Source organism: Serpens gallinarum (assembly GCF_014836765.1).
GTDB lineage: Bacteria > Pseudomonadota > Gammaproteobacteria > Pseudomonadales > Pseudomonadaceae > Serpens > Serpens gallinarum.
In genome coordinates this window covers 57,259-114,929 of sequence record NZ_JACSQG010000008.1, presented here as the reverse complement: position 1 = coordinate 114,929, position 57,671 = coordinate 57,259, and the positions used below count along the sequence as shown (strand labels likewise).

General features: G+C 59.3%; 52 protein-coding genes, 1 tRNA gene and 1 pseudogene (2 of these 54 only partly in view). 30 read left to right on the top strand and 24 right to left on the bottom strand.

Translation table 11 applies throughout. The features are described from left to right. From H9642_RS14355 to H9642_RS14225, 27 genes and pseudogenes are all read left to right on the top strand, one after another. Nucleotides 1-875: the 3' portion of a flagellar basal body P-ring protein FlgI gene (locus tag H9642_RS14355; protein ID WP_251837140.1), read on the top strand. It extends 226 nt beyond the left edge of the window; the window shows 875 of its 1,101 coding nt (coding positions 227-1,101); its start codon lies beyond the left edge, outside the window; the stop codon is at nt 873-875. Between the two features lie 3 nt (nt 876-878). Continuing rightward, nucleotides 879-2,036: a flagellar assembly peptidoglycan hydrolase FlgJ gene (gene flgJ, locus H9642_RS14350; protein WP_433962708.1), complete on the top strand. Its 1,158-nt coding sequence runs from the start codon at nt 879-881 to the stop codon at nt 2,034-2,036. Nucleotides 2,037-2,047: 11 nt separating this feature from the next. Continuing rightward, the gene (gene flgK, locus H9642_RS14345; RefSeq protein WP_251837138.1) at nt 2,048-4,075 is read left to right on the top strand and encodes a flagellar hook-associated protein FlgK; all 2,028 of its coding nucleotides are present in this window, start codon (nt 2,048-2,050) and stop codon (nt 4,073-4,075) included. A gap of 16 nt (nt 4,076-4,091) precedes the next feature. Further along, the gene (locus H9642_RS14340) at nt 4,092-5,630 is read left to right on the top strand and encodes a flagellar hook-associated protein 3 (RefSeq protein ID WP_251837137.1); all 1,539 of its coding nucleotides are present in this window, start codon (nt 4,092-4,094) and stop codon (nt 5,628-5,630) included. 129 nt (nt 5,631-5,759) lie between these two features. Further along, complete coding sequence (locus H9642_RS14335) at nt 5,760-6,779, top strand: class I SAM-dependent methyltransferase (protein WP_251837136.1); 1,020 nt, start codon at nt 5,760-5,762, stop codon at nt 6,777-6,779. Between the two features lie 166 nt (nt 6,780-6,945). Beyond that, complete coding sequence (locus tag H9642_RS14330; protein ID WP_251837135.1) at nt 6,946-7,632, top strand: class I SAM-dependent methyltransferase; 687 nt, start codon at nt 6,946-6,948, stop codon at nt 7,630-7,632. Nucleotides 7,633-7,640: 8 nt separating this feature from the next. Next, a complete protein-coding gene (locus tag H9642_RS14325; protein ID WP_251837134.1) occupies nt 7,641-8,840 on the top strand; it encodes an aminotransferase class I/II-fold pyridoxal phosphate-dependent enzyme in 1,200 nt (399 codons plus the stop codon). Beyond that, nucleotides 8,833-10,038 carry a DegT/DnrJ/EryC1/StrS family aminotransferase gene (locus tag H9642_RS14320; protein WP_251837133.1) on the top strand — a complete coding sequence of 402 codons (1,206 nt, stop codon included), beginning with the start codon at nt 8,833-8,835 and terminating at the stop codon, nt 10,036-10,038. Before H9642_RS14325 ends, H9642_RS14320 begins: the two co-directional genes overlap by 8 nt. Continuing rightward, entirely contained in the window at nt 10,035-10,754 is a 720-nt protein-coding gene (locus tag H9642_RS14315) for a WbqC family protein (protein WP_251837132.1), read from the top strand. Before H9642_RS14320 ends, H9642_RS14315 begins: the two co-directional genes overlap by 4 nt. A gap of 29 nt (nt 10,755-10,783) precedes the next feature. After that, complete coding sequence (locus H9642_RS14310) at nt 10,784-14,332, top strand: glycosyltransferase (protein ID WP_251837131.1); 3,549 nt, start codon at nt 10,784-10,786, stop codon at nt 14,330-14,332. 397 nt (nt 14,333-14,729) lie between these two features. Continuing rightward, a complete protein-coding gene (locus H9642_RS14305) occupies nt 14,730-16,157 on the top strand; it encodes a flagellin N-terminal helical domain-containing protein (protein ID WP_251837130.1) in 1,428 nt (475 codons plus the stop codon). Nucleotides 16,158-16,221: 64 nt separating this feature from the next. Then, on the top strand, nt 16,222-16,566 hold the full coding sequence (locus tag H9642_RS14300; RefSeq protein WP_251837129.1) for a flagellar protein FlaG: 345 nt from the start codon (nt 16,222-16,224) through the stop codon (nt 16,564-16,566). A 108-nt stretch (nt 16,567-16,674) separates the two neighbouring features. After that, entirely contained in the window at nt 16,675-18,072 is a 1,398-nt protein-coding gene (gene fliD / locus H9642_RS14295) for a flagellar filament capping protein FliD (RefSeq protein WP_251837128.1), read from the top strand. Nucleotides 18,073-18,243: 171 nt separating this feature from the next. After that, complete coding sequence (locus tag H9642_RS14290; RefSeq protein ID WP_251837127.1) at nt 18,244-18,540, top strand: flagellar protein FliT; 297 nt, start codon at nt 18,244-18,246, stop codon at nt 18,538-18,540. A 258-nt stretch (nt 18,541-18,798) separates the two neighbouring features. Beyond that, nucleotides 18,799-19,176 carry a flagellar export chaperone FliS gene (gene fliS, locus H9642_RS14285; protein ID WP_251837126.1) on the top strand — a complete coding sequence of 126 codons (378 nt, stop codon included), beginning with the start codon at nt 18,799-18,801 and terminating at the stop codon, nt 19,174-19,176. A 309-nt stretch (nt 19,177-19,485) separates the two neighbouring features. Beyond that, on the top strand, nt 19,486-20,958 hold the full coding sequence (locus H9642_RS14280) for a sigma-54 dependent transcriptional regulator (RefSeq protein ID WP_251837125.1): 1,473 nt from the start codon (nt 19,486-19,488) through the stop codon (nt 20,956-20,958). 366 nt (nt 20,959-21,324) lie between these two features. Next, nucleotides 21,325-22,398, top strand: a pseudogene (locus H9642_RS14275) (sensor histidine kinase); the annotation flags it as partial. A 4-nt stretch (nt 22,399-22,402) separates the two neighbouring features. Then, nucleotides 22,403-23,797 (top strand): sigma-54-dependent response regulator transcription factor FleR, encoded by a 1,395-nt coding sequence (gene fleR, locus H9642_RS14270; protein WP_251837123.1) that lies wholly within the window; start codon nt 22,403-22,405, stop codon nt 23,795-23,797. Nucleotides 23,798-24,081: 284 nt separating this feature from the next. After that, nucleotides 24,082-24,414 (top strand): flagellar hook-basal body complex protein FliE, encoded by a 333-nt coding sequence (gene fliE, locus H9642_RS14265; protein ID WP_251837122.1) that lies wholly within the window; start codon nt 24,082-24,084, stop codon nt 24,412-24,414. Between the two features lie 14 nt (nt 24,415-24,428). Further along, entirely contained in the window at nt 24,429-26,198 is a 1,770-nt protein-coding gene (gene fliF / locus H9642_RS14260; RefSeq protein ID WP_251837121.1) for a flagellar basal-body MS-ring/collar protein FliF, read from the top strand. Nucleotides 26,199-26,201: 3 nt separating this feature from the next. After that, nucleotides 26,202-27,200, top strand: a complete 999-nt coding sequence (gene fliG / locus H9642_RS14255) for a flagellar motor switch protein FliG (protein ID WP_251837120.1) — start codon at nt 26,202-26,204, stop codon at nt 27,198-27,200. A 170-nt stretch (nt 27,201-27,370) separates the two neighbouring features. After that, nucleotides 27,371-28,171: a flagellar assembly protein FliH gene (gene fliH, locus H9642_RS14250; RefSeq protein WP_251837119.1), complete on the top strand. Its 801-nt coding sequence runs from the start codon at nt 27,371-27,373 to the stop codon at nt 28,169-28,171. Beyond that, entirely contained in the window at nt 28,161-29,507 is a 1,347-nt protein-coding gene (gene fliI / locus H9642_RS14245) for a flagellar protein export ATPase FliI (RefSeq protein ID WP_251837118.1), read from the top strand. The genes fliH and fliI overlap by 11 nt, the downstream gene beginning before the upstream one ends. Before the next feature lie 66 nt (nt 29,508-29,573). Further along, nucleotides 29,574-30,020 (top strand): flagellar export protein FliJ, encoded by a 447-nt coding sequence (gene fliJ, locus H9642_RS14240; RefSeq protein WP_251837117.1) that lies wholly within the window; start codon nt 29,574-29,576, stop codon nt 30,018-30,020. A gap of 65 nt (nt 30,021-30,085) precedes the next feature. After that, nucleotides 30,086-30,436 (top strand): Hpt domain-containing protein, encoded by a 351-nt coding sequence (locus H9642_RS14235; RefSeq protein WP_251837116.1) that lies wholly within the window; start codon nt 30,086-30,088, stop codon nt 30,434-30,436. A 277-nt stretch (nt 30,437-30,713) separates the two neighbouring features. Further along, on the top strand, nt 30,714-31,568 hold the full coding sequence (locus tag H9642_RS14230; protein WP_251837115.1) for a sialate O-acetylesterase: 855 nt from the start codon (nt 30,714-30,716) through the stop codon (nt 31,566-31,568). 73 nt (nt 31,569-31,641) lie between these two features. Beyond that, nucleotides 31,642-33,552 carry an acyltransferase family protein gene (locus H9642_RS14225; RefSeq protein WP_251837114.1) on the top strand — a complete coding sequence of 637 codons (1,911 nt, stop codon included), beginning with the start codon at nt 31,642-31,644 and terminating at the stop codon, nt 33,550-33,552. Between the two features lie 138 nt (nt 33,553-33,690). Here the strand turns inward: H9642_RS14225 and H9642_RS14220 are convergent, their stop codons facing one another. The 6 genes from H9642_RS14220 to H9642_RS14195 form a co-directional block, all read right to left on the bottom strand. Beyond that, nucleotides 33,691-34,122 carry a barstar family protein gene (locus H9642_RS14220; protein ID WP_251837113.1) on the bottom strand — a complete coding sequence of 144 codons (432 nt, stop codon included), beginning with the start codon at nt 34,120-34,122 and terminating at the stop codon, nt 33,691-33,693. Then, nucleotides 34,122-34,529, bottom strand: a complete 408-nt coding sequence (locus tag H9642_RS14215) for a guanyl-specific ribonuclease (RefSeq protein WP_251837112.1) — start codon at nt 34,527-34,529, stop codon at nt 34,122-34,124. Before H9642_RS14215 ends, H9642_RS14220 begins: the two co-directional genes overlap by 1 nt. An 11-nt stretch (nt 34,530-34,540) precedes the next feature. Next, nucleotides 34,541-34,912, bottom strand: a complete 372-nt coding sequence (locus tag H9642_RS14210; protein WP_251837111.1) for a hypothetical protein — start codon at nt 34,910-34,912, stop codon at nt 34,541-34,543. Nucleotides 34,913-34,931: 19 nt separating this feature from the next. After that, nucleotides 34,932-35,735 carry a putative RNA methyltransferase gene (locus H9642_RS14205; protein WP_251837110.1) on the bottom strand — a complete coding sequence of 268 codons (804 nt, stop codon included), beginning with the start codon at nt 35,733-35,735 and terminating at the stop codon, nt 34,932-34,934. Between the two features lie 2 nt (nt 35,736-35,737). Next, entirely contained in the window at nt 35,738-36,892 is a 1,155-nt protein-coding gene (dapE, locus tag H9642_RS14200) for a succinyl-diaminopimelate desuccinylase (RefSeq protein ID WP_251837109.1), read from the bottom strand. A gap of 246 nt (nt 36,893-37,138) precedes the next feature. Then, nucleotides 37,139-39,730, bottom strand: a complete 2,592-nt coding sequence (locus H9642_RS14195; RefSeq protein ID WP_251837108.1) for a glycosyltransferase — start codon at nt 39,728-39,730, stop codon at nt 37,139-37,141. Nucleotides 39,731-40,072: 342 nt separating this feature from the next. Here H9642_RS14195 and tcdA point away from each other — a divergent pair, with 342 nt between their 5' ends. Continuing rightward, nucleotides 40,073-40,891: a tRNA cyclic N6-threonylcarbamoyladenosine(37) synthase TcdA gene (gene tcdA / locus H9642_RS14190; RefSeq protein ID WP_251837107.1), complete on the top strand. Its 819-nt coding sequence runs from the start codon at nt 40,073-40,075 to the stop codon at nt 40,889-40,891. A 174-nt stretch (nt 40,892-41,065) separates the two neighbouring features. Here tcdA and H9642_RS14185 read toward each other — a convergent pair whose 3' ends face one another. From H9642_RS14185 to H9642_RS14120, 14 genes are all read right to left on the bottom strand, one after another. After that, nucleotides 41,066-41,476: a SufE family protein gene (locus tag H9642_RS14185; RefSeq protein WP_251837106.1), complete on the bottom strand. Its 411-nt coding sequence runs from the start codon at nt 41,474-41,476 to the stop codon at nt 41,066-41,068. Further along, nucleotides 41,473-42,678, bottom strand: a complete 1,206-nt coding sequence (locus tag H9642_RS14180; protein WP_251837187.1) for an aminotransferase class V-fold PLP-dependent enzyme — start codon at nt 42,676-42,678, stop codon at nt 41,473-41,475. Before H9642_RS14180 ends, H9642_RS14185 begins: the two co-directional genes overlap by 4 nt. Beyond that, complete coding sequence (gltS, locus tag H9642_RS14175) at nt 42,678-43,919, bottom strand: sodium/glutamate symporter (protein ID WP_251837105.1); 1,242 nt, start codon at nt 43,917-43,919, stop codon at nt 42,678-42,680. The genes H9642_RS14180 and gltS overlap by 1 nt, the downstream gene beginning before the upstream one ends. 59 nt (nt 43,920-43,978) lie before the next feature. Next, complete coding sequence (dapD, locus tag H9642_RS14170; protein ID WP_251837104.1) at nt 43,979-45,013, bottom strand: 2,3,4,5-tetrahydropyridine-2,6-dicarboxylate N-succinyltransferase; 1,035 nt, start codon at nt 45,011-45,013, stop codon at nt 43,979-43,981. A 31-nt stretch (nt 45,014-45,044) separates the two neighbouring features. Next, nucleotides 45,045-45,404: an ArsC family reductase gene (locus tag H9642_RS14165; RefSeq protein ID WP_251837103.1), complete on the bottom strand. Its 360-nt coding sequence runs from the start codon at nt 45,402-45,404 to the stop codon at nt 45,045-45,047. Nucleotides 45,405-45,515: 111 nt separating this feature from the next. Continuing rightward, nucleotides 45,516-46,652: a flagellar biosynthesis protein FlhB gene (gene flhB / locus H9642_RS14160; protein ID WP_251837102.1), complete on the bottom strand. Its 1,137-nt coding sequence runs from the start codon at nt 46,650-46,652 to the stop codon at nt 45,516-45,518. Nucleotides 46,653-46,655: 3 nt separating this feature from the next. Beyond that, nucleotides 46,656-47,432, bottom strand: a complete 777-nt coding sequence (gene fliR, locus H9642_RS14155; protein WP_251837101.1) for a flagellar biosynthetic protein FliR — start codon at nt 47,430-47,432, stop codon at nt 46,656-46,658. 6 nt (nt 47,433-47,438) lie between these two features. Further along, entirely contained in the window at nt 47,439-47,708 is a 270-nt protein-coding gene (gene fliQ / locus H9642_RS14150) for a flagellar biosynthesis protein FliQ (protein ID WP_251837100.1), read from the bottom strand. 10 nt (nt 47,709-47,718) lie between these two features. After that, nucleotides 47,719-48,516 carry a flagellar type III secretion system pore protein FliP gene (gene fliP / locus H9642_RS14145; RefSeq protein WP_251837099.1) on the bottom strand — a complete coding sequence of 266 codons (798 nt, stop codon included), beginning with the start codon at nt 48,514-48,516 and terminating at the stop codon, nt 47,719-47,721. Nucleotides 48,517-48,608: 92 nt separating this feature from the next. After that, a complete protein-coding gene (gene fliO / locus H9642_RS14140; RefSeq protein ID WP_251837098.1) occupies nt 48,609-49,058 on the bottom strand; it encodes a flagellar biosynthetic protein FliO in 450 nt (149 codons plus the stop codon). Nucleotide 49,059: 1 nt separating this feature from the next. Further along, nucleotides 49,060-49,512, bottom strand: a complete 453-nt coding sequence (gene fliN / locus H9642_RS14135) for a flagellar motor switch protein FliN (protein ID WP_251837097.1) — start codon at nt 49,510-49,512, stop codon at nt 49,060-49,062. Nucleotides 49,513-49,611: 99 nt separating this feature from the next. Beyond that, on the bottom strand, nt 49,612-50,580 hold the full coding sequence (gene fliM, locus H9642_RS14130) for a flagellar motor switch protein FliM (RefSeq protein WP_251837096.1): 969 nt from the start codon (nt 50,578-50,580) through the stop codon (nt 49,612-49,614). 9 nt (nt 50,581-50,589) lie between these two features. Continuing rightward, entirely contained in the window at nt 50,590-51,078 is a 489-nt protein-coding gene (locus H9642_RS14125; protein WP_251837095.1) for a flagellar basal body-associated FliL family protein, read from the bottom strand. A gap of 287 nt (nt 51,079-51,365) precedes the next feature. Continuing rightward, on the bottom strand, nt 51,366-52,616 hold the full coding sequence (locus H9642_RS14120; RefSeq protein WP_251837094.1) for a flagellar hook-length control protein FliK: 1,251 nt from the start codon (nt 52,614-52,616) through the stop codon (nt 51,366-51,368). Nucleotides 52,617-52,817: 201 nt separating this feature from the next. On the opposite strand from H9642_RS14120, the gene H9642_RS14115 reads away from it, so the two are divergent. Beyond that, a tRNA-Arg gene (locus tag H9642_RS14115) sits at nt 52,818-52,892 on the top strand. 210 nt (nt 52,893-53,102) lie between these two features. Here the strand turns inward: H9642_RS14115 and H9642_RS14110 are convergent. Genes H9642_RS14110 through H9642_RS14095 form a run of 4 tightly spaced genes read right to left on the bottom strand, consistent with a single transcriptional unit; the run spans nt 53,103 to nt 57,041 of the window. Further along, nucleotides 53,103-53,846, bottom strand: a complete 744-nt coding sequence (locus H9642_RS14110) for a sulfite exporter TauE/SafE family protein (RefSeq protein WP_251837093.1) — start codon at nt 53,844-53,846, stop codon at nt 53,103-53,105. Beyond that, entirely contained in the window at nt 53,843-54,775 is a 933-nt protein-coding gene (locus H9642_RS14105) for an SDR family oxidoreductase (protein ID WP_251837092.1), read from the bottom strand. The genes H9642_RS14110 and H9642_RS14105 overlap by 4 nt, the downstream gene beginning before the upstream one ends. Beyond that, nucleotides 54,772-55,713, bottom strand: a complete 942-nt coding sequence (locus H9642_RS14100; protein ID WP_251837091.1) for a bile acid:sodium symporter family protein — start codon at nt 55,711-55,713, stop codon at nt 54,772-54,774. Before H9642_RS14100 ends, H9642_RS14105 begins: the two co-directional genes overlap by 4 nt. Then, nucleotides 55,710-57,041 carry a flavin-containing monooxygenase gene (locus H9642_RS14095; RefSeq protein WP_251837090.1) on the bottom strand — a complete coding sequence of 444 codons (1,332 nt, stop codon included), beginning with the start codon at nt 57,039-57,041 and terminating at the stop codon, nt 55,710-55,712. Before H9642_RS14095 ends, H9642_RS14100 begins: the two co-directional genes overlap by 4 nt. A gap of 100 nt (nt 57,042-57,141) precedes the next feature. On the opposite strand from H9642_RS14095, the gene H9642_RS14090 reads away from it, so the two are divergent. Then, nucleotides 57,142-57,671, top strand: the 5' portion of a protein-coding gene (locus H9642_RS14090) for an AraC family transcriptional regulator (protein ID WP_251837089.1). Its footprint extends 466 nt past the window's final position; the window shows 530 of its 996 coding nt (coding positions 1-530); it begins with the start codon at nt 57,142-57,144; its stop codon lies beyond the right edge, outside the window.

Sequence of the window (57,671 nt, the reverse complement as noted above, 5' to 3'; positions counted from 1 at the left end):
GTGTGGGCAGCGTGCAGCTGAAAAACGTCGCGGCGGTGTCGATCCACGCCGACCTGCCGCCTTTTGCCAAGCCGGGGCAGACCATCGACATCACCGTGTCGTCGATCGGTAACTCGAAAAGCCTGCGCGGTGGCAGCCTGTTGATGGCGCCGCTCAAGGGCATCGACGGCAACATTTACGCGATTGCCCAGGGCAACCTTGTCGTAGGCGGCTTCGATGCCGGCGGCGCGGACGGTTCGCGTATCACCGTCAACGTGCCCTCAGCGGGCCGCATTCCTGGGGGCGCTACCGTCGAGCGCGCGGTGCCGAGCGGTTTCGACCAAGGCACCAGCCTGACCCTCAACCTCAATCGCCCGGACTTCACCACGGCGAAGAACATCGTCGACCGCATTAACGAATTGCTGGGCCCGAATGTCGCCCAGGCGATTGACGGTGGCTCGGTGCGGGTCAGTGCGCCGCTGAACCCCAATCAGCGTGTCGATTACCTGTCGATTCTGGAAAACCTGGAAATCGATCTCGGCCAGGCAGCTGCCAAAGTCGTCATCAATTCGCGCACCGGTACCATCGTCATCGGTCAGAACGTGCGCGTAGCGCCGGCCGCGGTCACCCACGGCAGTCTCACCGTGAGCATCACCGAAGACCCCATCGTCAGTCAGCCAGCACCGTTCTCCGATGGCGAAACCGTGGTGGTGCCACGTTCGAAGGTCAATGCCCAGCAAGAAGTGAAACCGATGTTCAAATTCGCGCCGGGCACCACCCTGGACGAAATCGTCCGTGCGGTGAACCAGGTGGGCGCAGCGCCCAGCGACCTGATGGCCATTCTTGAAGCCCTGAAACAGGCCGGCGCACTGCAAGCCGACCTGATTGTGATCTAAGGGATGAGCATGAAATTTAGCGCTCCCAGTGTGGGCGACAGTGGCGCCTACACCGACCTCAATCGCCTAAATCAGTTGAAGGTCGGCAAGGATCGCGACAGCGAGGAAAACACCCGCAAGGTCGCTCAGGAGTTTGAGTCGCTGTTCCTCAGCCAAATGTTCAAGGCCATGCGTCAGGCCAACGACGTGCTGGCCGACGACAATTTCATGAACAGCGAGACCAGCAAGCATTACCGCGACATGCACGATCAGCAGATGGCCGTGACGCTGCCCAAGCAGGGCGCCGGCATCGGCCTGGCCGATGTCCTGGTGCGACAGCTGAGCAAGGACCGTCAAGCCAGCGTGCGTGAGAATCCGTTTCGCAGTGCCGACGCGCCGGCGTTGGCCGGCGCGGCAGTCGAGCGGCCGACATTGGCCGGCGGCAGCGACGGTGAGCTGCGCGACGACCGACAATTGCTCAAGGCGCGGCGCTTGAGTCTGCCGAGCTATCGCAGTGGCGGTGCTACCCAGGCAGCGCCCGAAACCGCCGCGCTGGCGACTGCCCAGCCGGGCCAGCCGCTGGTGGACCTGGATTGGAAACCCGCGCAAGCCTACGCGGCTCCCGAGCGTGGCGGGCTGCTGGTCAATGGCCGGCCGGTAAGCGATTCGGCGCCGATGCCCACCCGTTTTAATTCGCCGGAAGAGTTTGTCGCCGCCATGCTGCCCATGGCCGAAGGCGCTGCTCGACGCCTGGGTGTCGATGCCCGCCACCTGGTGGCCCAGGCCGCGCTGGAAACCGGGTGGGGCCGCTCGATCATTCGCCAGGACGACGGCAGCAGCAGCCACAACCTGTTCGGCATCAAGGCCCATGGCTGGGGGGGGGATTCCGCCAGCACCACCACCACCGAGTTCTACAACGGCCAGGCGGTGAAGGAGCAGGCCGAGTTCCGCAGCTACGCCTCTTACGCGCAAAGCTTCGACGACTACGCGACCTTCCTGCAAAGCAACGGCCGCTATCAAGAAGCGCTGCAAACCGCCGATAACCCGGACAAGTTCATGCGTGAACTGCAGCAGGCTGGCTACGCCACCGATCCGCAGTACGCGCGCAAGGTCAACCAGATCGCCAAGCAGTTGCAGACCTACCAGATGGTCGCCGCCGCCGGCACGACGAAGAACATTTAGGAAGCTGAAACATGGCAGGTTTGCTCTCCATCGGCATTTCCGGGCTCGCGGCCAGCCAGGCCCACCTGAGCACCGTCGGTCACAACATCACCAACGCAGACACGCCCGGCTTTTCGCGCCAGCAGGTGACACAGCAGTCGTCTGGCGGTCAATACATCGGCCCGGCCGGTTTTATCGGCAGCGGCACCACGCTGAACGATGTGCGCCGTATGTACAGCGGCTTCATCGACACGCAGCTGCAGAGCGCCACCGCCTTGAATGGCGATACCAAGTCGTACCTGGACAGCATCAGCCAGATCAACTCCCTGCTGGCTGATAGCGGCACCGGTGTGAACGTGGTGCTCAAGGGTTTTTTTGATTCCGTGCAGAACGTGGTCAGCAAACCCACTGACCTTGCCTCGCGCCAGTTGTTGATGACCTCCGCTGAATCGTTGAGCAATCGTTTCGGCTCGGTGCAGACGCAAATGGAGGACCAGGGGGCCTACGTCAACAGCCAGCTGAAGACCATGACGGACACGGTCAATGGCTTGGCAGACAAGGTGGCGAAGCTCAACGTCGCGATCAAGACGGCATCCCTCAACGGTATCAAGCCGAACGATCTGATGGATTCGCGAGACCAGGCCGTGCGCGAGCTGTCTGGGCTGGTAGGCGTCAAGGTGGTGGATCAGGACGGCCAGTTCGCCCTGTTCCTCGGCAGCGGTCAGCCGCTGGTGATCGGCAATCAGGCCAATACCCTGACGGCAGAGCCGAGCAAAGACGATCCTTCCCGTCTGGCGATGATCTTCACCACGCCGACCACGCGTATTGATATCACTAATGTAGTGACGGGCGGCACTGTGGGTGGCCTGCTGCGTTACCGCAGCGAAGTGCTCGATCCGGCCATGAATGAACTGGGCCGTTTGTCCTTGGTCATCGCGGATCAGGTCAATCAGCAATTGGGCCAGGGTCTCGATCTGAATGGCGAGTTTGGCGCCACCCTGTTTGGTGATATCAACGCCGCGAATGTGGTGAATCAGCGCAGCATTGCCCAAGGGGGCAACAGCGCCGGCTCAGGCAATTTCGACGTGCGGATCACCGATACCAGCCAGCTCAGCAAGTATGACTATGAAGTAGAGTTCACCAGTGCCACCGAGTTTACGGTGCGTCGATCCGACGGCACGGATATGGGCGCTTTCGATCTGGCGATCGATCCGGAGCCGGAGCTTGCTGATGGCTTTAGTCTGAGTTTTGCGGGCGGCGCTCCGGCAGCGGGCGATACCTTCACGCTGATTCCCACCCGTCATGCCGCGGGCGATATTTCGGTGGCGCTTACCGAGCCCAAACGCCTTGGTTTGGCTGCGCCGCTGAGTGCGACCACCGGCAGTGGCAACTACGGCACGGGCAGTATCAGCCAGCCGGAGCTGAAGACGCATCTGGACATCTACGCGCCGGCTGCTGATCAGCAAGCTCAGCAAGATGCGATCAAAGCTGCAATGCCCGTCCGAGTGGTGTTTGGCGAGGTAGATGCGGCAACCGGCATGCAGGACTACACGCTTTACGATGTGAATGGCGCCGAAATTACGGCTGCGGCGGGCACTTACATTCCGGGCCAATCCAAAGAGCTGCCTCTGGCGGTGACCGTTGCGGGTATTACGGTTGAATTCAGTGCGACTGTCAGTGGTTCTCCAGCCAACAACGACAGCTTCACTATTTCCTTCAACCGAGATGGGCAGTCGGACAACCGCAACGCGCTCAAACTGCAGGATTTGCAGAGCAAGGCGACGGTCGACGTCGATGCTGCCGGCAAGGGCTCCAGTTTCACCACCGCGTATGGTTCGCTGATCAGCGAGGTTGGCGCGAAGACCGCCCAGGCGCAGGCGGACAACGGCGCCACCGAGGCGATTCTTACTCAGGCCACCGCGACCCGCGAGTCGCTGTCGGGTGTCAACCTCGACGAAGAGGCTACCAACCTGATCAAGTTCCAGCAGTACTACACCGCCTCGTCGCAGATCATCAAGGCTGCCCAGGAAACCTTCAACACGCTGCTCAGCGCTCTCTAAGGTCAGGTGACGAACCATGCGTCTTTCGACTAATCAAATGTTCAACGCCAACGTGAATGGTTACCAAAAGGGTTACTCGGCGCTGGTCAAGACCCAAGAGCAGATCACGTCGGGCAACCGTATTCAGACGCCGGCGGATGACCCCATCGGGTCGGCCCGTCTGCTGCAGTTGGAACAGCAATCCGCGCTGTTGAGCCAATACAAAAGCAATCTGACCGATGCCACCAACTCGCTGACCCAGGAAGAGAGCATTCTGTCGTCCATGATCAACATCTCGCAGCGTGCACGCGAGTTGGCTGGGCATGCGGGTAACGGTGCCTATAACGACCAGAACCGTTCGGCCATCGCGGCTGAGCTGAAGCAGATCGAAGCAGAGCTGTTCGGTCTGATGAACAGCAAGAACGCCAGCGGCGAATACTGGTTCAGTGGTAGTCAGAGTGGTATCCAGCCTTATGTGCTGAACAGTGACGGCACTTACAGCTATCAGGGTGATCAGGGACAGCAGAACCTTCAAGTTGCCACTGGATTGCAGATCAGCATTAACGACAGCGGTTATAGCGCTTTCGAAACTGCGCGCAATGTCAGCCGCACAGCGTCGAGTCTCGACACTGTAGGCGCGAGTGGGCAGCGGATGTACCTGTCCCAGGGTACGGTTTCCAATCAGCGGGATTTCGACAGCACCTTCCGAGCGGATGCGCCCTACAAGTTGGAAATCAGCGCCAACACAGACGGCAGCATCGGCTACACCGTGACGGCTGCGGGTGTTGCCGTGGACTCCGGGTCTTATGACCCTAACCAGGAAAATCCGAAAATCACCTTCCGGGGTGTCGAGTTCAACCTTGACACCATGCTGAAGACGGGTGAGTCGGACTTCGCAGCGCTGCTAGATGGCCACAGTTTCGACCTGGGGATGGCCCCCGAAAAGTTTGCTGTTAGCAGTAATTCCGCCGCACAAATTAGCGCCTCAACCGTGGTGGATGTGGATGCTTACACGACAGGCTTCCCAGATGGTGGCGTGACGCTGAAGTTTGACGGTACTGGTTATCAGGCCTTTGCTCAGCCAAGCAATGTATTGATCCCCAGCGCTTTCGATGGCGCGACCAATACGTTGACGGTAGCTGGCGTCGAATTCAGCTTCAGCGGAACGCCGGCAGCGGATGATCTGTTCAAGGTCACGGCCGATTCCCAGGAAAACCAGAATCTCCTCAATACCATTGCCAATCTGCGTGCAGCGCTTGAGCAGCCCGCTGATGGCATTGAAGGGGGTGGCCTGCGTATCCGGGAAGCCATTGCAGTGGCCCTGGGCAATATCGATAGCGGCATGATTCAGATCGAAAGCACCCAAGCTCACATTGGCGCACGTCTGAACAGCATCGACACGCTGCTCGTCGAAAATGAAAGCCTGAGCATTATGAATGACTCGACCCAATCGGCCATTCGCGACACCGACCAGTTCGAGGCTGCCTCACGCCTGATGTTGCAACAAACCAAGCTTGAGGCTGCTCAAGCTGCGTTTGTCCGGGTGAGTCAGCTGAGTTTGTTTGATCGGTTGTAAGCAGCATCGATTGTGTAGCGGCGCGACTTCACACGAAGTTCGCGCCGTTTTTTTTGAAAAAACGGATTTGAAGCGGTAAGAACAAGTGAATCTTTATACGAATAGTCCGGTTATTTTTTAGGGTAAAACATGGAAACTATTTCGCAAGCGCGGCAAACAGCAGAGCTTTTATTTTCGCGGGGGGAGTATGCGAATGCATTGGCCTTGCTGGAGAAAATTGAAAGTGTTGTAGGGGCTCACTCTGAGTTGGCTAATGACATTGCGATTGTTCATTATCGCTTGGGTAATATCCCGAAATCGATGCATTATTTTAGAAATGCGTTGACTCATCAGGGTGAAAAAGAGCACCGCGTGGCAAATAATCTCCTGGCAATTATTGAGGAGATAACCCTCAAAGGGGCAGCGCCGAGCTCTATGCTGTCTTCGGATGTTGTCTGTCCTGTCTGTAATACAGAGGCAATTCGCTTCAACCCCATCCCAGAAGCGTATCGGCAGATTGCTAAAAAGCATGGTTTTGAACACTTCGGCAAAGGGGAAATGACAGCGCATGACACTTACAGCTGTAGTGCATGCGGCGCCTCGGATCGGGAGCGAATCTATGCACTTTGGATTGAGCAAGAGATACAGCGAGGCGGATTGCGCCAAGGCGACAAAGTCATTCACTTTGCCCCTGAGGCGGGTCTGAGCCGTGTTCTACGTAAGAAAGGCTTCCAATATGCAACTGCCGACTTAGGTATGGCAGGGGTTGATTACAAGGTCGATTTGCAAAATCTGCCATTTGAAAACGAGTCGTTCGACTTTTTCATTTGTAGTCATGTCTTGGAACATGTTGCAAGCGATGATGCCGCTATCCAAGAACTCCTTAGAATTACTCGAAAAGGAGGATTCGGAATTCTAATGGCACCCATTATTGTAGGTCTTGAAAAGACGTTGGAAGATCCTGGCGTTACTGATCCGGCTGAACGTTGGAGGTTGTACGGTCAAGATGACCATGTGCGCCTCTATGCTCATGAAGATTACGTGAGCAAAATTGAAAAGCATGGTTTTCAACTTGACCAGTTGGGAATGGATTACTTCGGCAAAGAGCTTTTCGAGAAATTGGGTTTGAAAGAAACGACCGTGCTTTATATTGCAAGGAAATTGGATTGACTTTTTAGATGCAGGTAGATCCGTTGTTTCGGGAGCTGGCAAGATATTTGCAGCAGCACCTTAAGTGTTTGAAATGACGGACGATTGGCGGTTCGACGGATTTTTGATCTGTGTCAGCTTGCCGTAAATCGTCTGACTTCCTGATTAGATAGTTTGAAGGTAATTCATGGAATCTGATTTTAAAGAGCATCCCAAAAAAGTTGCTGATAATGATTTTTGGGGGCAGGTCAAGCGCACGGTGCATGGTCAACCCGTTTCGCAAGAACAAATCGATATGATAGTGGGGAGCGTAAGATCAAGCCTTACGCTGCGTCCGGATGATGTGTTGTTGGATCTTGCCTGTGGTAATGGGGCGCTGTCCCAATACTTTTACGGTGAATGCAGCGAGTTTCACGGTGTGGACTTCTCTGAAGTGCTGATTGCGCGGGCCAAACAGTATTTTGAAGAAAGGCCGCGACGCTCGTTCGAGCTGTCAGATGTCGGCAGTTACATCGTTTCGGAGTCGAATCCTGAGCGCTTCACCAAGGCTCTGTGCTACGGAAGTTTCTCTTACTTCCCTGAAGAAGTCGCTCGCTTGGTTCTAACCAATCTGAGCTGTAAGTTCAAGCGGATTGAACGGGTCTTTATCGGTAATCTTCCAGACTTGGATAGGCAGGCATTTTTCTATACCGATGGGCTTGATCATACGCAAGAGCTTAAAGAGTTCAACTCCAAAATCGGTATATGGCGAAGTGAAGCGGAGTTCCGACTGCTTGCTCAAGATTGCGGCTGGGAGGCGGAGTTCAAAAGAATGCCGAAGGAGTATTATGCGGCACATTACCGTTACGACGTTATTTTGACTCGCAAGGCATAGGTGAGCAAATGCTTGGCAAGTTAAGCTGTGCTGATTTAGCGGTTTGGGGTGGTAAGCCTTTGTTTGAAAGAGCTCGGTCTACATCAAGCTTGTATACCCCCGACATCAATAAGTTTCTGGAGTACTCAAAAGTATTCTATGAGGCTCGCCAGTTTACTAATCGCGGTCCACTGGTGCAGGAGTTAGAGAGCCGTTTGGCGCGTTTTCACGGAGTAAGCCACTGTATATCTTTTTGCAGCGGATTCTGGGCGCTGGTATTGACAATAAGATGCACTGCATTGTCTGGACGAAATGAGATAATCATGCCGTCTTTGACCTATAGGCGTATGGCTGACGTGGCTGCCTGGGCCGGCTACACGCCTCGATTTTGTGATGTTGATGCGGTAAGCATGGCAATGAGTCCTGATACGGTGCGGCCATTGTTGAATGAAAATACAGCCCTGATCATGGCTGTTCACCCTATTGTCAATTGTTGCGATGCGGCTGGGCTGGAAAGACTCTCAGCAGAAACAGGCATTCCTGTAATGTTTGATGCCGTAGAATCGGTTTACGAGGTGCTAGATAGCCGAAAAGTTGGAAGCTTTGGTTCAGCAGAGTGTTTCTCGATGCATGCCAGCAAGTTGCTGAATGGATTTGAGGGTGGTTATGTGACCACAAACGATCCTGCTCTGGCAAAGAAGCTGACGATTATGCGTGGCTTCGGTTTTAGTGGGCAAGATAATGTCGAAGATCTTGGCTTGAATGCGAAATTGAATGAAATCCATGCGGCTATGGCACTTGCGGCTTTAGATGATCTAGATACGCTGGTGCAGGAAAACCTTGTTCGATATAGGCATTACCAGAAAACTTTGGAATATATACCGGGGATTCGTCTGGTTGCCTTCAATGAGGCGGAGCAGACTGGTTTTAAGAACATTTTGATAGAATTGCAGGATGATTGGCCCTTAACGCGTGAGGAAACACTGAGGCTACTAAACTCTGAAAATATTCTGGCCCGAGCTTATTACTCGCCACCGCTGCATCTGAAAAAAACCAGATATAAAACAGTTTCTGGCCCCCTTCCTATAACCGAAACCCTCGCCGAGCGGTTCATGCTGATGCCCTGCGGTCATAGAGTTTCAGAAGACGATATAAGTAAAATTTCAATGTTCCTGCTGTTTATGCAAGAACATGCTGCGGATCTGCGTGCGAGGTTAAACCGTGAGTAGCCGTGAGCTTGCCGTGTTGGGCGGAAAATCCCTCTTTGATCAGCCAGTACCCGTAGGGCAGCTTTACTTTCCTGAATGGGAGAAATATGAAACTGCTATGCGAGGAATATTTGATCGGCAGTACTACACTAATCAGGGTCCTTTGGTATGCCAGTTAGAGACCAGGCTGCAAGAATTTTTAAATGTTCGACACGCTATTTGTGTCACGAATGCAACTATTGGGTTAATGATGGCGGCCGATGCACTTGGCTTGCACGATAAAGTTATAACCCCAGCATACACGTTTATCGCAACCGCTCAGTCGCTTAGTTGGGCGGGGGTAGAGCCTCTTTTTTGTGATGTGGATCCACTGACCCACCAGATAGAGCCAGAGTCGGTAGAGACTTTGCTGAAACAATATGCAGGTGAGGTCAGTGGGATTCTGGCCGTCAATTTGTGGGGTGATGCGTGCCAGCAGGTCAAGCTTGAATACTTGGCAAAGAAGTATGGAGTAAAGCTGTATTTTGACTCTGCACATAGCTTTGGCTGTGAGATTGATGAAAATCCAGTTGGCGCTGCGGGCGATCTTGAGGTTTTCTCTTTCCATGCCACAAAAGTACTGAGTGCGGCTGAAGGTGGTTGCATCTGTACTAATGATGATGAGCTCGCTGCGCACTTGCGGAATATCCGCAGTAGCTACGGCGCCGGGTCTTTTCGTGCTGTGCTGCGTACTTCAAATGGCCGTATGTCAGAGGCGCAGGCTGCAGTAGCCTTGCTCAGTCTGGATGCATTCCAGGATATAGTGGCTCGCAACGAGAGGATTTTTAATTCTTATCGAGAGGGGTTAGAAGGTATTCCGGGTTTACGTTTGATTACCCCAGGCGCTGTAAGTAAAACCAATTATCAATATGTTGTTTGCGATGTGGATGAGACCGAGTTTGGGTTGACTCGCGATGAACTTCAGCACGTTCTCTCTGCCGAAAATGTGTTGGCGCGTCGTTACTTCTATCCAGGCCTCCATCGCTGCGTTCCCTATGCAAGCCAATTCCCCGATGCATCCGATCGACTGCCTGTCACCGAACGTTTGTGTGGAAGAGTTCTACAGCTACCTATCGGTCAGGTGATTGACGAGAGTGACTCGAGAGAAATTGCGATGATCGTGCGCGCAGCATTTGATAATGCTGAAAAAATTCGCCAAAAGCTGAGGGTTAGCGTGTGAAATTAGGGATTATGCAGCCCTATTTTTTTCCGTTCCTGGGTCATTTTGCATTAATAGCCCATACGGACAAGTGGGTGGTTTTTGATGTGACCCAGTACACGCCCAAGTCATGGATGGCACGTAATAGGGTTTTACATCCCAATGAGGGGTGGGCCTATATAAATGCTCCTCTTTCTAACTCATCCATATCAATAAAAACTTTTCAGGCCCGAGTTCTAGATATTGCAGTTACTAAAAAATCGCTACTGGGAAAGCTGTCTCACTACCGTCGGGAAGCGCCTTTCTATACTTCTGTAGTTGCTCTTGTGGAGAGGGTTTTTTCTGGCCTGAACAGTGACTCCTTGGTTGATCTTAATGTCCGTGGTCTCCAGGAGGTTTGTAATTATTTGGGTATCCCATTCAATTTCTCAATCTGCTCTCAGATGGATCTGGATTTCACTGGCGTTGAAGAGGCGGGTGACTGGGCTCCTGCTATAAGTCGGCAGTTGGAGGCAGATATTTATTTGAATCCTATCGGGGGGCGGGATCTTTTCGATCCGCTCAAGTTCAGGGCTGCCAATACCGATTTGGTTTTTTTAGAGTTTGATCCGTTTTTTTATGAGACGGGCACGTATACGCCGGAATCGAGTCTATCCATTCTGGATGTGCTGATGTGGAACTCCCCGGCAGAGGTTGTTCGGGCAATAGATAATTGTTCTCACATGGTTTGTGTTTGATATTTATTTTTTTGGATTATGGGTTTTAAATGGAAATCAAGAGTCCTTTAGTTAGTATTGTTGTTCCCACCTATAAGCCAAGATTTTTCGAGGCTGCTCTACAAAGTGCCTTGCTGCAGACGTACGGCAATATAGAAATTCTGATTAGTGATGATTGTCCAGGTTTGGATGTCCAGGATATCCTGAGTCGCTATCTTGTGCATGCCTCCAAGCCTATAAGAATTATCCGTAACGAGCCGGGTCTTGGTGGTTTGTTAAATTATACTCAGTGCGTGACTGAGGCGAGAGGGCAGTTCGTTAAGTTTCTTAACGATGACGATATACTGCTGCCGACCTGTATTGAGCGTATGGTTGAAGTCTTCAATGGTGATTCTTCCATAAGTCTGGTTACATCCCGAAGACTGCTGATCGATGGTTTGGGTAGAACTCTCCCTGAGATTCAAGCGACCAAATGCCCATTTCTCAAGGATACACGTATCAACGGGCGTGACCTGATAAGTTATCTGGCCGACTATCCGATGAATTTTATCGGTGAGCCCAGTACTGTTATGTTTCGTCGGGAACATCTCGTTAACGTCACGCCTAATGTATGCTGTCTGCAGGGTGAGACGATTCGAGCTATCAACGATCTGGCCATGTATGTAAATATCCTGACGCATGGCGATCTTGCGTACCTTGTAGAACCGTTATCATGCTTTCGTCAGCATGAGGAGCAGCGACAGCAGCAATCCGATATTCTGGAATTATGGAAGAAAGCGGTCGTGCTTTTTCCCCGGCAAATAAAGTCCATGGGCCTTTATCGCAGTCAGGGAAACAGCCGCGTGCGGATTTCGTCACTTGAGTCGGATCAGTGGGAGGAATTTGATCTACAAAAAGTCCTGTCCGTTGTTCCCATCGTTGCTGAACAGGGAGCCGCTACCGCGTTTTCACTCCAAACCTGGGCTAAAGAAAGAGTCATTCAGCCGCATCAGCAGGCTCTAATCGACGAACGGCTTTCTGCCACGCCTGTCGTACGAGTGGGTGTTTACATCCTCGGTGGGGAGCAGGATGCACAAGCGCTGCGGAGGACGTTGGACAGTTTGGCTTCTGCGCCCCGGAATCTGCAGTTGGAGGTCGCGGTACTTGGACAAGTGCCCCATGCGGTGGATTTTCCTGCCAATGTTCGGCAGGTTTCACAGGGCCCCAGCCTTGCCGATACGCTGAATGAATGCATTGAAGCCGAAGCCCAGGATTGGGTGGTGTTGCTAGGCAATGGCGTGGAGTTCACCCGTGGTGGTCTGCATATGCTGTCGGTGGAGCTTTCCGCAGGACTGCCTTGCGATGCCGTTTACGCCGATGAACTGGTGCTAAGCGAGACGGGGGTGGGTGCTTTATTCCGCCCTGATTTCAATCTTGATCTACTCCTTAGTTTGCCAAGTGCCACGGCGCGTCGCTGGTTGTTTCGGGGGGATGCGCTGAAAGAATTGGGTGGCTTCGATGCTCGCTACCCAGCAGCCTTGGAATTCGACCTGATTACGCGTTTGATTGAGCAAAAAGGCATTTCTGCCATTGGTCACCTAGACGAGCCCTTGCTAATTGCCGACTCCATCAGCCTGCTCAATATCACGGATGAAGTCAGTATTCTGGAGCGTCACCTTCAGCGTCGCGGCTATCCCAATGGCAAAGTAGTCACTGACCTGCCTGGTCGCTATCGTTTGGTCTACAACCATGAAGACAAACCGCTTGTTTCCATCATCGTGCCGACCAAGGATCAGCTACCCATGCTGCTCCGCTGCATTACGAGCCTGCTTGAGAAAACCCGCTACCCCAACTTCGAAGTGCTGATTGTCGATAACAATAGCGAGACGGCGGAGGCGCGTGATTGGCTGAATGGCGTAGAAAAAATGGGGGCCGACAAGGTGCGCGTACTGCGCTACCCGCATCCGTTCAATTATTCAGCAATCAACAATATGGCGGCCCGTGAGGCCCGCGGTGAATACCTCGTATTGCTCAACAACGATACCGCGATCTTGCGTGAAGACTGGTTGGAAGCATTGATGAACCACGGGCAGCGTCCCGAGGTTGGCATCGTGGGTGCCAAGTTGCTGTATCCGACCGGTCAAATCCAGCATGCCGGGGTAATCCTTGGTCTGCGGGGCCCTGCGGACCATCCCTTCATTGGTGCGGAGCAAACCGATTCTGGCTACATGCAACGGATGCAGGTTGATCAGAATCTGACGGCTGTGACAGCGGCCTGTTTGCTGATTCGCAAGAGCCTTTACGAGGATGTGGGTGGCTTGGATGAAGGGGCCTTCAAGGTTTCCTATAACGATGTTGACCTGTGCCTAAAAGTGCGTGAAGCGGGCTATCTGACCGTATGGACGCCGCACTCGGTCGTCATGCATGTGGGCAACGTCAGTCAAAATAACGTTGATCCTGGGAAGGCCGAGGCCAAGCGCAAGCGCTTTATCGCTGAGCAGGATGCGATGTATGAAAAATGGCTGCCCCTTATTGCACGAGATCCGGCGTACAACGCCAATTTATCGTTGAATGGCAAGGGCTTCGAAATTGAGGTGGATGCCAATCTCACCTGGCGTCCTTTGAGCTGGCGGCCGCTGCCGGTGGTCTTGGCCCATATGGCAGACAAGACGGGTTGCGGTCAGTATCGGGTCATCCAGCCGTTCAATGCGGCGAAGGAGGCCGGGCTTATCGATGGTACGTTGTCAGGCCGGTTGCTTAGCATTCCTGAGCTGGAGCGTTATAACCCCGACTCCATTGTGTTGCAGCGGCAGGTAACGGATGCCCAGCTGGAAATATTGAGTCGGATGAATAAATTCTCAAAGGCCTTCAAGGTCTTCGAGTTGGATGATTACCTCCCCAATTTACCGATCAAGAGTGTTCATCGAGGTCACATACCTAAGGATATTCTGAAGTCCATACGACGTGGCCTGGGCTACGTGGATCGCTTTGTGGTGTCTACCGAGCCGTTAGCCGAAGCCTTTGCCGGCATGCATGCGGATATTCAGGTTGTCAAGAATCGTCTGGATCCGCGTTGGTGGACTGGCCTGGGCAGCGAACGGCGCGTGTCTGATAAGCCGCGAGTGGGTTGGGCGGGGGGTTCCAGTCATACCGGTGATCTGGAAATGATCGCTGATGTGGTTAAGGAATTGGCTAACGAAGTGGAGTGGGTCTTCTTCGGCATGTGCCCGGACAAACTGCGGCCTTATGTGCACGAGTTTCACCCCGGAATCGATATCGAGAAGTATCCGGCTGCGCTGGCGGGCTTGAATCTGGACCTAGCGTTGGCACCGGTTGAGCCGAACCTGTTCAATGAGTGCAAGAGCAACTTGCGCTTGTTGGAATACGGCGCTTGCGGCTTCCCGGTGGTGTGCACCGATCTGGTTTGTTACCAGGGCGATCTGCCGGTGACACGGGTGAAGAACCGCTTCAAGGATTGGGTGGATGCGATTCGCATGCACCTGTCCGACCTGGACGCGACGGCGAAAACGGGTGATGAACTGCGTGCCGCCGTGCACAAAGACTGGATGCTTGAAGGCGAAAACCTGGAGCTATGGCGCAAGGCCTGGTTGCCAGGTTAATCGCTAAGCAAAGCCCGCAAAGTTGCGGGCTTTTGCGTTTTAGTTGCGTTGTTCGGGTGTATGGGGTTGCTGGGCGGCGCAGCGTTTACGACGTGCTGGTAACGGATATCGACGCGAAACATACCAGTGTGACGGCCAGTCTAGGCTCCGATTCTTCTCGCTCAACTCGTTCCTGCGGCCCCGCCGAAGGGGCGACGAAATCATGCGGATCACCTCGCGCGACGTGGTTGCGAATGTGCGCTAAGACACGTAATGGCGTGGTAGTGGCGAAAAAAGACGCAGGTACCCCTAAAGCATCCGCGGGAGCCGACGATAACCCTTATGACAGTTCTCCAGGCCACATCAGGCGCAAGCCGAGGGCGTGGGAACCTTAAGCCAACCCATGAGGATTCCATAGATGGCTCTCTCCGTTAATACCAACATTGCTTCCCTGACTACTCAGAAGAACCTGAACCGTGCTTCGGACAGCCTGTCCACCAGCATGCAGCGTCTGTCCAGCGGCCTGCGTATCAACAGCGCCAAGGACGATGCCGCCGGCCTGCAGATTTCCAACCGTCTGACCAGCCAGATCAACGGCCTGAACGTTGCCACCAAAAACGCCAACGACGGTATCTCCATCGCACAAACCGCCGAAGCGGCCATGGGCGAATCCACCTCCATCCTGCAACGTATGCGCGAACTGGCCCTGCAGTCGGCCAACGGTTCCTACGGTGACGAAGACCGCGCCTCCATGCAGGCCGAGTACAGCGCGCTGACCGCTGAACTGACCCGTATCGCTGAAACCACCACCTTCGGTAGCCGCAACCTGCTGGACGGTTCCTTCGGTACCACCGCCTTCCAGGTGGGTGCGAACTCCTACGAAACCATCAACATCAGCATGGACAGCGTTGCCGCCAACAAGATTGGCTCCAACCAAATCGGTTCGGTCAGCAGCGGCGCCATCGGTACTACTGCTATGGCTTCCGGTAGCGCAACCGTAGTCGGCGGTGGCCAGGCTGTTACCGTTGAGTACGCTGCCAGCGGTTCGGCCAAGTCTGTTGCCGACGCACTGGACGGCGCCATCGGTGGTCTGTCTGCTACTGCTCGTACCGTTGTCACCTTCGACGGCTCTGCTCTGACTTCCGGCGCTGCCGGTACCTTCAAGCTGACCGTGGGCGAAGAAAGCGTCGATATTCTGGGCGCTACCAACGAGCAGCAATTGTTTGAGCAGCTGCGCGACAACGCCAGCAAGCTGAACATCACTGTCAGCTACAACGACGGCAAGCTGCAGGCCATCAACGAGTCGGGTGAGAACTTCTCCTTCGGCTTCGCTGACGGCGAAACCGCCATCGGTGGTACGACCAACGTGTCGGTTAAGGCCGGTGATGACACAGAGGCAACTGCCGCCGCAGTTGCTGACGGCACCATCGTTCGTGGGGAAGTAAACCTGGACTCTTCCAAGGCCTTCTCCATCAGCGGTGATGGTTCGGCAGCTACCCTGTTCGGCTCTACTCCGGTTGCATCGACCCTGTCCAACGTCAAGGATTCCAGCATCCTTTCCGCTGCTGATGCCCAAGAATCCCTGTTCATTCTGGACAAGGCCATTGCTCGCATCGACTCCCAGCGCGCTGACCTGGGTGCCGTACAGAACCGTCTGGACAGCACCATCAACAACCTGACCGCGATCATGGAAAACTCCACTGCTTCCCGTGGCCGCATCCAGGACGTTGACTTCGCCTCCGAAACGGCCGAGCTGACCAAGCAGCAGACCCTGCAACAGGCATCCACCGCGATCCTGGCTCAGGCTAACCAGCTGCCGTCCGCTGTACTGAAACTGCTGGGCTAATCACCCATGCGGTAACAAGAGAGGGCGCCTGGTGCGCCCTCTCTTTTAGCCGAGGAAATGTCAGATGGACGTCAGTCTCTCTCTCAATGCGCTGTATACGACGCAGAAGCCTTTGACAGTCGAGGCCGAGCAGGCCAGGCAGGTCAAAGCGCAGGAAAGTAAACCGCAATCCCAGGTCGAACCCGAACGCGAGCGCGTGGTGGAAGCGATCAAGAACATTCAGGAGTTCGTCGATGAGGCGCAGCGTGGCCTGCAGTTTTCCATCGACGAAGACTCAGGGCGTATCGTCGTCAAGGTGATAGCTCGGCAAACCGGCGAAGTGCTTCGCCAGTTGCCATCCGAGGAAGCGCTCGAGCTGGCCAGGCGTCTGCAGGATGCCGGCAGTTTGTTGTTTACCGGGCAGGTATAGCTACCCCGACGGTAAGAGGTTTTGTAGAGCGGACGGACCATGTCGCCTGGCTATGGTTCGAATCTTGCTCCATCAAGGTAAGCGTCAGTAAATCAATTGGAGTTCAACATGGCGATCACCACCATTACTGGTCTGGGCTCGGGGCTGGATATCAATAAACTGGTCCCGGCGCTGGTTGAGGCTGAAAAAGCGCCCAAGCAGTCGCAGATCGATAATCAGAAGGTCCGCACGGAGACCCAGCTGTCGGCGGTCGGCATGTTGAAAAGTGCGCTGGAAACCTTTGAGTCCTCTTTGCTGGCACTGAAAAGTAGCTCCACCAGTTTCGATGGTTATAAGGCAGTCTCTTCAAAGACGAGCGTGGCCAGCGTGACCATGGGGGCGAGTGCCGTGGCGGGCTCGTATAAGCTGGAGGTCGAAAGTCTCGCGACAGCTTCCAAGGTGGTCTCAGCCGTGCAGGCCAAGGATGCCGCTTATGATGCTGGCGAGCTGAAGATCAAGCTGGGTGACGGCGCAGAGTATGCGATTGCTATCAGTGATGGTGCGACTCTGGAGGACATCCGCGAGTCGATCAATAGTCAGCTCTCCAGCAAGGGGATTAGTGCCAACATCCTTACCGACAATAGCGGTTCGCGTCTGGTGCTGTCTTCCGAGTTGACGGGTGATGGCAATGATATCTCGGTGACGGGTACTGCGGGCACCTCCCTCGTGGGTCTGGATATTGATGGCAAGCAGAAGCAGAGCGAGAGCGTTGACGGTGCCGGCTTTATCACTCCAGCTGCTAACGCGAAATACTCCATTGACGGCCTGGAGATGAGTAACAAGGACAACACCATCACGGGCCTGCAGGGTTTGACCATCAAGTTACAGGAAGAAGGCACCACAACTCTAACCGTATCGGCCAATACCGAGGGTATCCAAGCTTCGGTCGAGTCCTTCGTGATGGCTTACAACACTTTGCTGACCGTGACCAACGGTCTGAGCAAGGTGACCGCCACTACCGACAAGGATGGCAACGCAACAACCCAGGCTGGCGCTTTGGTGGCTGACTCTACGCTGCGCTCGATGATGTCACAGATGCGTACCGCGCTGACGTCACCTGTGGACGGCGCTGGCAGTCTGCAGGTGCTGGCTCAGTTGGGTGTTAGCACCAATCGTGACGGCACGCTGGCGCTGGACAACGATAAGCTAAAAGCCGCAGTGGCCGATGACCCGGCCGGGATCAAGCAGTTCTTCACCGGTGACAAGGGCTTATTCAACCGAATTGGTGATATCACGACTGTCTATTCAGGAGCGAGCGGTTTGCTGGCATCGCGCGAAACTAGCCTGAATTCAACGATCACAGGGCTGGCTGAAGAGCAGGCTTCCTTGGACCGGCGCATCGAGAACCTGACGCTGACGATGTATAAAAAATTCAACGCGATGGATGGCCTTGTGGCCCGCCTCAATGCAACGAGAGAGAGCGTAATGGCCACGCTCAATGCGCTGAATAAGAAGAGCGATGACTGATTGTTGAGGCGTTAACTGACAAGCTGACGTCGACAGAGAGTTTCCGGTAATCCGTCAGGCGTCAGGGACATTATAAAAAGTGGCTAACTATTCGCTTCCGTCTGTGATCGGGGCGTGAAGACACACTCGCTCGAGCACCGTGGCTTGGGCGAATATTCGGGGAAGCGGTTTATGCAAGAAGCCATCAAGAGTCTGGAGTCCGCCCGCAGCGCGTTACGCGAGGCCTTGGAGCGCCAGGATTGGAATGCCATTGGCGAGCTGGATTCGATGTGTCGTGCCGTTGTGGACGAAGTCATGGCGCAAGGCGCAGAGGGCGGCGCTGAGCTGGTGGAAAACCTCGGCGAATTGCTTGAGCTCTATCGCGAAGTGCTGGAAGCCTGTGAGAAGGAAAAACAGCAGGTAGGCAGCGAACTGCGCCAGTTGCATCAGTCCACCAGTGGCGTAAAGGCTTATCAGGCGAGCGAGTGAAGCAAACTACTGGACTCATTTCTTCTGAAAAGCTTCGGCCCTGGTCAGGCCTCCCAAGGTGAGCCGAGTTGCCCCGCAAGCTATGTGTGGGAGTCTCGATCTCGCGGCCAAGCTTTGCTTTGCAGAGTCAGATGCTACAAGCAAGCGCTTCGGCTCAAATTCAGCCTCTCCTCTCAACACCTACCTGCCTCCCTAAAGCTTCCTGTGGCCCGGTCGATACAAAAGGCAGGTTATTACGCTATTCAGGAGTAGAGGCGCATGTATTCCCGTTCCGCCCTCAAGCAGTATCAGCAGGTCAATACCCATGCGCAGGTGTCCGAAGCGAGTCCTCATCGGCTGATCCAGATGCTGCTGGCCGGCGCGCTGGACCGCATTGCCCAGGCGCAGGGCGCCATGTCGCGTGACCAGATCGAACTTAAAGGCATGTTGATTGGCAAGGCCATCGACATTGTCGGCGGGCTTCGCGAAGGCCTGAACCTCGAAACCGGCGGCGAGCTGGCGGCCAATTATGATCGGCTGTATGACTACATGAGCCGTCGGCTGATCGAGGCCAACCGCAAGAACGATGCGAAAATTCTCGATGAAGTTGCCGGTTTGCTGCGTGAAATCAAGGCGGGCTGGGACGGCATCGCCTGACCCAGCCCCATCGCTACCAATCCTTTTTTGAATCACAGCCGAGGCGTGTTCTCTTCCGGCTGGGTGCTGCATTTGTTGTGAGAAAGCTAGAGGTGACCCTTTTCTCATAAGATTTGTGAATCACTTCACAGTTTGCATTAGTTGTACTTTTGACGAAATTGATTTGTGACAGCATAACTGGACTTTAGTTGCGACATTCTTGTCATTAATTTGACTGGTGCCGGCCTTTTGACTTTAAATGGCCGCCATCTGCCAGCGATACCCAAATCGCATAAGCACTAAAAAAAGACCAGGCCAGAAGTCAATTCCATGTGGCGTGAAACCAAGATTTTACTGATCGATGACAATGCTGAGCGCCAGCGTGACTTGGCGGTCATTCTGAATTTTCTCGGGGAATCTCATCTCGTTTGCACGTCGAGTGATTGGAGTGCGCGCGTTGAAGAACTGAACTCCAGTCGCGATGTGTTGTGCGTCCTGCTGGGTGAGGTGAGCGCTCGAGGGGGGGTGACGGAATTGGTCAGGCAATTGGTTGCCTGGGACGAATTCCTCCCCTTGTTGGTGCTCGGCGAGCCGGCTGAGCTGGCAACGTGGCCGGAAGATCAGCGCCGTCGGGTGCTGATCACCCTCGAGAGCCCTCCCCGTTACAACAAGCTGCTCGACTCCTTGCATCGTGCCCAGGTCTATCGCGAGATGTATGACGAGGCCCGCGAGCGCGGCCGACTGCGTGAACCCAACCTGTTTCGTAGCCTGGTCGGCACCAGTCGCGCTATTCAGGGCGTGCGGCAAATGATGCAGCAGGTGGCCGACACCGAAGCCAGTGTGTTGATCCTGGGCGAATCGGGAACCGGCAAGGAGGTGGTGGCGCGTAATCTGCACTATCACTCCAAGCGTCGTGGCGCGCCCTTCGTTCCGGTGAATTGCGGAGCGATTCCTGCTGAGTTGCTGGAAAGTGAACTGTTCGGTCATGAGAAGGGTGCGTTCACCGGGGCCATTTCCAACCGTGTCGGGCGCTTCGAGCTGGCCAGCGGCGGTACGTTGTTCCTCGATGAAATCGGTGACATGCCGTTGGCCATGCAGGTCAAGCTGCTGCGCGTGTTGCAGGAACGAACCTTCGAGCGGGTCGGCAGCAACAAGACGCTGCAAGCGGATGTGCGCATCATTGCAGCCACGCACAAGAACCTTGAAAAGATGATCGAGGAAGGTACTTTCCGCGAGGATCTGTTCTATCGGTTGAACGTCTTCCCCATCGAGATGGCTCCGCTGCGCGAGCGCGTTGAAGACATCCCGGTGCTGATCAACGAATTGATCCTGCGCATGGAGCATGAAAAGCGCGGTTCTATCCGTTTTAATTCGGCTGCGATCATGTCGCTCTGCCAGCATGACTGGTCGGGTAACGTTCGCGAGTTGGCCAATCTGGTGGAGCGCATGGCGATCATGCACCCCTATGGGGTGATCGGCGTTTCCGAACTGCCGAAGAAATTTCGCTATGTGGAGGATGAAGACCAAGGCCTGGCTGACTCCTTGCGCGAAGAGCTCGAAGTGCGCGCCAATATCGGTGCCAGCATGCCTAGCTTTGAAATGGCAGGAGCGCTCCCTGTGGAAGGCCTGGATCTCAAGGAGTATCTGGGGAATCTGGAGCAGGGCCTGATCCAGAAGGCGCTGGACGAGGCGGGCGGTGTGGTGGCACGTGCTGCTGAGCGCTTGTGTATCCGACGCACCACCTTGGTGGAAAAGATGCGTAAGTACGGCATGAATCGTCGCGAAGAAGAAAACACCCTGTAATCCGCTGGCGCGGTTTTGTGGGAGCGGCGCGCTCGCCGCGAAGCGTTCGGCCGACGCCTCGGTTATGCCCGAACGCAAAAGCTTCGGCCCGGGGTGGGACTTCCCACAATCGACGCGTCAACTGGCGCGGCCTTTTGTGAAAGCGGCGCCCTCGCCGCGAAGGTGATAGCAGGCCGCCATTGTCATTCGTTTGGCGGGCTTTCGTAACTCATTGAAATAACGCAAGATTATTTCAGGCATGGGGATTGCTTCGAGGCTCTTCGACTGTCTTTTTTATGACGGTGTCAGCCAGGATGCAGTATGAACCCAGCCCTTCTTTCTCCCCTCGATTTGCCTGCGACGCCGGGGGTGCCCGCACAGTCCGACTTGGAAGCGCGGGTAGACGAACTGCAGGGTCAGCTGGAACTGGTCAGCGCCCAGCGGATGCAAGAGCTTGCCGAGCAGGAGCGCTTGGCCTATCGCCTGCAGAACCTCCTGGATCTATTGCCCGGTGGTGTAGTGGTAATCGATGGGAAGGGCTGGATTCGCGAGGCCAACCCGCAGGCGCGAGCGCTGCTGGGTGAGCCCCTGGAAGGTGAGTTGTGGCGCGAGGTGATCGTGCGTTGCTTCGCTCCGCGCAAGGATGACGGACACGAAATTTCCCTGCGCAATGGTCGCCGCGTGTCGATTGCCACCCGTTCGCTGGATGCCGAGCCAGGCCAGTTGGTCATGCTTCAGGATTTGACCGAAACCCGCCGCCTGCAGGAGCAACTGGCGCGCCACGAACGACTGTCAGCGCTGGGACATATGGTGGCTTCGCTGGCCCATCAGATTCGCACGCCGCTATCGGCGGCCCTGCTGTACGCCGGTCACTTGAGTGAGCGTCCCTTGCCGGCCGAACAGCAGCAGCGCTTTGCCGGGCGTATCAAGGAGCGCCTTTATGAGTTGGAGCACCAGGTTCGCGACATGCTGGTGTTCGCCAAGGGCGAGTTGCCGCTGCCGGACCGACTGGCGCCCCATGAGCTGTTTGATGCCCTGCGCAAGGCCGCCGAGCCGCATGTGAGTGGCCTGCAGGTGCGTTGGCAGGGCGATGCGCGTGACGGCGAACTGCTGTGCAACCGCGACACGCTAGTGGGCGCCATCCTTAACCTGATCACCAACGCGGTACAAGCGGCCGGTCCACAGGTGCGCTTGAAAGTGCACCTGCTGCGCCGGGGCGACGTACTGCGTTTGTGCGTCAGTGATAACGGTACTGGGATCGAGCCGGCCTTGCTGGCGCGCCTGGGCGAACCTTTCTTAACCACCAAGACCACCGGCACCGGCCTCGGCCTAGCGGTGGTCAAAGCAGTGGCCCGTGCGCACCGTGGGGAGTTGTTGGTGCGCTCACGGGTCGCCCGAGGCACCTGCGCGATCCTCGAGCTGCCGTTGATTATGGTCTCGCGTACCGGACTTCAGGAGTAATTGCATGTCTGCCAAGGTTCTGCTGGTAGAAGACGACCGCGCCCTGCGCGACGCCCTGGCCGATACCCTGGAGTTGGGCGGTTATGCCTTCCGGGCGGTGGAGTCGGCCGAGGCCGCGCTGCAGGCCTTGGCGGAGGAAGGCTTCGGTCTAGTGATCAGCGATGTAAACATGCCGGGAATGGACGGCCATCAGTTGCTCGGCGTGATCCGCAGCCGCTATCCGCAGGTCCCGGTGCTGCTGATGACCGCCTATGGCGCGGTCGAGCGGGCAGTGGACGCGATGCGTCAGGGGGCGGCGGATTATTTACTCAAACCGTTCGAGCCCAAGACGTTATTGGATCTGGTGGCGCGCCATGCTTTGGGGCGCATGGATTCAGGCGAGTCTGAGGGGCCGGTGGCGGAAGAGCCGGCCAGCCGGCAGTTACTGGAGCTGGCTGCCCGCGTGGCACGCAGCGACTCCACAGTGCTGATCTCTGGTGAGTCCGGCACCGGCAAGGAAGTGTTGGCCCGCTTTATTCATCAGCACTCGCCGCGTGCAGACAAGGCGTTCATTGCGATCAACTGTGCGGCGATTCCGGACAACATGCTCGAGGCCACGCTGTTCGGTCATGAAAAGGGCGCGTTCACGGGCGCGATTGCTGCGCAGCCGGGCAAATTCGAGCTGGCGCAGGGCGGCACCATTCTGCTCGATGAAATTTCCGAAATGCCGCTCGGCCTGCAAGCCAAATTGCTGCGCGTATTGCAGGAACGCGAGGTGGAGCGGGTCGGCGCGCGCAAACCCATGAGCCTGGATATCCGCGTACTGGCCACCACCAACCGCGACCTGCAGGGTGATGTCGCCGCCGGGCGGTTCCGCGAAGACCTGTATTACCGACTTTCCGTGTTCCCGCTGGCCTGGCGGCCGTTGCGTGAGCGCCGAGGCGACATCCTGCCGCTGGCCGAGCGACTGCTGCTCAAGTACATCCGCAAGATGAACATGCCTGCTGTACGTCTGTCGCCGCAAGCCAGCCAGTGTCTGCGCGAGCACGCTTGGCCGGGCAACGTGCGCGAGTTGGATAACGCCATCCAGCGCGCACTGATTTTGCAGCAGAACGGCACCATCCAGCCGCAGGACCTGTGCCTGGATATGCCGATCGGCATGGCACCGGTCGCGGCGCCCGTGCAGGACCTTGCACCGAGAGGCTTGGGCGAGGAGACATCGGGGGACGTGAGTGGCGCGCTCGGCGAGGACCTGCGTCGGCGGGAGTTCGAGATGATTCTGGAAACCCTGCGTGCCGAGCGTGGGCGTCGTAAGGAGGCCGCTGAACGCTTGGGCATCAGTCCGCGCACCCTGCGCTACAAGCTGGCGCAGATGCGCGATGCCGGGTTGGATGTTGAGGCGCACCTATACGCCGGTTGAGTTCTTGAATCGGGTGTTCAGTCATCATAAAGCAGTGAGCAGCCTCTGAGATGCGAGGCATGTTTCTTTCGCTGTGCGGGCATTTTGCCATTAGGAGGAAGGTACTTGCCGCTGGTAGACTGCGCCGCGCTGGCCTCAGCCGGGGCGGAGCGCGTGTGCCACGGGTTTGCTGGTGCCTTCCGAAGCTTCCGAACGGTCATAGCGCTGGCATCGTTGTTGCTAGCATCAGGTCTTCATTGTGAGTGACGTCAAAAATACTGGGTCAGCGGAAGGAGTAGCGATAAATGAGTCAGGGTGTTCAGTTCAATCGCCTGATGCTGGAAATGCGGTCCATGCAGGCGGACGCCATGGCGCGGAGCCGTCAGGCCGAGCAGGTCGTTGCCACCCGTGAGGTGCCCAGTTTCGCCGATATGCTGGGCCAGGCGGTGAACAAGGTCAGCGAGACCCAGAATACGGCCAGCCAGTTGGCCAATGCCTTCGAGATGGGCCAGGGCGGCGTCGATCTGACGGATGTCATGGTCGCTTCACAAAAATCTTCTGTTTCGTTCCAGGCCATGACACAGGTTCGCAACAAGCTTGTGCAGGCGTATCAAGACATCATGCAGATGCCGGTTTAAGGGCGGAGTGATTAATGTCTGACGCTGCTGTTCCCGCCAAGGCCGAGGGCGCCAAGAAGCCGCCATTGTTCGGTCTGGCTTCCCTGGAAAATCTGGCTGATATGTCCATGCTGCGCCAAATCGGCCTGCTGGTCGGATTGGCCGCCAGTGTGGCCATCGGCTTTGCCGTGGTGCTCTGGTCGCAACAGCCCGATTACAGGCCGCTGTATGGCAGCCTCGATGGCATGGATGCCAGCCAAGTGGTTGAAGTCCTCAACAGTGCCAATATCCAATACACCGTCGAGCCCAACTCCGGCGCCCTGCTGGTCAAGGCCGAGGACATGTCCCGTGCCCGGCTGAGGTTGGCCGCCGCCGGTGTGGCGCCGCGCGACAACAGCGTCGGTTTCGAAATCCTCGATCGCGATCAGGGGTTGGGGACCAGCCAGTTCATGGAAGCGGCGCGTTATCGTCGCGGCCTGGAAGGCGAGTTGGCCAGGACGATCTCCAGTCTGAACAACGTCAAGTCGGCCCGTGTACACCTGGCGATCCCGAAAAGTTCGGTGTTCGTGCGCGATGAGCGAAAGCCCAGCGCCTCAGTGTTGCTGGAGTTATACAGCGGCCGCTCGCTGGAGCCCGGTCAGGTATTGGCGATCATCAACCTGGTCGCCACCAGTGTGCCCGAGCTGAACAAGTCACAGGTCACCGTCGTCGACCAGAAAGGCAATCTGCTCTCCGATCAGCAGGAACTGACCGAGCTGACCGTGGCCGGTCGACAGTTCGAATACTCGCGGCGCGTGGAAAGCCTGCTCACCCAGCGGGTGCACAACATCCTGCGTCCAATTCTGGGCAGCGACCGTTACAAGGCGGAAGTGTCCGCCGATGTGGATTTCAACGCGGTCGAGTCTACCACCGAGACCTTCAATCCCGATCAGCCGGCCTTGCGCAGCGAGCAGTCGGTCAGTGAGCAACGGCAAAGCAGTCAGCCGCCGCAAGGCGTGCCGGGCGCTCTGAGCAACCAGCCACCAGCGCCAGGCGCGGCGCCCGAAGCGCTGGGTTTTGGCGCAGCAGGGGCCAACGGCCCGGTAGCCGCCGGACAGCCGCTGCTGGATGCCAACGGCCAGCAGATCATCGATCCAGCCACTGGCGCACCGATGCTCGCGCCCTTCCCGGCGGACAAGCGTGAGCAGGCAACCCGCAACTACGAGCTGGACCGCTCGATCAGCTACACCAAGCAGCAGCAGGGCCGCGTGCAGCGCCTGTCGATTGCCGTGGTGGTGGACGATCAGGTGGTGGTCAATGCTCAAACAGGTGAAACCACCTATGCGCCCTGGAGTGCAGCCGATCTGGCGCGCTTTACCCGCCTGGTGCAAGACGCGGTGGGCTTCGATGCCAGCCGGGGAGACAGTGTCAGCGTGATCAACTCGCCGTTCTTCGCCGACCGTGGCGATCAGATCGAAGCGATTCCGTTCTATGCACAACCCTGGTTCTGGGAAATTGCCAAGCAGGTCCTCGGGGCGCTGTTCATTCTCGCCCTGGTCTTCGGTGTGTTGCGTCCGCTGCTCAACAACCTCACCGGTGCTAGCAAGAGCAAGGATCTGGTGCCGGTCGACAACGGCGGTCTGGGCAGCTTGAGCGATGAGCTGGCCGAGGATGAACTCAGCCTCAGCGGCTCGGCGCAGCAGATCATGCTGGCTAATCCGTCGGAAGGTTACGAAGCACAACTCAATGCGATCAAAACACTGGTCGCCGAGAACCCGGGCCGTGTCGCCGAGGTTGTCAAAGAGTGGATCAACGGGGACGAGTAACCAGTGAGTAAACTGAACAAGGTCGACAAGGCCGCCATCCTGCTGCTCTCCCTCGGTGAAACCGATGCCGCGCAGGTATTGCGTCATCTCGGTCCGAAGGAAGTGCAACGGGTCGGCGTGGCCATGGCAGGGCTGACCAACGTCCACCGTGGGCAGGTTGAGGAAGTCCTCAGCGAGTTCGTGACCATGGTCGGCGAACAGACCGGGCTGGGTTCGGGCACCGATGGCTACATTCGCAAGATGCTCACCCAGGCACTGGGCGAGGACAAGGCCGGTAACCTGATCGACCGGATCCTGCTCGGCGGCAGCACCAGCGGTCTGGACAGCCTGAAGTGGATGGAAGCCCGCGCAGTGGCCGACGTGATCCGCTATGAACACCCGCAGATCCAGGCCATCGTGGTCGCCTATCTGGATGCCGACCAGGCCGGCGAAGTGCTTAGCCACTTCAGCCATAAGGCACGCCTGGACATCATCTTACGCGTGTCGTCGCTCAATACCGTGCAACCGGCGGCGCTCAAGGAACTCAATCAGATCCTCGAGAAGCAGTTCTCCGGTACCAGCAACACCAGCCGCGCGACGCTGGGTGGTGTGAAGCGCGCCGCCGACATCATGAACTACCTGGACAGCGCCATCGAAGTGCCGCTGATGGACTCCATTCGTGAGGTGGACGAGGAGCTGTCCGAGCAGATCGAAGACCTGATGTTTGTCTTCGACAACCTGTCCGATATCGACGACCGTGGTATCCAGGCGCTGCTGCGGGAAATCTCCAGCGACGTGTTGGTCCTGGCCCTCAAGGGCGCCGACGATGCCGTTCAGGACAAGATCTTCAAGAACATGTCGAAGCGCGCCGGTGAACTGCTGCGTGATGACCTCGAGTCTCAAGGGCCGGTGCGGGTCAGCGACGTCGAAACGGCACAAAAGGAAATTCTGGCCATTGCCCGACGCATGGCCGAGGCGGGAGAAATCGTCATCGGGCCCAAGGGCGCCGAGGAAATGATCTGACCCGCCTGGGTGCAGAATCTATATCGCACCCGAGTCGGGGCTTTCCACGCAGCGCTGCTCCCTGCTGACGCAGGAGGGCGTGGAGAGGCCCCTTAGGGCACGCCAATGCTTCGTGCACCCTTGGACACTGTGATTTACCGGATCCCCGTGCGGGACGAGAATTGACCGCGATGCATACCGACAAATCAGGCCATCATGACAGCGAGCTGATCCGCGCCAGCGATCTGCCCGCCTTCGATCGTTGGTTGCTGCCCAGTTTCGATCCGCCAAAACCCGTGGAACCGGAATCGCCGGTTGAGCTGGAAGAAGAGCCGCTCGAAGCCGAGGTGCAGGTCGAAGAAGTGCCCATCGAAGAGATCCAGCCGATCACCCTCGAAGAACTCGAGGCGATCCGCCAGGACGCATACAACGAGGGGTTTGCCACCGGCGAAAAAGACGGATTTCATGCCGGCCAGCTGCGCGCACGCCAAGAGGCCGAGACGCAGCTCAAGGCGCGCCTGGAGCGTCTGGAACAGCTGATGGCCCAGCTCATGGAACCGATTGCCGACCAGGATCAGCAGCTTGAGGAGGCATTGGTTGGGGTGGTCAGCCATGTGTGCCGTGAGGTGATCCAGCGTGAATTAGGCAGCGACTCCACGCAGTTGGGCGACATCCTGCGCGCCGCGTTGCGGCTGTTGCCGCTGGGCGCGCAAAACCTGCGCATCCATATCAATCCGCAGGATTTCGAACTGGTTAAAGCCCTGCGCGAGCGCCACGAGGAACAGTGGCGCATTCTCGAAGACGAGACGCTGCTGCCCGGCGGTTGCCGGGTCGAAACCGAGCACAGCCTGATTGATGCCAGCGTGGAAACCCGCTTGAGCCAGGCCCTTGCCCAGTTGCACGAACAGCGTCGCGAGCAGCGCCTGCATCCGCCGTCCGCCGATCTTCACCTAGATCTCGACGGTGCCGTGGAGGCTGCCGATGCGCCTTGAGCGCACCAGCTTCGCCCGTCGCCTGGCGGGCTATCAGCACGCGGTAAAACTACCCGCTCGGCCGGTGGTGGAAGGACGCTTGCTGCGTATGGTCGGTCTGACCCTGGAAGCCGAAGGGTTGAGCGCAGCGTTAGGTAGCCGCTGTCTGGTCATCAATGAAGACCGTCACTCGCCGGTCAGGGTCGAGGCAGAAGTCATGGGCTTCGCTGGCACACGCACCTTTCTGATGCCGGTCGGCAGCTTGGCCGGGATCGCCCCCGGCGCGCGCGTCGTGCCGCTGGCCGACAGCGGCCGTCTGCCCATGGGCATGGGCATGCTGGGCCGGGTGTTGGATGGCGCGGGCAATGCACTGGACGGCAAGGGACGCATGCGCGCCGAAGATTGGGTGCCCATGGAGGCACCGGCGATCAACCCTCTGCGCCGTCATCCCATCGATGAGCCGCTGGATGTGGGCATTCGCAGTATCAACGGGCTGCTGACTGTCGGGCGCGGCCAGCGTTTGGGTCTGTTCGCCGGTACGGGCGTGGGTAAATCCGTGCTGCTGGGCATGATGACGCGCTTCACCCAGGCGGACATTATCGTCGTCGGCCTGATTGGCGAACGGGGGCGGGAAGTAAAGGAGTTCATCGAGCAGATTCTGGGCGAGGAAGGCCTGAAGCGTTCGGTAGTCGTTGCCTCACCCGCAGACGAGGCGCCGCTGATGCGCCTGCGCGCCGCACAATACTGCACGCGCATCGCCGAATATTTTCGTGACAAAGGCAAGAACGTCTTGCTGTTGATGGACTCGCTGACCCGTTTCGCCCAGGCACAGCGCGAGATCGCCCTGGCCATCGGCGAGCCACCGGCAACCAAGGGGTATCCACCCTCGGTGTTCGCCAAATTGCCCGCCCTGGTCGAACGCGCCGGTAATGCCGAGCAGGGCGGCGGCTCGATCACGGCCTTTTATACGGTGCTGTCCGAGGGCGACGATCAGCAGGACCCGATTGCCGATGCCGCACGCGGTGTGCTGGACGGGCACTTCGTGTTGTCCCGGCGGCTGGCCGAGGAAGGCCATTACCCGGCCATTGACATCGAGGCGTCGATCAGCCGAGTGATGCCGCACGTGGTCAGTGCCGATCACCTGCGCGATGCGCAGCGTTTCAAGCGGTTGTGGTCGCGCTATCAGCAGAGCCGCGACCTGATCAGCGTCGGTGCCTATGTACCCGGCGGCGATCCGGAAACCGACCTGGCCATCGCCAAGCAGCAGCAGATGTCGCATTACCTGCGTCAGGGGTTGGATGACAGTGAAGAGCAGCTGGAGCAGAACTCCGCACAGTTGGCGGCGGTGTTCCGCTAGACACGCTTTTCCGTCCACGCCAGGCGTTCTGGTAGGTCCCGGAAAACACGTGAAGTGAGCAGCTAGATGAGCCAAAGACGTGCAGAGCGCTTGGCGCCGGTGGTCGATATGGCCACCGAAACCGAGCGAGAGGCGGCTCGCCAGTTGGGGCGCAGCTTGCAACAGTTGCAGAACAGCGAGAATCAACTCGTCGAGTTACGCCGCTACCTGGGCGATTACCAGCAGCAGTGGCTGACCGCCGGTGGTCAGGGAGTGTCTGGCCAGTGGCTGATCAACTACCAGCGCTTTCTTACCCAGCTGGACTCCGCTATCGGTCAGCAGCAGCGCAGTGTTGAGTGGAACCAGGAAAATGTACGCAAGGCCCGCGAGCAGTGGCAAAAGTGCTATGCGCGACTTGAAGGCCTGCGCAAGTTGGTGCAGCGTTACCTGGATGAAGCCCGTGCCGCTGCGGAAAAGCGCGAGCAGAAGTTGCTTGATGAGCTGGCCCAGCGTCTTCGACCTCAATCAGTGTGACGAGTGGTACATAGGCCAAGCGCGGTGTTTTGGCATACTGCTGCCTCGGTACAAGGAGAGACCAGATGTACGGATTACATATTGACCAGGCGATGCTCAACACCTTGCAGGACATCATGGAAGACGAGTATCCCGCCCTCCTGGATACCTACCTGGCTGATTCCGAAGAACGTCTGAGCCTACTGCGCACCGCAGTGCGCGAAGCTGACCCGTATACCCTTCGTGAGGCTGCACATAGCTTCAAGGGCAGCTGCAGCAACATGGGCGTCAGCTATCTGGCCGACCTGTGCCAGCAACTCGAGCTGTGCGGCCAGAACGGCGACTTGCACCAGGCCCACTCCCTGCTTCGGCTGATCGAAAAAGAACTCACCATCGTCCGCGTGTTGTTCCGTGCGGAGCGCCGCCGCTACGCCTAATCTCCCTATATGGAGCGGCAGAGCATCTGTTGTAGGGGCGAATTCATTCGCCTGCACTGAATCTTCCGGCACCTCGGAGATACAACGAACCTATAACGATGCCCTGCAAATGTCGCAGCGGTTGTGTGTGTGACCTTGAGTTCATGAGCCAGCCGAATGAATTCGTCCCTACCGGTTTGTCTGTTCCCACTGGTTTCTTCCCTCAAGACCGCTCGGTCTGGCTACGCTGGTAAGCGCAATCGGGCCGTTCCCTGCAATAGCTAACCGACCTTGAACAATGCGAGAACACACACACCGCCGTACCTACCTGATCGTCATCGCTGCGTTGCTGAGCAGCAATCTGATTGCCTGGTTGCTGGTGTTCAAGGGCCCGTTGCTGCACACCCTGGTTGCGAAGTTCAGGCCTGACAGCGCGCGTATCACCGACACCCGTCATCGGCAGCCCGTGGAAGAACATGATGTTCAGGCCTTCGGAATATTCCTCACCTATGGTCAGTCGAATTCGGTCAATGCCGGGCAAATCGGTTATGTGCCGGGGCGGCAGGTATTGAATTTTTACCAAGGCCGGTTATACCGCTATGAAGACCCAGCCTTGGGCGGGCAGGGCAGGCAGGGCAGTGTCTGGGGGCGGTTGGGAGATCGCCTGGTGAGCCAGAACATCTATTCAGGCGCGATCTTTGCGCTGGCCGGCGCCCATGGCAAAACGGTGCGGCAGTTAAGCGAAGGACCTGATTACCAGTACTTCCTCGAGCAATACCGGGGACTGCGGGAAACCTTTGGCAAGGTCGATGCCATTTTGTTTCATCAAGGCGAGGCCAATCACCGCCATAAGCAGGCGGGGCATTACGAGCGGCAGTTTTTGGCGTTTTACCGCAAGCTTCGCGCCGATGGCGTGACGGCGCCGATTTATTTATCCCAGGCCTCGCTGTGCAACAACGCGAGGGATGAGCACCTGCTCGCTCAGCAGGACAAGCTGATCGTCGATCTGCCCGGTGTGCTCAGGGGGCCGAATAGCGATGCATTGGCACAGCCGCGCTACCGCTTGCCGGACCGTTGCCATTTTTCAGCCGAAGGGCTCGATGCCCTGGCGCAACTCTGGTTTAAGAGCCTGTCTAACGCCCAGGAAGAATAAGCTGTCCAGGCCCGCACTCGCAGGAAGCTTTGGTTATTCATAACCATGAATCAGACCAGTGAAGGGCCCAGTCATGAGCTCAGGTGTCAGTTACAACCCCGCCATTGATGGCCTGCGGGCGATTGCAGTCTTGTCGGTGTTCATCTTTCACATCAACAACCAGTGGTTGCCGGGAGGGTTTCTCGGCGTTGATGTGTTCTTCGTGATCTCGGGTTTTTTGATTACCTCGATTCTGCTAAAGGATTTTTCGGCAGGCCGTTTTACCTACGCTGAATTTTATCGCCGACGCGTCAACAGGATCTTGCCCGCGTATTTGTGTGTGCTGGGCTGTGTCACGGTGGCCGCGTTTATCTTGATGCTGCCCTACGACTTCAAGAAGTTTGGCGTGTCGGCGCTGTCCTCGCTGTTTTTCGTCTCCAATCTCAACTACGCATTGCGCCAGGGCGATTATTTTTCCAACGATGCCGAACAGTGGCCACTGTTGCACACTTGGTCGCTGGCCGTGGAAGAGCAGTTCTATGTGCTCTGGCCCATTCTGTTGTTCGTGTTTTTCATGTATGCCTCTCGCGAGCCGAATCAGTATCGAAAGCGTTTGCTGATATTCACCTTGGTATTGATCAGCAGTTCGGCTGTCGTGGCCACGGTTTTTGCTCTAGATAACAACCTCGCCAAATGGAGTTATTACACCTCGTTTACCCGCGCCTCTGAATTGCTTTTAGGCGGCGCTTTGGCGGTGTTCCGCTCTGGGCGGGATATACCCGGTTTGGGCCCGCGTTACACCACGCCAGCGCTTGTGGTGCTGCTGGCGTGTTTTCTTGGGTATGACAAAAGCATTCCGTTTCCGGGAGTGAGCGCCCTGGTGCCTTGCCTGGCCACAGTGATTCTGCTGGCGGGCCGCAGAACGGGTGGCCTTTATCAGGTATTGGCCAGCCGGCCGCTGGTGGGTATCGGTTTGATCTCCTACTCACTCTATCTGTGGCATTGGCCGATCATTTCCTTTACCCGCTATGTGTTCGATTTCGGCAGTGGCACCTTTGTAATCGGTGGGTGGGCTGCGTTAGCCATCTTTGGCCTTTCCGTATCGCTGGCCTACCTCACCTATCGGTACGTCGAAACCCCGTTCCGCACGTCCCGCGCCTCATTTTCCCAAGCTGGTATGCGTCTGTTTGCCTTGCCCTGTGCTGCGGGTTTGTTTGTCTATGGCGCCATCTTCTTTTCCCATGGCGCGCCGTTCAGGCTGGATATTCCCGGCGTTCCGGCCATGCAGGCCTTCAACTCCATCGACAAGCAACAGTGCCCCGACTTTGTCAGTCTGGGATGTCTGGGCGGAGATCCCCATGCGAGCCGGAAGTACCTGATCATCGGCAATTCCTACGCGGAACATTACTTCAAGTTTTACGATGTGCTGGGCAAGGAGTTTGGTATCCGGGTCGACCTGGCTGCGGGCGGTGGCTGCAGCCCAGCAGACGCCACGCTCAAATGCCGGAAGATCTACAGCTACGTTTTCGAGCATATCGATCAATATGACGGCCTGATCTTTGTCCAAGATTGGCGAATTCGGCAGTTTGAAGGCAAGTCGTCCCATGCCGAGGGCTTTGATGCGTACTTGCAAAAGCTCAGGGCGCTTTCCAGGCCCTTGTTACTGGTCGGCAGCATGCCGCGCTTCAATGCGCAGATTGACAAGATCGCCAATTACAGCCGGATCTTCGGTACCGGCGAAAGTCCAATGGTGGTCACGATCAGACCGGAATACATCCTGGAAAACAGCGCGTTGAAAGCTTTCAGTCGCCGCGTTGGCGTCAAGTTCGTCAACCCGTACGAGGATGCAGCGTCGTCGGGGATGGTGCTCAAACCCATGGATGACAACGGCGTGCCCATGTACATGGATTCCAACCACCTCTCCGTGTACGGCTCGGAGAAAATGGCGCGCCATCTACTGGCAACCCACCCGCGTGAGGAGCTGGATAAACGGTATTTCCCGTAGATCCTGGGTTGACCAAGTGAGTGGAGGTATTGCGGCTGTAGTGTGGACAACGTTTTTTATTGTCCACCGAGCGGGGGTTGGTGGTGGATGTAAGAAGCGACATCCACCCTACGAAAATTAGCCGCTACTCGTAGGGCGTCATGCCAGCCACGGCAGCTTTTCCAGCACGGGCAGGTCGCAGGGTTCACTGGTCACCAGCAGGCACAGCCCACGGCCACGCTGCGCCCAGTAGTCACAGGCATCATTGATCAGGTCGAAGAACAGGCGCAGATCGCCTGCGTCGAGCGATGTTTCTACGTCAATGGACAAGCTGAGTACCAGCAATTGGTCGTCAGGCCATGACAATTCGGTCAGGCAATCCCAGGCGGCATCCCAGTTGCGACCGAAATAAGCAGGGAAGTCCAACGCCTTGGCCAGGGCGTCGAGCAATCCGTCGTGATCGAGACGCCCGGGGGCCAAGGGTTTCAGTAGTGTCAACGGGGAGGGCGTTGGCTGTGACTCCTGGTGCGCGCGAAACACCCCGCAGCGGTGTTTGTCGGCAAGAAGGTGCATCGCCAGCAGGTCGTCCATCAGTTGGCCTCAAGAGGCCGGAAGCTGCGGTAGTGATCTTCGGTGTAGTAGTACACCTCGGGGGGCTGACCGCCGGCGACGATGCGCCGGGCGCCACGGGTGGGCTCGCCGGGCGTCTTCACGGTGTACTCGCGATAATAACCGCGGGGCTTTTCGGGCAGGTGGCGTTCGCGGTTGAAAAAAGTGCCGTCGTCCTGCTCGTAGGGGTAGGGTCCGCCGCGCTGGATCAGCGCCAGGGTGTGCTCCAGTTCCTGTTGCCGGAGATCAACCGACTGGCTGTTGTCGACGGGCGTCTGCTCGCTCTTGCCTGACTGGAAAAACTCTTTCAGGCCATCCTGGGAAAACAGCGCCGCCATTACCAGAACGGCAATGAGCATCATGTTGTGCATCGGGGTACGTTTACGCATGGCAAGCTCCGTCAGGCGGTACGCCAGACTATGTCCTCCTTTCCGTCGGTGCTGATACGAATCCAGCGGTCGGTGTTCTCTTCGCTTTCATCTTCCTGCCAACCGCCGGGCGCGCAGCGGATTTCAACGTCCAGCGCGGCGAAGGCGGCGCGGGCGCAGGCCAAATCGTCAGCCCAGGGCGTGGTGTCACTTTCCAGCAGCAGGCTATGCCACTTGCCCACGGCCTTGGGCAGCCAAGTCACCGGAATGCCGTTGCACTGGCACTTGTAGGTCTGGCCCTTCTGCTGCCAGGCGCTGCACGGGCCGATGGCCTGTTCCAGCCAGGCGGTGATTGCCTGGTGGTCGGCGTCCTTGAGGTAAATCTCGATGTCCGGTTGGCGCATGGGGGTTCCTAATCTCTGCCTAGTCTTTGACTATGTAATCGTAGCGAATGGCGACATTCACCTCGAAATCTTCATCGATCACCGCCGCGCGGCGCTCGGCGCTGGCGCGCCAGCCGTGGGGTGTCATCGCCAACAAGTCGGCCCGGGCCTCGGGGCTTTCCAGGCGCAGGCGGTACTCGAGGGTTTCGCTATGGGTCAGGCGCATGCCGGCGGGAATCAGCGACAGATGCTTCTGGTCATCGTAGGGGCGCACTTCGTCGTACAGGCGGGCACGCAGTTCCAGCAGGTGGTCGGTGGTCGGGCCCATACGCAGCAGGCCGCCGCCGGGGGCGAGCAGGCGTTTGGCTTCATCCCAGTCCAGAGGGCTGAACACGCTGGCCAGCAACTGACAGCTGGCATCGGCCAGCGGCACACGGGCCATGCTCGCCACCAGCCAGGTGAGGTGTGGCGCGCGTTTGCAGGCACGCTTGACGGCCTCGCGGGAGATATCCAGGGCATAGCCCTCGGCATCCGGTAATAACCCGCCGATCTGCTCGGTGTAGTAACCCTCGCCACAGCCGATATCCAGCCAGCGCTGCGGCGCGCGTTCGGCGCTCAGTTCGGCCAGGCGCCTGGCCAGCGGTGCATAGTGGCCACCGTCAAGAAAACGGCGGCGGGCCTCGACCATGGCCTGGTTGTCGCCCGGCGCGCGGCTGTGCTTGTGCTGCACCGGCAGCAGGTTCAGGTAACCCTGGCGGGCGCGGTCGAAGCGGTGGCCGGACGGGCAGGCCACGCCGCTGTCGACGGTGCTCAAGGGGCCTTGGCAAAGCGGGCAAATCAGCATGATCAACGGGCCAGCAGCGTGACGAGGGTCTGGTAGTAGACCTCGGTGAGCAGGTCCAGATCGCTGGCCAGCACGCGCTCATCGATCTGGTGGATGGTGGCGTTTACCGGGCCGAGTTCGACCACCTGAGTGCCCAACGTGGCAATAAAGCGGCCATCCGAGGTGCCACCGCTGGTCGAGGGCGTGGTTTCGCGGCCGGTGACCTGGCGAATGCTGGCGGCTACCGCGTCGAGCAGCTCACCCGGCTCAGTGAGAAACGGCAGGCCGGACAGTGCCCAGTCGATGTGCCAGTCCAGGCCGTGCTTGTCGAGGATGGTGGCAACGCGTTGCTTGAGGCTGGCTTCGCTGGATTCGGTGGAGAAGCGGAAGTTGAACGCCACCTCCAGCTCGCCGGGAATCACGTTGGTCGCGCCGGTGCCGCCATGAATGTTAGAGATCTGGAAGCTGGTCGGCGGAAAGAAGGTGTTGCCATCGTCCCAATGCTCGGCGGCCAGTTCGGCCAGCGCTGGCGCGGCCAGATGAATCGGGTTCTTGGCCAGGTGCGGATAGGCCACGTGGCCCTGCTTGCCGCGCACGGTGAGGGTCGCACCCAGGGAGCCGCGACGACCGTTCTTGACTACATCGCCGAGCAGGGTGGTGCTCGACGGCTCGCCGACGATGCACCAATCCAGGCGTTCGTGACGGGCGCGCAGGCGCTCGACCACCGCCTTGGTGCCGTGCTCGGCGGGGCCTTCCTCGTCACTGGTGATCAGAAAGGCGATGGCGCCCTGATGGTTCGGATAGTCGGCAACGAAGCGCTCGACGGCGATGACCATCGACGCCAGGCTGCCCTTCATGTCCGCCGCGCCGCGCCCGCAGAGCATGCCTTCGGCATTGATCTGCGCATCGAACGGCTGCGATTGCCAGTTGGCTTCCGGGCCGGTGGGCACCACGTCGGTATGGCCGGCGAAGCACAGGACAGGGCCGTTTTCTGCAGCGTTGCCCGTACGCCGTGCCCAGAAGTTGTCCACCTCGGCGATGCGCATCGGCTCGATCTCGAAACCTGCAGCAGCGAGGCGGCGCATCATCAATTCTTGGCAGCCCTCGTCCAGTGGCGTAATGGACGGACGGCGAATCAGCTCGCAGGCAAGCTCCAAGGTCGGGGTAAGGGTGGTCATGCAGGCTCCGCGGGCGGGGTGCTAAATAGAAGGCGCGTATCTTAAAGGAAAACGGTGCTCCCAGTGTGGGGACGGAGCGCTCTGCGTTCCCCCTCTGAGGCGCGGAGTGCCTTGGGCTGCGTGCCCACGCGGAGCGTGGGGGCGATCATTAAAAGCGTCGGCCCCGGGGCGGGCCTCCCACAATGTGGCCTGCGTAGCCGGTGGCGCTGTGGGAGCGGCGACCTCGCCGCGAAACCAGAGCTTGGATCAACCCACCGTCACCACCTCGACACTCGGCTTCGGTCGGGGCAGCGAAGAGAGCAGGGCCATGATCAGCGCGGCCAGATAAGGCAGCGATTGAATCAGCAGCACGCCGATCCAGAAGATGACGTCCATGCTTGGTAGGCCCTGGGCCAGGCCGATGCCCAGGGCGGCGCCCCACAGCAGCAGCATGACGAAGACTTCCTCGCGGGCTTCGGCCAGGGCCTTCATCAAGCCGGAGCTGGAGGCCATCTTCGGGGTGCGGAAGAACGGAATGCCGTGCGTGACAAAGCCGTACAGCACCGCCTTGGCGATGGTGTATGACAGCGCCAGGCCTGCGACGGCGGCGAACAGCGCATCCTTGAGATCTACGCCCACCGCGCGGCGGTAGAGGAAGAGGATTTTGCCAACCTTGAAAGCGAATAGCGCCAGCGGTGGGATGGCGAAAATCATCAGCGGCGGATCGACCCGGTTGGGCACGATGATCATCGCCGCCGACCAGAGCAGCGCGCCGAAGGTGAAGAAAATGTTCAGGCCATCGGCGATCCACGGCAGCCAGCCGGCCAGAAAATGATAGCGCTGCCCGCGGCTGAGCTCGCAGTCCCGGCCGAACAGCAGGCACCGAGCATGGCGCTTGATGATCTGGATCGCGCCGTAGGCCCAGCGAAAGCGCTGCTTCTTGAAGTCGATGAAGGTGTCGGGCATCAGCCCTTTGCCGTAGCTGCGCTCGGAATAGGCGGCAGACAGGCCTTTCTCGAATACCCGCAGGCCCAGCTCCGCGTCTTCCGTGATGCACCAGTCGGCCCATTTCAATTCATCGAGCACCGAGCGCCGGGTCATGGTCATGGTGCCGTGCTGAATGATCGCGTCGCGGTCGTTGCGGGTGATCATGCCGATATGGAAGAAGCCCTTGTACTCGGCGTAGCAGAGCCTTTTGAATAGGCTTTCGCCATCGTCGCGGTAATCCTGCGGCGATTGCACCACGGCGATGCTGGGGTCGGCGAAGTGCGGCACCATGTGCTTCAGCCAGTCGGGCGACACGCAGTAGTCGGCATCGATCACTGCGATCACCTCGGCGTCCGGCGTGGTGTGCGGCAGGATGTAATTGAGTGCACCCCCCTTGAAGCCTTCCAGCGGCGCCACATGGAAAAAGCGAAAGCGCGGGCCCAAGGCCTGGCAGTGCGCTTCCACCGGCTTCCAGACGTCCGGGTCCTTGGTATTGTTGTCGATCACCAGCACTTCGAAGTCCGGATAATCCAGGCGCGCCAGGGCATCGAGGGTCTGCTTGACCATCTCCGGCGGCTCGTTGTAGCAGGGCACATGCACCGACACTTTGGGCCGGTAGGCGTCATCGGCGGTCACCGGCAAGAAGGGTCGGCGCCGTTTGCTCATCCACACAGTTTCGGCCAGCTCATGGGCTTCCGTCAGCAAGACGATAAACACGCCCAATGCGCCAAAACCCAGCAGGGCGCCGACCAACAAGCTAAACCAGGTGCTGTATTGCAGGCTGTAATCGTAGGCGATCCACACCAGCACGGAGCCGCAGGCGAAGGCGATGACGGTCAGGAAGGTACGCCCGCGATGGCTCAGGGTGCTGCTGTCAATCAACAGCAACGCCAGGGCCAGCAACGCCAGGACCCCTGAGCCAATAGCCAGCAGGCGCCATTGGGGTATGGCCACCACGGGACCTGCGAAGGCGAACTTGGGCTGGCGCTCGAGGTTGTACACGCCCCAATAAGCGCCCACGGAACCCTCGTCGTCCATTTTCCAAGGCTGATCGAAAGCCTCAATGATGAAGTAGTTATAGCCCTGCGCATTCAGCCTGTTCACCAGCTCGCGCAGGTAGATCGCCTGGTCCGCCGGGCTGGCATCGGCACCGCCGCGCGTGCGACCGTTGCTGGGCCAGCCGACTTCCGACAGCAGCAGCGGTTTTTTCGGAAATTGCCTTTTCAGGTCGCGGGCACGATCGAGCACGAAACGGGTGGCTTGCTCCCGGGGCACGAACTCCCAGTAAGGCAGCACGTGGGCGGCGATCAGGTCGACGTGGCGGACCAGTTCCGGGGTTTCCTGCCAGATATGCCACTGTTCCGACGTGGACACCGGCACCTTGACCGCCGCGCGCACTCGATCGATATAGCCGATCAGCACGTCAGGGGTGATTTCCTTGCGGAACAGGGCTTCGTTGCCAACCAGCACCCGCACGACGCTGCGTGAGGTGTTGGTCAATTCGATGGCCTTGGCGATCTCCCGTTCGTTGCGCTCCCAGTCGGTGCTGATCCAGATGCCCAGGGTCACGCGCAGGCCGAACTCCTCGGCCAGGCGAGGGATGTCGGCCTGGGTGCCTTCCACCGAATAGGTGCGGATGTTGCTGGTCTGCTCGCTGAGCAGCTCCAGGTCGGCCCGGATGTCGTCATCGTTGGGGTATTTGTTGTCAACCGGGGTCTGGCCCAGGCGAAACGGCGAGAACGAATAACCGGAAACTTGCTCGGGCCAGTCGGGCGCGCTGACGGGCCGATTGATCAATGCCCAGAAACCGGTGAACAGCGCCGCGATGGCGACGACCATCACCAGGTTGATGCCGAGTTTGCGCGATGTCATGGGTGCGAAAGGTCCGGGTAGGGTGACGGGCTGACACCGAAGCAGGCGAGTCGTGCTTGCACTCAGACCCTGGCCTGATCAGGGAAGTTTCAGCATGCTCCGTGCAGTCAAAAAAAACACTGATCGTTCCCACGCTTTGCGCGGAAATGCAGGCCGTGGCGCTCTGCGCCTCAGAAGAATTCGGCCCGTACCGGTTCCCAGCAGGAGCGCGGGAACCCTTGACTGTTGATCGTTCCTGCGCGCCGCGTGGGAACGCAGCCCGAGGCGCTCCGCGTCTCAAACGGTGCTTCAAACCCGCCGCATTCAGCCTGATAATGCGCTCCTGCTTTTCGAGGTACGGCAATGAGTATTGATGACCAGCGTTTTGGCGGTATCGCCCGTCTCTATGGAACCGACGGCCTGGCCCGTCTGGCGGCCGCGCATGTCGCGGTGGTCGGCATTGGTGGGGTCGGCTCCTGGTCCGCCGAAGCGCTGGTGCGTTCGGGGGTCGGGGAAATCAGCCTGTTTGACCTGGACGACGTGTGCATTACCAACACCAATCGCCAGCTGCACGCACTGGAAGGCGCTGTCGGGCGCCCCAAGGTCGACGTGATGGCTGAACGGCTGCGCGCCATCAACCCGGCGTGTCAGGTGCACGCGGTGGCCGATTTCGTCACCCGCGAAACCATGGCGGACTACATCACCGAGCAGCTGGATTTCGTCATCGACTGCATCGACAGCGTGGCGGCCAAGGCGGCACTGATTGCCTGGTGCAAGCGGCGCAAGATCGGCATCGTCACCACCGGCGGCGCGGGCGGTCAGGTGGATCCCACACAGATTCAAATCGCCGACCTGAACAAGACCTTCAACGATCCGCTGGCCGCCAAAGTGCGCTCGACCTTGCGCCGCGATTACAACTTCTCGCGCACGGCGGGGCGCAATTACAGCGTGCCCTGCGTGTTCTCAACCGAACAACTGCGCTATCCCAAGCCCGACGGTGGCGTGTGCCAGAGCAAGAGCTTCGTCGGCGAAGGCGTGAAGCTGGACTGTGCCGGCGGGTTTGGCGCGGTGATGATGGTCACCGCCAGCTTTGGCATGGCCGCCACGGCCAAGGCGGTGGACAAGCTGGTGGCCGGCGCCCGCCGTCCGGCGGAACGCGTGCAGGCCGAGGCGCATTCGTAAGTCTGCGAAGCCAACGTCTTAGCCAAACGTAGGGTGGATCGCGCTTCATCGATCCACCGGGTGGCGATCCACCGGGTGGCGACCCACCGAGCGGAGCCATGGTGGATGTACAAAGCGACATCCACCCTACCAATGCGCCCCCTTGTGGAAACAATCAGGGGGCACCGGCTTGGCTTAGCCCTCTACCACGACCTCACGCATGCGCTGCAACACGGCGTTCAGGCCATTGCTGCGCGACGGGGACAGTTGGCGGGACAGGCCGAGCTGGTTGAACCAGTCGGGCAGGTCGAGGCGGGCGAGTTCGGCTTGCGACAGGCCATCGATCCGCGCCAGCAGTACGGCGAGCAGGCCGCGAATCAGGCGGGCATCGCTGGCGGCGCGGAAATTCCAACGACTTTCATGCAGATCAGCCACCAGCCACACCGGGCTGGCGCAGCCTTGCACGAGGTTGGCCTCGCTGCGTTCGGCCTCGCTGAGTGGTGCCAGGCGTTCGCCCCATTGCATCAGCAGGCGCGCGCGCTGTTCCCAACCGGGGCAGCTGGCGAAGGCATCAAGCGCGTCTTGGGCGCTGGCCGGCAGGGTCATCGTAGAATCTCCAGAGCCTTGTCCAAGGCGATAAAGAAGCGCTCCAGATCCTCCGCATCGTTGTACAGGGCGAGGGAGACGCGAATCGCGCCGGCTATGCCCAGGTGCTTCATCAGCGGCATGGCGCAGTGATTACCCCCGCGTACGGCGATGCCCTGTTCACCCAACAGTTCAGCCAGGTCGCTGTGGTGTACGTCCTGGACCACGAAACTGGCCAGCGCTGTATGCGGCTCGCCGAGCACTTGTACGCCGTCACGGGCGCGCAAGCCGGTGAGCAGCTGGGCATGCAGTGCGTGTTCATGGCGGCTGACGGCAGCGCTGTCCAGGCTTGCCAGGTACTCCAGGCTGGCGCTCAGGCCGATTACGCCGGCAATCGGCGGGGTGCCGGCTTCCAGGCCCATGGGGGCGGCATGAAAATCGGCGTGATCGAAATCGGCGCGGCGTACCATCTCGCCGCCGAACTGCCAGGGCCTGAGCAGGCTCAGGGCATCGCCCCGGCCATACAGCACGCCGACGCCATCCGGGCCGTAGAGCTTGTGGCTGGACAGCGCATAGAAATCGCAGCCCAGCGCCTGCAGATCATTGTGGCCATGCACCACGCCCTGAGCGCCGTCGACTACGGTCAGGGCGCTCTGAGCCTTGGCCAGCGGCAGCAGTTCGGCCAAGGGTTGCCAGGTGCCGATGACGTTGGACAGTTGGCTGATGGCAAGCAGACGCGTGCGCGGGCCAATCAGGCGGGCAGCGGCATTCAGGTCAATGCGACCTGACGGCTCTAGCGGCAGTACCACCAGCCGTGCCTGGCGTCGCAGCGCCAATTGCTGCCAGGGCAGCAGGTTGGCGTGGTGTTCCAGGGCGCTGATGACGATCTCGTCGCCGGCCTGGACCATGTGCTCCAAGCCGTAGGCCAGCAAATTGAGGGCTTCGGTGGTACCTCGAGTAAACACAATTTCGGCCGGACTGGCCGCTTTCAGCCAACGTGCCACCTGGGCCCGACTGGACTCGAAGGCGCGGGTGACGCGCTCCGCAGGCACGTGCTGGGCACGGTGCACGTTGGCCACACCGTTGGCGTAGTAGCCGAGCAGGGCATCCAGCACCGGCTGCGATTTTTGTGCCGTGGCGGCGCTGTCCAGGTAGGTCTGCCCTTCGGCGACCAGCGCCGCGATGCCGGGGAAATCCTTGCGCCAGGGAGAAACGAACATGATTAGAGCTGCACTATGAAGTTGATGATCAGGGCATTGACCAGATCAATGAAGAATCCACACACCAATGGCACCAGGATGAATGCCCGGTGTGCCGCACCGTATTGCTGGGTGACGGCGGTCATGTTGACGATGGCTGTGGCGGTCGAGCCCAGGGAAATGCCACCAAACCCGGCACTGATCACCGCGGCCTCATAATCGCGCCCCATCAGGCGAAAGACTACCAAGAGAGTGAAGGCCACGCTCATCAGCACCTGCAGGCCGATCCCCAGCACGATCAGGCCGAACAACCCTTGCAGTTCCCACAGCTTGAGGCCCATCAGCGCCATGGTCAGGAACATGCCCAGACAGATGTCGGAAATCAGCGCGAGACCGGAATTGGCATTGGGCCAGCCACTGGCACGCACCCACTTGCGCGACAGCACGCCGCTGCGCAACAGCTTCAGGCGCAGCGGCGGCAGACTATTGCGCAGCACGATTCCGGCCATCAGACAGCTGACGAACATCGGCAGGGTCAGTCCGGTTTGAGTGAGGAGGCCATGCAACGACTGGCCCAGTAGCAAGGTCAGGTTCAGCCACATCCAGGCCCAGAGCACGCCGTAATAATCCAGTTGCGGGTGTTCCTCGGCATGGCTTACGCCGACGTCCAACTGCTGCTGTTGCGAGGGCTGCAGGCGGTAGCGCAGCAACAAAAAGCGGGCAATTGGGCCGCCGATCAGGCAGGCGGCGATCAGCCCCATGGTATTGGCGGCCATCCCCAATTCCAGGGCATTGCCAATGCCCAGTTCGGCGACGAAGAAATCCGACCAGGCCAGGGTGGTGCCGGCCCCGCCGGTCAGTGAAATGGAGCCGAGCATCAGGCCGGCCTTGGGATCCAGGCCGAACACACTGGCCACACCCATACCCAGCAGGTTCTGCAGCACGATGTAGGCGGTTGCCAGTCCGAGCAGGATGGCCAGTGCCGGTCCGCCCTTGAGCAGCGTGAGCAGATCGGCGCGCAGGCCTATTGCAGCAAAAAAGTAGAGCAACAGCAGGTCACGGACGGCCAATTCAAAGCGCAGTTGCAGGTCGAAGCCGTAATAGAGAATGGCGGTGATCGTGGCGCAGATGAAGCCGCCGATCACCGATTCGGGAATGCTGTAGCGGCGCAGCAGCTCAACGTTGTGCGTGACAGCCTTGCCGGCAAAGAGCAGCAGAATGGCCAGGGTAAAGCTGACAAAGCCGGAAACGTCATGAGTGTCCATAGCGCGCTCTGGGGATAAAACGGGTGGGGCGAATCGCTGTCACCCGTTTGGCCGAACGGTCAGTTATGCGCGTGCAAAGCGGCATTCAGCTCGATGGCGGTCTTGTTGGTCTTGCATTCGACCGCGCCGGTCTGCGAGTTGCGGCGGAACAGCAGATCCGGCTGTCCAGCCAGGTCGCGGGCCTTGACGACCCTGACCAGCTCGTTTTGCTCATCGAGCAGCGACACCTTGGTGCCGGCGGTGATGTACAGGCCGGATTCCACCGTGTTGCGATCGCCCAGCGGGATGCCGACGCCGGCGTTGGCGCCGATCAGGCAGCCTTCGCCAATGCTGATGATGATATTGCCGCCGCCAGACAAGGTGCCCATGGTCGAGCAGCCGCCGCCCAGGTCCGAGCCCTTGCCGACGAATACGCCAGCCGAGACGCGGCCTTCGATCATGCCCGGACCTTCGGTGCCGGCGTTGAAGTTGATAAAGCCTTCATGCATCACCGTGGTGCCTTCACCCACGTAGGCGCCCAGGCGAATGCGCGCGCTGTCGGCGATGCGTACGCCGCTGGGCACCACGTAGTCGGTCATTTTCGGGAACTTGTCCACCGAGCTGACTTCCAGCAGGTCACCCTTCAGGCGCGCTTCCAGTTGGCATTCAGGCAGTTCGGCCAGGTCAACCGCGCCTTTGTTGGTCCAGGCGACGTTGGGCAGCAGCGGGAAGATGCCGCTCAGGTTCAGCGCGTGGGGCTTGGCCAGTCGATGAGACAGCAGGTGCAGCTTGAGATAGGCCTCAGGTGTGGAGTTCAGCGCACTGTCATCGACCAGCAGGGTGGCGACCAGCGGCTTCTGGCTTTCGGCCAGGCGGGTCAGCAGGGCGGCCTGCACCGGGTCGATGTTCTTCAGGGCGCTGGAGATGTCCGCCGCCTGCAGTTTGGTCATCGCCAGGGCTTGATTACCACCGGTGTAACCGAGAATCGGCGTGACAGCGTCGACCAGCTCGGCGCTCGGCTTGAGCAACGGCTGGGCGTAGAAGACTTCCAGCCAGGCGCCTTGGCGGTTCTGGGTGCCAACGCCGAAGGCCAGGCTGAACAGGGTGGTAGACATGGCGTATTCCTTGTAATCGGGTGGGCGCGGCTCAGCGGGCCAGCGCGGCAGAGTAGAGGTCCGGCTTGAAGCCGACCAGGGTCTTGTCGCCAAGATCCAGCACCGGTCGCTTGATCATCGACGGTTGGGCCAGCATCAGGACGATGGCCTTGTCTTGGTCGAGCTCGGCCTTCTGCGCATCATCCAGCTTGCGGAAGGTCGTGCCGGCGCGGTTGAGGACGGTTTGCCAGCCATGCTCGTTGCACCAGCGGGTCAGGCTGTCGCGATCGATCCCGGCGGCCTTGTAGTCATGGAAACCATAGGTCAGGCCATGCTCGTCGAGCCAGGTGCGGGCTTTTTTCATGGTGTCGCAGGCTTTGATGCCGTAAAGAACCAGGGAAGCGTCAGTCATGGTGCACATCGTGTATGAATAAATGGCGTGTGATTATGCCATTAGTCGCGGTAAATCGATGCCTGACCGTAATGCTGCCTTCAGGCAGTCGCCGTTGGCGATGCAGATGCCTCATAGATCCCGACGCAAGTCGTCGGGGATCGGCAGATCGGGCATCGGGCCGGGGCGTTTGCCTTGGCCGGCCTGGTATTGGCGGATTTGGTAGACGTAGGCCAGCACCTGGGCCACCGCCATATACAGGCCGGCGGGGATTTCCTCATCCAGCTCGGTGGAGTAATACACCGCTCGCGCCAGGGCCGGCGACTCCAGCACCGTGACCTTGTGCTCGTTGGCAATCTCGCGAATTTTCAACGCGATCTGGTCGCCGCCCTTGGCCACCATGACCGGCGCGCCGCCGCCGCTCTCGTCGTATTTCAGCGCCACGGCAAAGTGCGTGGGGTTGGTAATCACCACGTCGGCTTCCGGCACCGCGGCCATCATGCGCCGCTGGGAGATTTCGCGCTGCAGCTGGCGGACCTTGGACTTGATCTCTGGCTTGCCTTCGCTGTCCTTGTATTCGTCGCGCACTTCCTGCTTGGTCATCATCAGCTTCTGCTTGTGATCCCACAGCTGAAAAGGCACATCGATCAGGGCGATGAGAATCAGCCCGCAGGACATCCACAGCGCGCACCAGCCCACCACCTGCAAGCAGTGCATGATCGCCGTTTCCAGTGGTTCGTTGGCGATGGCCAGGATGTCATCCTGGAACGCCGACAGCACGGTCAGGGCGACGGTCAGCACGATCAGAAACTTGCCTACCGCCTTGAGCAGTTCGATCAACGAGTTCTTGGAGAACATGCGCTTGATCCCGGACAGCGGATTCATGCGGCTGAACTTGGGCATTAGCGAGTCGGCCGAAATCAGAAAACCGCCGAGCGCCACCGGGCCGATCACCGAGGCGATCAACAGCACTACCAGCAGCGGCAGCAACGCCTGGAAGGCATGCCCGCCGGCATTGAGCAGCAGCAGCGCCATGGTGTTGGTTTCATAGAGCACTTCACGGGGCAGGCTGAAGCTGCCGCGCATCACCTCGATCAGGCTCAGCCCCATGCTGCCGCCGAAGGCCATCAGGCCGCCGGTGCCGGCCAGCATGATCACCAGGGTATTGAGTTCCTTGGAGCGCGCGATTTGTCCCTTTTCGCGGGAGTCGCGCAGGCGTTTCTCCGAGGGTTCTTCGCTTTTTTCGGCGCCGTTCTCATTCTCGGCCATGGGCTACCTGGCCTGTGCCAGCTCGCGCATCAGCTGCAAGGCTTCGACGCTGAGCACTTGAAAGTGGGCGAGAATGTCCGCTTGGGCCAGCCAGAAAATGATCTGGCCGAGCACCAGGGTCAGCGGAAAACCGATGGCGAAGATATTGAGTTGCGGCGCGGCGCGGGTCATCACGCCGAACGCGATGTTGACCACCAGTAGCGCCGTGACTGCCGGCAAGGCCAGCAGCAGGCCGGCGGCCATCACCCAGGTGAGCTTGCCAGCCATTTCTCGGTAATGCTCGACCAGCAGGCCGCCGCCCACCGGCAGCGTGGTGAAGCTCTCGGCGAGAATCTCGAACGCCACCAGATGGCCGTTCATGGCCAGAAACATCAAAGTGGTCATGTTCAGCAGAAACTGGCCGAGCAGGGGCACCGACACGCCGTTGGCCGGGTCCATCATCGAGGCGAACCCCAGGCCCATCTGCATGGAAATGATTTGCCCGGTGACGATGAAAATCTGGAAGAACAGCTGAAACACAAAACCGAGCATCACGCCGATGATCACCTGTTCGCCGATCAGCAGCAGGCTGCGTAAGCTCAATGCATCGATCATCGGCATGGGCGGCAAGTTGGGCGCCAGGACCAGGGTGATGGCCAGTGCCAGTAGCAGACGAACGCGATTGGGCACGAACTGGGCGCCAAAAATGGGCATGACCATCAGCAGCGAGGCGACGCGAAACAGTGGCAGCAGGAAGCTCGCCACCCAGCCGCCGATCTGCTCGTTGGTCAGCTCCAGCATGGCGCTCTAGCCGATGACCATGGGTATGTTGATGATCAGCGTCTCGGCATACTCCATCAGCTGGCGCACCAGCCAGGGGCCGGCCCAGATCAGCGTAACCAGCATCACCAGCAGGCGCGGCAGGAAACTCAAGGTCTGTTCGTTGATCTGCGTGGCGGCCTGGAACACCGCCACCAGCAGGCCGATCAGCAGGCTGGGCACTACCAGCACCGCAACCATCATGGCGGTGAGCCACAACGCACTGCGAAACAGATCGACGGCGAATTCCGGGGACATGGGTGCGCCTCTATAAAGTGCCGAAGCTGCTGGCCAGGGTGCCAATGATCAAACCCCAGCCATCGATCAGGACGAACAGCATGATCTTGAACGGCAGCGAGATGATCAGCGGCGAGAGCATCATCATGCCCATGGCCATGAGCACGCTGGCCACTACCAGGTCGATGATCAGAAACGGGATGAAGATCATGAAGCCGATCTGGAAGGCCGTTTTGAGCTCGGAAGTCACGAAAGCCGGCACCAGGATGGTCAGCGGCGCGTCCATCGGCGTGGCGATATCAGTGCGCTTGGACAAACGCATGAACAGGTCCAGGTCGCTCTCGCGGGTCTGCGCGAGCATGAAGCTCTTGATCGGCACTTCGGCGCGATCGATGGCCTGGCGCGCGCTGAGCTGTTCATTCATGTACGGCTGCAGGGCGTCCTCGTTAATCTTGTCGAACACCGGCGCCATGATGAACAGGGTCAGGAAGATCGTCAGGCCGAGGAGGATCTGGTTGGACGGCGTCTGTTGCAGGCCCAGCGCCTGACGCAGGATGGAAAACACGATGATGATCCGCGTGAAGCAGGTCATCAGCATGACGAACGCCGGAATGAAGCTCAGCGCCGTCATGATCATCAGGATCTGCAGGCTGACCGAGTACTCCTGTTCCCCGTCCGCGTTGGTCGTCAGGGTGATGGCCTTGATGCCCAGCGGATCGCCCTCCTGGCCGAACGCCGGCAGGGCCAGCAGGCTGAGCAGCACCAGCAGGACAAACAGCAGGCCTTGCGCGGGACGCAAGCGGATCGGCAGGCGGGCTAGAAGGGACATCGGCAAAACGCTCATTCCTGTAGAGACGAACTCATGCACCTGATTCGGTATCGATGGGCGACGGCATGCGCCCCTGCCAGCAGGTCAGGCTGTTATGGCTTGGCATCGCGCTTGAGCAGTTCCTGCAGGCGCTTGGCGAATTCCGGCGTGGCGTTTTCCGTTTCCGGCAACACCACCGGCTGCTGCAGCACGTGCAGGGGCGTGATGCGCCCGGCAGTCAGGCCGAGCAGAATCTGCTCTTCGCCCACTTGCACCAGCAACAGGCGCTCACGCTGCCCGAGGGCCTGGCTGGACAGCAGCTTGATCACCTGATTGCTGCGTGGTCCGACCTGGCCTTGCAGGCGGCGCACCACCCAGGCAAGCAGGAAGATCAGGCCGATGACCACACCCAGGCCCAGCAGCAGCTGGCCGATCTGCGAGGTTACGCCGGCGGTACTGGGCACCGCTGGCGACGAGGCGAGGGCGCCGGGCGCCAGCAGTAGCAGGGGCACGGCGAGCCAGCCCCAGGTGTTGCGGCCTTGGCGGGACGTTGCTCGATGCATCTCAGCGCAGCTTCCGAATGCGTTCGGTGGGGCTGATCACGTCAGTCAGGCGGATGCCGAACTTCTCGTTGACGACCACCACTTCGCCGTGGGCAATCAACGTGCCGTTGACCAGCACATCGAGCGGCTCACCGGCCAGGCGGTCCAGTTCGATCACCGAGCCCTGGTTGAGCTGCAGCAGGTTGCGGATGTTGATGCTGGTATTGCCGACTTCCATGGAGATGGTCACCGGGATGTCCAGGATCACTTCCAGGTTGGGGCCTTCCATGCTGGTCGGGCCGTCCGCACGCGGTGGCGTGTCGAAGGCATCGAGGGGCGCAAGCGGTGCGGCAGGACGCGCGTCGGCAAGCATGCTGTCGATGCTGCTCTGATCGCCGGCGGACTCGGCCAGGGCGGCAGCCCACTCATCGGCCTGCGCCTGATCCTCGGGGCTCATCGGGGTGTCATTTGCCATGGGATTACCTCAGTCGGCTGTCTTGGCTGGCCTTCCCCGCAGGGCGATGGGAAGGCGATTCAAATAGGGGTGCGCCGCGCAGTGGGGCGGCTGGGTCACTCAGCGTGAACGTTGCAGTGGTTCGATCACCTGCAGGGCGAGCTTGTCCTTGTGGGAGCCAAGCTTGACCTTGAAAGCCGGTACGCCATTAGCGCGCATCAGAATATGCTCCGGTGCTTCCACGGGTATCACATCGCCCGGCTGCATGTGCAGGATGTCGCGCACCTTGAGCTGGCGGTGCGCCACGGTGGCGGACAACGGCACGCTGACGTCGAGGATGTCCTCGCGCAGCGCCTTGGACCAGCGCTCGTCTTGATCGGCGACATCCGATTGGAAACCGGCGTCGAGCATTTCGCGGATCGGCTCGATCATCGAGTAGGGCATAGTCACGTGCAAGTCGCCGCCGCCGCCGTCCAGTTCGATGTGGAACGTGGATACCACCACCACTTCGCTGGGGCTGACGATGTTGGCGATGGCCGGGTTGACTTCCGAGTTGAGGTACTCGAAGTCCACCTCCAGCAGCGCCTGCCAGGCTTCCTTCAGGTCGATGAACGCCTGTTCCAGCACCATGCGCACGACACGCAGCTCGGTGGGGGTGAACTCGCGGCCCTCGATCTTGGCGTGACGTCCGTCGCCGCCGAAGAAGTTGTCCACCAGCTTGAATACCAGGCGCGAGTCGAGGATGAACAGCGCGATGCCGCGCAGGGGCTTCATCTTCACCAGATTGAGGCTGGTCGGGACGTACAACGAATGCACGTACTCGCCGAATTTCATCACCTGCACGCCGCCCACCGAAACGTCCGCAGAGCGACGCAGCAGGTTGAACATGCTGACCCGGGTGTAGCGGGCAAAGCGCTCGTTGACCATTTCCAGGGTCGGCATGCGTCCACGGACGATGCGGTCCTGGCTGGTCAGGTCGTAGCTTCTGACGCTCCCCTTGGTGGCCAGGTCTTCGGTATCGACGAGGCCATCGTCGACGCCATGTAACAGGGCGTCGATTTCATCTTGTGACAGCAGGTCAGTAGCCATCTAAACGTCCTACTGCAATACGAAATTAGTGAACAACACCTGCTCGATGACCGGCTTGCCAAGATGCTGGCGAGCCAAATCCTGGACGTGCAGAGTGGCCAGTTGGCGCAGGGTCTCTTTGCCGGAGGCCGTCAGCAAGGCATCGAAGTCTTGGGAAGAGAAGAGCATGACCAGTTGGTTGCGCAGCACCGGCAGATGCTCCTTGAGCGCGGCCATCCCGTCGCGGTCGCGGCCCATCAGCGCCACGCTGGCCTGCAGATAACGCTGGCGGCCCTGGCGATTGAAATTCGCCACGAAAGGATCCTTCAGCTCCTCGTAGATCGAGCCTTTGTCGATCAGGCGCGCCGCCTCTTCGGTTGGGCCGCCGATCTTGCTGGTCACCACATACCAGGTCACCCCAACCGAGACAGCCATTGCTAGCAGCAGCGCCAGCGCACCGAAAATAATCAGCGGCAGCTTGTTCGTTTGCGAGCCACGAGGTCCAGTTTTCTTAGTCATGCCAAATATCCGTCACCGACCGGTGCTCACACCATCCAAGCCAGCGAGGGAGCAAGTCTTATGCCAGTTTTTGATGTTGTTCACGATTTGTCGCGGTAGATACCGTGCCGTTGGGGGGTGGCGTCACTCGCCGCATGGGCAGGCTGGATCAGTCAGAGCTGAGCGAGTTGCCCGCCGGTTGCGTGTCCGGCGGGCTGCCCGGATGACTGGGTAGACCCGTTTCCACGCCCTGTCACCAGGCCGTTCGCAAGGCAGCTTTCGCTAAACGAATGACCTTCGATGGAGCCTTAGGCGTAGAAATCAATCAGCCCGCGTCCCGAGTCCAGTGCGGTGGTGGCGACCGTCAGGTCATCCACGTCCGCATGTTCTTCACCTCCTGCGGCAATGCCTCGGCTGCCACTGCGCTCGTCGGTTTGCCGATCATCGCGGGCCAGGGATTGGTCGGAGACGTTGACATCCACCAGGTTCATGCCCTGCTGGTTGAACATGTCACGCAGGCGCTGCAATTGGCCTTCCAGCGCGTCACGCACGCCGGCATGTGGGCTGGCGAAGCTCACCTGGGTCTGTTCCTGATTAAGGCTGATGCGCACCTCCAGACGGCCCAGTTCGGCGGGGTCGAGCTGGATTTCGGCAGACTTGAGGTTCTGGCTGGACAGCCACATCACCCGCTCCACCACCGCCTCACTCCAGCCGTTCTGGCTCATCGACAGCGGCTGCTGTGGCACGGTGGCGGCCTCACGGGCTGCTGCGGTGTTCGCCTGGCTAACCGCCTGTGTCAAAGGGTTGACACTGCCGGGAGGCGTTTCAGTGCGCAGCTCACTGGCTGCGGCAGACGCGGCACGGCCGGCGGTGCTGGCGTCCAGCTCCCGCGTGAACGGCTCAAGGCGCAGCTCGCTGTCCGCAACTTCCGTAGAGTCTTCGGCCAGTGCCGGTTCGGCAGACGCGAGGCGGGTGGTCGCGGCGCGTTGTTCAGCCACAGCGGCTTGTGCAGCGCTAGCGCGACCATTGGCGGACGGTTGGGCCGGTAGAGCCGCGGCTTGCACCGCCGGGGTCAGAACAGCGGCCACGGCAACCGGTTCGTCAGGCTGCAGTTCGGCAGCCGCTTGTTCAGCGACGGCAAGCGCTTCGGCTTGAGCTTCAGCCAGAAGGTTGTCGTGGGCCGTCTGGGCTGCCTTGTCCGGGGCCTGTTCGGCGAGTGTGGCATCGACCGGCACGCCGGGGTCGCGCTCGAACAGCATCAGCGATTCCAGCTGCACATCCTCAGGTGGCAGCTCGGTCGGCAACTCCTTGCCGGTATCGGCAAGCAACTGCTGCTCGCGGACGGCTTTGTCCGTAGCGTCCTGAGCCGTTTCGGCTGTTTCGGCCGGTTTGGCTGCGGCAGGGGCCGGGGTGGTATCGCGCTCGCGGGCATACAGCTCGGCAAAGCTGCCGCTCTCGGCCTTATCGGCTCCGGCGCCGGTATCCGGCGACTTGCCCGCACCCGTCGCAACGCGCGCCGACGGGCTGCCTTGCAGAAAAAGATCGGCGCCAAGGGCCATGGTGCACTCCACAAATAATTCAAACTTGCAGGGGGAGTAGCAAGGGGTGGGCCAACTTGGGAAAGCCCGGGTCGGGCTTGGTGAGAACATCCTGCGTCGCTGTGCAAAAGGACGGTGTTTCCTCGCAGGTTCGACATGACAAATCCAGCGTCGCTCGTTAACATGCCGAGCCCGCCGCCGCACAGCCGGCGCAACGCGTCTGTCCCCTTAGTTCAACGGATAGAATAAGCCCCTCCTAAGGGCTAGATGCTGGTTCGATTCCAGCAGGGGACGCCATCAGCTCTTCCGCTGACTTTCGCCGATTTCCGCTCAACCGCTCTGAATCGCTGCTTTCAAGCAAAAAAGCGATTTTTGGAGTTTCGGAATTCCAGTCGCTTCCAGACATTTCAGGGGTGCGCTCAGGGTATTTCGCTCGGTTCGACAAATGAGGTCGTACCCCCCATGGCACGGAAAGTCGCCCCCTGTCCGATGTGCAATGCCGCACAGTTACATCCTCAGACTGTCTGGAACACCAACAACAGGCCCGTTTGCGGTCAGCAAGGTGTAGACCATCTGCCGAAAGCGCTGCTCATTGATCCGCTGATGCAAATAGTCGCCGGCCATTACGCCGGCCAGCAGCAGCGGCGTGAACGACAACAAGCGTGGCAGTTCTGCAATCAACCGGCCTTCGAGCAGCAGCAGTAGGCTGAGGCTGGTGTTGAGCGAGAACCAGACGCACAGTAGGGTGGCCCGTAATTGACGCTTATCCAGCGAGGTGCCGGCCATGGCATAGACCAGCAGTGGGCCGCCGGAGGCGAACAGGCCGTGGGTGACACCGGCGCCCAGGGTCAGCAGGCGGTTCAGCCAGTTGGGATGTGGCGGTACGGTGGTGCCGCGCTGGATGCGCCACAGTTCCCGGGCGGCGAACCAGATGATCATCAAGCCGAGCAGCAGTTTCAGCAGGTCAGCGGCGAGCCAGTTATGCAGCATGAAACCGATCAGGGTGCCGCCGAGCATCAGCGGCAGGATGACCCTGAGTAACAGCGCTCGGTCGATGTGCTGGCGGTTGCGCCAGGCCAGAAACCCGCTCATCAGCACATTAAGCGGTACGAGTACCGGGAGCAGTTCTGGCAGTGGCAATAACAGCGCGCCCAGCGACAGGGCGATGACCAGGCTGCCGAACCCGGTGATGGCTTCGATGGTGTAGGCAATGAGCACGAACAGGGCAACCCACAGCCAGGGGTCGATCATGACTTGCGTGCTCCGCTGCGCTGCGCGTAATACTCGAACGTTTCCGCCGAGGTCTTGCGCAGCGGGTAGCCGAACTCTTCCTTCAGCCGTCGGTTGCTCAATACCGGCCTGTATTGCAGAAATTTCACCTGCGCCGGGCTGGTGGGTTTGCCGCGCCATTGAGCCAGTTGCAGGGCGATCTTCACCAGCCAGACCGGGAGCGTCCGTAGCGGTTTGTTCAACCGGGCGGCGATTTCCCGCATGCTCAGGGCGCCGTCGCCGGCCATGTTGTAGGTGCCGGTCTTGCCTTGGCGCAACCCCATTTCCATGGCGCCGATCACATCCTGATCCCAGACGAACACGAAGGGCGAATCGCTGCCCTTGAGCGAGAGGATGCGCGGCGCCATGAACAGGTCGGTGATCTGGTTGCGGGTGTCGGCGCCGAGAACAGTGCCGGGGCGGAAGATCAACTGCTGCAGCTCGGGATGATGGTGGCGGTACTCGGCAAGCATTTCCTCGACCAGCCGCTTGTGATCCGAATAGGCGAACTCGGGGTTGCCTCGCAGGGCGTGCGTTTCATCAATCCACGCCGGATTGTCCGGATGATAGCCATAGGCGGCGCCGGAACTGGTAATGGTCAGGTGCTGGACGCCGGCCTTGAGGCAGCTTTCAAGGACGTTGCGGGTACCGTTGACGTCGATGTCGTAGTCGCGGCGGCGATCCTTCGAGGCCTGCAGCACGGAGGCCAGATGCACCACATGGGTGATCTGCTCGCGGTGCAGCAGCTCAGCCAGCTCGGGGGCACGGATATCCAGTATATGGATTGGAAAAGTGACATCGTCGCGGCTGCGCAGGTCGGTACCCATGACCTGCAGGTCACCCGCCAGGCGGTTGCCGAGCTGATGGCCGATATAGCCAGCGGCGCCGGTAATGAGGATGCGCGGGGTCATGTGTATTGCTCTGTGGCGATGGGCTGTTGAACGGCAGGGTCGTCTGCCGGCAGTGGGCGGCGGGCCCAGAACTGCGACAGGGTCAGCCCGCTGACCAGGTGCCAGACACCCCAGAAGGCAGTGATCAGCAACATGCCGCCGGCGTCGGGGAAGAAGGTGAAGAGAATCACCAGCCCCAGGCCGGAGTTTTGAATGCCGACTTCCAGGGTGACGGCGCGGCGGTCGCTGTGCGGCAAGCGGCACAGACGGGCCATGCCATAGCCGAGCAGCAGCGCCAGCAGGTTATGGCACACCACCAGCCAGAAGAAGCTGTGGAAGCGCTCGATAAACAACCCGAAGTTCTTGCTGAAGGCGATGGCGACAAAGCTGAGGAAGACCAGCAACGAGATGATGCGCAGGGGTTTTTCGCTGCGCGCGACAAAGCCGGGCAGCCGTCGCCCGGTGACCATGCCCAGCACCATAGGCAACGCCAGTATCAGCAGTACCAGCGTCAACATGCTGGCAGGCTCCAGGCTGATCTGGGTCAGATAGTTTCGCGTATGCGGATTGAGCCAGCCGTAGAGCGCGAAGTTCAGGGGCGTCAGTACGGTGGCGGCGAGACTGGAGACCGCCGTCATGCTGATGGATACCGCCACGTTGCCGCGCGCCAGCCAGGTCATGACATTGGAGAAGCTGCCGCCGGGACAGGCTGAAACCAGGATCATGCCCAATGCCAGTTCGGGGTCGATGTTCAACGCCCAGGTAAACAGGCAAGTGGCGGCCGGTAGCAGAACAAACTGCGCGACCATTCCGGCCAGCGGTGCGATGGGCGCCAGGGCGATGCGCCTGAAATCCTCCAGCCGCAGGGAGAGCGACACGCCGAACATCATGCAGGCCATGATGATGTTCAGCAGGATCAGGCTGGCTGCATCAAATTGCAGTGCTGGGGCGCCCGTCATGGGGTCACCGCCAAGGGCTGCTGCTGTGCAGTCGGCAGGTCGCGTTCCAGCTCGTCACTATGCTGCTTCAAGGCAGCCAGGTAGGCGTTCTTGTTCACGTAGTAGGCCATGCGGGCCAGTTTGATGTACCGGTAGCCGCCGTCCAGGGTAGCGCCAGCCCGTTCGCTCCGGATTCGGTTGAAGGCGGCGGCCGCAGCAGCGCCCACCTGCTGCTGACGGATATACAGCGCAACCAGTCGGGCCTGCTGATTGCGTCCCTCCCAGCCCAGGCCGGTGGCTTCGATCATGCCCATCATGAACAGGTTGTCGTACTGAGGGTGGAACACATTCATGTACAACTGCGGCGCGTCCAGCTCTGCTGGCCAGTTGAGATGTTCACGGGAAATGAAGGGGTAGTGCAGCTGGTATCCCGTGGCCAGCAGGATAAGGTCGTATTCCGCGGCTTCGCCATCGCTGAACTGCACGGTCTTGCCGTCGATGGCGGCGATGTCGCGGCGCGGCGTGATGTCGCCGTGGCCCAGGTGATGCAGGATCAATGAGTTGACCACCGGGTGCGACTCGTACAGGCGGTAATCCGGGTCCGGCAGGCCGTAATCGGAAGGTTTGCCGATGATCATGCGGATCATGGCGGCGTCAATGCGCTGCTTGAGCGGCCTGGGTAACGGGCGCTTACCCCCCAGGGTATCGATCGGCCGGCCATTTATAAATTTGGGCAAAAAGTAATAGCCCCGACGCAGGCTGATATCCACGCTGGCGGCGTGGTGCACGGCATCGACGGCGATGTCAGCCCCGGAGTTGCCGCAGCCGACCAAAAGCACGCGCTTACCTTTGAAGATCTCCGGGTTGCGATACTGCGCTGAGTGCATCAATTCGCCATCGAACAGGCCGGGCAGGACAGGCACGTTTGGCGTGTGCAGGGTGCCGTTCGCGATCAGCACGCCGTCAAAACGGCGCTGCTGGCGCTGCCCGGCGCGCTCGCTGACCACCGTCCAGCCGTCGCCATCGGGGCTCAGTTCAACGACCTGGGTATTGAACTCGTAATGGGGCCTGAGCTGGAAATGCTCCGCGTAATCACGGAAGTACTGGCGCATCTCTGTGTGGTGCGGATAGGGCGCAACGGCATCGCCCATCGGAAACTCGGCAAACTCGGTCATGCGCTTGGAGGAGATCAGGTGCGCGCTGTCATACATCGTGCTGTGCGGATTGTCGATGTCCCACAGTCCACCGACGTCGCTGTGCAGTTCGAAGCCGATGAAAGGGATGCCCAATTTCTGCAGGTTGCGTGCGCTGGCCAGACCCATGGGGCCGGCACCGATGATGGCGTACATAGAGGCGTGTCTCGTTATCTTGTTGTTATGATCGCGAGTCTATGGCAAACGGCGATACGCGTATCGCACCAAACGGGACACGGAACCGGCAATTCAGGCCATGCACGAGCGTAGTGAGCTGAGCGTTACCCCGCGTTACAGCCAGGCCATCCTGCAGATGGCTGAACGCCTGAACATCGTCTTGCCGGCCCACTTTGGGGGCAGGCTAAAGAATCTGCAGCGCGTGCCCATTGGTTGGCAGGATGAGCTGTGGGACGCCTTCTGCGAGGCCAGCGATGACCCCCTGATTGGCCTGCGGCTGGGGCTGGAGATTCAGGTGGGGCATCTCGACAGCCTGGGGATGCTGCTGGTGACCTGTGACACCCTGGGCGACGCGCTCAATGAACTGGTCGAATACGCCCCGGTGATCAGTGATGGCGGGGAGTTCCAGGTGCAGCACGAAGCAGGTCTGGTGCTGATTGATTACCACCCCAACTTTCAGGTGCGCCAGGCCGAGCGGGTCGAGGCGGCGTTGGGTAGCATCGTCAACCTGACACGCTGGGCGACCGGCGGGCGTTTCAGGCCTTCAGCTATCTGGCTGTCCCATCCGCCGCTGGATGATCCGTCGCGCTACGAGGCGCTTGTGGGCTG

Coding starts and splice junctions, on each gene's coding strand:
- flgK (WP_251837138.1), top strand. CDS start 2,048: ATGGCAGGTTTGCTCTCCATCGGCATTTCCGGGCTCGCGGCCAGCCAG.
- H9642_RS14105 (WP_251837092.1), bottom strand. CDS start 54,775: ATGACCCCGCGCATCCTCATTACCGGCGCCGCTGGCTATATCGGCCAT.
- H9642_RS14215 (WP_251837112.1), bottom strand. CDS start 34,529: ATGCGTAAACGTACCCCGATGCACAACATGATGCTCATTGCCGTTCTG.
- H9642_RS14230 (WP_251837115.1), top strand. CDS start 30,714: ATGCGAGAACACACACACCGCCGTACCTACCTGATCGTCATCGCTGCG.
- H9642_RS14300 (WP_251837129.1), top strand. CDS start 16,222: ATGGACGTCAGTCTCTCTCTCAATGCGCTGTATACGACGCAGAAGCCT.
- fliS (WP_251837126.1), top strand. CDS start 18,799: ATGTATTCCCGTTCCGCCCTCAAGCAGTATCAGCAGGTCAATACCCAT.
- H9642_RS14325 (WP_251837134.1), top strand. CDS start 7,641: ATGCTTGGCAAGTTAAGCTGTGCTGATTTAGCGGTTTGGGGTGGTAAG.
- H9642_RS14235 (WP_251837116.1), top strand. CDS start 30,086: ATGTACGGATTACATATTGACCAGGCGATGCTCAACACCTTGCAGGAC.
- H9642_RS14195 (WP_251837108.1), bottom strand. CDS start 39,730: ATGACATCGCGCAAACTCGGCATCAACCTGGTGATGGTCGTCGCCATC.
- flhB (WP_251837102.1), bottom strand. CDS start 46,652: ATGGCCGAGAATGAGAACGGCGCCGAAAAAAGCGAAGAACCCTCGGAG.
- fliJ (WP_251837117.1), top strand. CDS start 29,574: ATGAGCCAAAGACGTGCAGAGCGCTTGGCGCCGGTGGTCGATATGGCC.
- H9642_RS14095 (WP_251837090.1), bottom strand. CDS start 57,041: ATGTACGCCATCATCGGTGCCGGCCCCATGGGTCTGGCCAGCGCACGC.
- fliF (WP_251837121.1), top strand. CDS start 24,429: ATGTCTGACGCTGCTGTTCCCGCCAAGGCCGAGGGCGCCAAGAAGCCG.
- fliM (WP_251837096.1), bottom strand. CDS start 50,580: ATGGCTACTGACCTGCTGTCACAAGATGAAATCGACGCCCTGTTACAT.
- H9642_RS14120 (WP_251837094.1), bottom strand. CDS start 52,616: ATGGCCCTTGGCGCCGATCTTTTTCTGCAAGGCAGCCCGTCGGCGCGC.
- H9642_RS14280 (WP_251837125.1), top strand. CDS start 19,486: ATGTGGCGTGAAACCAAGATTTTACTGATCGATGACAATGCTGAGCGC.
- H9642_RS14100 (WP_251837091.1), bottom strand. CDS start 55,713: ATGACGGGCGCCCCAGCACTGCAATTTGATGCAGCCAGCCTGATCCTG.
- fliD (WP_251837128.1), top strand. CDS start 16,675: ATGGCGATCACCACCATTACTGGTCTGGGCTCGGGGCTGGATATCAAT.
- H9642_RS14310 (WP_251837131.1), top strand. CDS start 10,784: ATGGAAATCAAGAGTCCTTTAGTTAGTATTGTTGTTCCCACCTATAAG.
- H9642_RS14340 (WP_251837137.1), top strand. CDS start 4,092: ATGCGTCTTTCGACTAATCAAATGTTCAACGCCAACGTGAATGGTTAC.
- H9642_RS14165 (WP_251837103.1), bottom strand. CDS start 45,404: ATGACTGACGCTTCCCTGGTTCTTTACGGCATCAAAGCCTGCGACACC.
- dapE (WP_251837109.1), bottom strand. CDS start 36,892: ATGACCACCCTTACCCCGACCTTGGAGCTTGCCTGCGAGCTGATTCGC.
- H9642_RS14335 (WP_251837136.1), top strand. CDS start 5,760: ATGGAAACTATTTCGCAAGCGCGGCAAACAGCAGAGCTTTTATTTTCG.
- H9642_RS14125 (WP_251837095.1), bottom strand. CDS start 51,078: ATGACTAAGAAAACTGGACCTCGTGGCTCGCAAACGAACAAGCTGCCG.
- H9642_RS14330 (WP_251837135.1), top strand. CDS start 6,946: ATGGAATCTGATTTTAAAGAGCATCCCAAAAAAGTTGCTGATAATGAT.
- gltS (WP_251837105.1), bottom strand. CDS start 43,919: ATGGACACTCATGACGTTTCCGGCTTTGTCAGCTTTACCCTGGCCATT.
- fliH (WP_251837119.1), top strand. CDS start 27,371: ATGCATACCGACAAATCAGGCCATCATGACAGCGAGCTGATCCGCGCC.
- H9642_RS14225 (WP_251837114.1), top strand. CDS start 31,642: ATGAGCTCAGGTGTCAGTTACAACCCCGCCATTGATGGCCTGCGGGCG.
- H9642_RS14305 (WP_251837130.1), top strand. CDS start 14,730: ATGGCTCTCTCCGTTAATACCAACATTGCTTCCCTGACTACTCAGAAG.
- fliO (WP_251837098.1), bottom strand. CDS start 49,058: ATGCATCGAGCAACGTCCCGCCAAGGCCGCAACACCTGGGGCTGGCTC.
- H9642_RS14210 (WP_251837111.1), bottom strand. CDS start 34,912: ATGCGCCAACCGGACATCGAGATTTACCTCAAGGACGCCGACCACCAG.
- tcdA (WP_251837107.1), top strand. CDS start 40,073: ATGAGTATTGATGACCAGCGTTTTGGCGGTATCGCCCGTCTCTATGGA.
- H9642_RS14110 (WP_251837093.1), bottom strand. CDS start 53,846: ATGATCGACCCCTGGCTGTGGGTTGCCCTGTTCGTGCTCATTGCCTAC.
- fliQ (WP_251837100.1), bottom strand. CDS start 47,708: ATGTCCCCGGAATTCGCCGTCGATCTGTTTCGCAGTGCGTTGTGGCTC.
- fliN (WP_251837097.1), bottom strand. CDS start 49,512: ATGGCAAATGACACCCCGATGAGCCCCGAGGATCAGGCGCAGGCCGAT.
- H9642_RS14290 (WP_251837127.1), top strand. CDS start 18,244: ATGCAAGAAGCCATCAAGAGTCTGGAGTCCGCCCGCAGCGCGTTACGC.
- flgJ (WP_433962708.1), top strand. CDS start 879: ATGAGCATGAAATTTAGCGCTCCCAGTGTGGGCGACAGTGGCGCCTAC.
- fliR (WP_251837101.1), bottom strand. CDS start 47,432: ATGCTGGAGCTGACCAACGAGCAGATCGGCGGCTGGGTGGCGAGCTTC.
- dapD (WP_251837104.1), bottom strand. CDS start 45,013: ATGTCTACCACCCTGTTCAGCCTGGCCTTCGGCGTTGGCACCCAGAAC.
- fliE (WP_251837122.1), top strand. CDS start 24,082: ATGAGTCAGGGTGTTCAGTTCAATCGCCTGATGCTGGAAATGCGGTCC.
- fliI (WP_251837118.1), top strand. CDS start 28,161: ATGCGCCTTGAGCGCACCAGCTTCGCCCGTCGCCTGGCGGGCTATCAG.
- fliP (WP_251837099.1), bottom strand. CDS start 48,516: ATGTCCCTTCTAGCCCGCCTGCCGATCCGCTTGCGTCCCGCGCAAGGC.
- H9642_RS14185 (WP_251837106.1), bottom strand. CDS start 41,476: ATGACCCTGCCGGCCAGCGCCCAAGACGCGCTTGATGCCTTCGCCAGC.
- fleR (WP_251837123.1), top strand. CDS start 22,403: ATGTCTGCCAAGGTTCTGCTGGTAGAAGACGACCGCGCCCTGCGCGAC.
- H9642_RS14205 (WP_251837110.1), bottom strand. CDS start 35,735: ATGCTGATTTGCCCGCTTTGCCAAGGCCCCTTGAGCACCGTCGACAGC.
- H9642_RS14220 (WP_251837113.1), bottom strand. CDS start 34,122: ATGGACGACCTGCTGGCGATGCACCTTCTTGCCGACAAACACCGCTGC.